Origin of the sequence: Streptomyces sp. P6-2-1 (genome assembly GCF_050613165.1) — a bacterium.
Classification (GTDB): domain Bacteria; phylum Actinomycetota; class Actinomycetes; order Streptomycetales; family Streptomycetaceae; genus Streptomyces.
In genome coordinates this window covers 3960729-4016746 of sequence record NZ_CP192513.1, presented here as the reverse complement: position 1 = coordinate 4016746, position 56018 = coordinate 3960729, and the positions used below count along the sequence as shown (strand labels likewise).

Below are 56018 nucleotides of genomic sequence, written 5' to 3'. Positions count from 1 at the left end.
GGTGTGTCGGCGGACGGCGGCGGGTTCATGCGGGTGTACGCGCGGACGTGTTCCTCGGCCGACTTCGCGTGCGTGCGCAGTTCGGCGACGATCGCGCGGGCTTCGTCGCGGCTCACCTCGGGCCCTGGGCGCAGGAGGCGGGTCGCGGTGGTGACCGCGAGATTCCAGTCGACCATCTGGGGACCACCGAGGCTCGTCATGTGTCAACGGTACGGGGTTTCCGGGGTGGGGAGGAGGGGGCGGGGCAGGGCGCGGGCGGTTTGCGGTGTCCGCGGCTCCCTTGTTGTGGTCAGCTCTCCGCGAGTGCCGTCGCCATCTTGTCGAGTGCCGCCTGGGCCGCTGTCGGGTCGGGCGCTTCGTGGCTCATGAAGGCGAAGCCGAGGAGGCGGCCCGAGCGCGTGACGACGGTTCCCGCGAGGGTGTTGACGCCGGTCAGGGTGCCGGTCTTGGCGCGGACGAGGCCGGTGCCCGCCTTGTTGAGGTCGGCGGTGTAGCGGCTCGCGAGGGTGCCCGTGAATCCGGCGACGGGGAGGCCGGTGAGGACGGGGCGCAGGCCCGGGTGGTCCTTGGCGGCGGCTTCGGCGAGGAGCGCGGTGAGGAGTTTCGGGGTGAGTCTGTCGGCGCGGTCGAGGCCGCTGCCGTCGTGGAAGGACGTGCCGCCGACGGGCAGGCCGAGCTTCGCGAGGCGGTCGTGGACGGCCCCCGCGCCGCCCTTGAAGTCGGGCTTCGCGCCGGTCGCGAGGGCGGTCTGGCGGGCGAGGTGCTCGGCGATGTCGTTGTCCGAGTAGGTGAGCATGCGCTCGACGATCGTGGCGAGCGGCGCGGAGGAGACGGCGGCGAGCTTCCCGTCATCGGCCCCCTTCTTGCCGTCGTCGTCCGGTCGCGGGGACCTCGACGGGTCCTGGGCGGGGAGCTTCTTGCCGTCGCCCGTCTCGACCTTGTCGCGCAGTTTCACGCCCGCTTCGGAGAGCAGGTCGTGGAAGCGGCGGGCCGTGTCGAGCGCGGGGTCGGCGCTGCGTGCGGCGGGTCCGTGGTCGGTGGAGTCGAGGCGGCCCTCATCGGCGATGAGCGGGGTGACGGGGGCGAGGTTCTCGTTGGGCCCTATGGGGTGCCGGGTGGTGCCCGCGTAGCGCGAGGTGTCGTAGACGAGGGTGTACGGGCCCCGGTCGGTGCCGAGTGCCTTCGCGGTGCGGGTGGCGAGGGTGCGCAGGCTCGCGTACGCGCCGGGGTGGGCGCGGGCGGTGAGGGTGGGGTCGCCGCCGCCGACGAGGACGAGGCGGTCGCCGTCCTTCTCGACGCGGGTCTCGATGCGGTGGCCGGGACCGAGCGCGTCGAGCGCGGCGACGGCGGTGGCGATCTTGGTGACGGACGCGGGGGTGGCCGCTGTGGCGGCGTGGTCGCCGTAGACCTGCTCGCCGTTCGTGAGGTCGACGACGGACGCGGAAGGGTCCTTGCCGAGCGCGCGGGCGCGCAGCAGCGGGTCGATGCGCCCGGCGAGTGCGTGGCCCCCGCCGCCCGCGGTGTCGCCGCCGCCGGTGCGCAGTCCGTCGAGCACGGGTCCCGCGCTCGGCGCGGGCGTGGGGAGTCCGGCGGAGGTGAGGGGGCGGTGTTTGCGTACGGCCTGCGGCCCGGCGGCGCCGGGGGCCGGGCTCGCCGCGCGGTGGGCTTCGGCGACGCGCTGCCCCGAGGAGTCGTACGGGCCCGCGAGGGCCGCGGTGCCGCCCGCGATCAGGAGGCCGGCGACGGCGGCGACGGCCGTGAGCTGGAGACTCGTGAGCGGACCGCGTGTCCGCACACGTGCGGGCAGCTTTGGCTCGGGCACGGCGGACCAGCCCCTTTCACGATCACTGAGCGGAGTGAGGGACACTTAACCACTGCGCCTTACCGCGAGCACGGCGCCCCGGTCCGTACGGGTCCCTCCCGGGGAACCGGAGCCGGACGGGGTCCCCCGGTCGGACGCAGTCACGAACAGCTCAGCAACGGGCGTGGCACGGCCACGTTCGGACACGTACCGACATGGAGGAGCCAGCGGTGGAGTTCGACGTCACGATCGAGATCCCGAAGGGTTCGCGCAACAAGTACGAGGTGGACCACGAGACCGGTCGGGTGCGCCTGGACCGCCGCCTGTACACGTCGATGGCGTACCCCACGGACTACGGCTTCGTGGAGAACACCCTCGGTGAGGACGGCGACCCGCTCGACGCGCTCGTCATCCTGGACGAGCCGCTCTTCCCGGGCGTCCTCGTCGAGGCGCGCACGATCGGCATGTTCAAGATGACCGACGAGGCGGGCGGCGACGACAAGCTGCTGTGCGTCCCGGCCGGGGACCCGCGCTTCGCGCACCTCCAGGACATCGAGGACGTCTCGCCGTTCCTGCGCGACGAGATCAAGCACTTCTTCGAGTCCTACAAGGACCTGGAGCCCGGCAAGGAGGTCCAGGGCGCCGACTGGGTCGGCCGCGCCGAGGCCGAGGCCGAGATCGAGGCGAGCCGCAAGCGCCTCAAGGAGCAGGGCGGCCACTGAGCCTCCGCCGCCCCAGCAGGTCGTCGCGAAGGGCCGTACGGGTTGCCGTGCGGCCCTTCGCCATGCCGTACGGGACTCGCCGGGCCCCCCGCCCGCGCGGCGTTTACGGTGCTGTCCAGTGGGTGAGCCGAAGCCGGGGGGCGAATCAGCGGCGGACGAGGAGCGAGGCGACAGGTGAGCGAGGCGGAGGACCGCGACGAGGCCGAGGACCGCGAAGCGGTCGAGCGCGGCCGCGCGGAGGCGGAGCGCCGCAGGGAGCTGCCCGGCCCCGACGAGAACGGCCCCCACCGGAACGGCCCCGACGACGACGGTCCCGACGACGACGGTCCCGACGACGACGGTCCGGAGGAGGGCGGGCCGGAGGAGGGCGCTCCCGGCGCGGCCGAGTCCGGTGAGGGCTCGGCGAAGCCCCAGTCCGACGAGGCCCGCAGCGCCTTCTCACCCCCCTCGGGCGTGCCCTCCGCACCGGGCAGGACCGAGCCGGAGGACGACCCGCAGGTCACCTCCGAGTTCGCCCTCCCCGAGGGCTTCGTGCCGCCCGAGCCCCCCGACACCGACACCTCCACGACCACCACCTCCGCCTTCTCGCTCCCCCACACCTACGACGCCCGCCACGCCCCGCCCGCCTTCACGCCCCCCGAGGGCGTACCGATCCTGCGCCTGACGAAGGAGGCCCCGTGGCAGGACCGGATGCGCACGATGCTGCGCATGCCGGTCGCCGAGCGGCCCACGCCCGAGACGGCGCAGAAGCACGACGCCGAGGAGGGCCCGGCCGTGCCGCGGGTCCTCGACCTGACGCTCCGTATCGGTGAGCTGCTGCTCGCGGGCGGTGAGGGCGCCGAGGACGTCGAGGCCGCGATGTTCGCCGTCTCGCGCTCGTACGGGCTCGACCGCGTCGAGCCGAACGTCACCTTCACGCTCCTCAACATCAGCTACCAGCCGAGCCTCGTCGAGGACCCCGTCACGGCCGCGCGCACCGTGCGGCGGCGCGGCACCGACTACACGCGTCTGTCGGCCGTCTTCCAGCTCGTCGACGACCTCACCTCGCCGGGCACGGACGTCTCGCTCGAAGAGGCGTACCGGCGCCTCGCGGTGATACGGCGCAACCGGCACCCCTACCCCGGCTGGGCGCTCACGGGGGCGAACGGGCTGCTGGCGGGCAGCGCGTCCGTGCTCGTGGGCGGTGGTCCCGCGGTGTTCTTCTGCGCGGCGATCGGCGCGATGCTCGGGGACCGGCTCGCGTGGCTCGCCGCCGGGCGCGGCCTGCCGGAGTTCTACCAGTTCCTCGTCGCGGCGACGCCGCCCGCCGCGATCGGCGTGACGCTCAACCTCGCCCACTCGGACCTGCGCGCCTCGGCCGTCATCACCGGTGGCCTGTTCGCGCTGCTGCCGGGGCGGGCGCTCGTCGCGGGGGTGCAGGACGGGCTGACCGGCTACTACATCACGGCGGCCGCGCGGCTCCTGGAGGTCCTGTACTTCTTCGTCGGGATCGTCATCGGGGTGCTCGTCGTGCTGTACGCGGGCGTGCAGCTGCACGCGAGCCTCGATCCGGACGTGGCGGTGAACGCCGTGAACAGGCCGGTCGCGCAGCTCCTCGCCTCGGTCGCGCTCTCGCTCGCCTTCGCCGTGCTGCTCCAGCAGGAGCGCTCGACGGTCATCCCCGTGGCGCTCAACGGGGGCGTCGCGTGGCTCATCTACGGCTCGATGCACTTCACGGGCAAGATCTCGCCCGTCGCCGCGACGGCGGTCGCCGCCGGGCTCGTCGGCCTCTTCGGGCAGCTGCTCTCGCGCTACCAGTTCGCCTCATCGCTGCCGTACGTGACGGCGGCGATCGGGCCGCTCCTGCCCGGTTCGGCCACGTACTACGGGCTGCTCGGCATCGCGCAGAACGAGCTGGACAACGGGCTCCTGTCGCTCTCGCGCGCGGTCGCGACGGCCCTCGCGATCGCGATCGGCGTCAACCTGGGCTCGGAGATCTCGCGGCTCTTCCTGCGCGTCCCTGGCACGATCACGCGCAAGGGAGCGAAACGGACCCGGGGCTTCTGACGCCCGCCCCGGGCCCGCCCGCCGCACCGGTCAGCGGCGCTGGTCCTCGTCCGGGTAGCCGTAGCCGCCGCGCGGGGGCTGCCGCTGCTCGTAGGTCTGCTCCTGGCCGTAGGCGGGGAAGGGCTGGGTGGCCTCGGGCTCCCCGTACGCCTGCTGCTGACCGCCGTACCCCTGCTGCTCACCGCCGTACGCCTGGTTCTGACCGTTGTACGGCGGCTGCTGACCGTTCCCGTACGGAGCCTGCTGGTCGTTCGCGTACGGGGCCTGCCGACCGTCTCCGTACGGAGCCTGCGGGGCGTTCCCGTACGGAGCCTGTGGGGCGTTCCCGTACGGGGCCTGCTGACCGTTCCCGTACGGGGCGGCCGGGGCCTGCCGGCCCTGCCCGTAGTCGTCGCCCTGCCGCTGTCCCTGCGCACCGGCGCCGTACGCGGGCGGGTACTGCTGCTGCCCGTACGCCTGCGGAGCCTCGGGGGCCTGCGGAGCCTGGGGGGCCTGGGGGGCCTGGGGGGCCTGGTACGGGGGCTGCTGCCCGTACGCGAGGCCCTGCTGGCCGCCGTACGTCCCGCCGCCGTAGGGCTGCGGGCCCGCGGGCGGCTGCTGCGGGGCGTACCCGCCGGGGGCCTGCGGGCCGCCGTAGGGCTGCCGGCCGCCGTACGGGGCGGGGGGCCGCTGGGCCTGGGTGCCCTCCGCGTACGGGGCGCTGTTCCACGCGGACTGCGGCGAGGCGCCCGGGTCCTGCGGGCCGTTCTCCCCGTCGCGGCGCGCGGGCTCGTCGGCGGCCGGGGACGAGGGCGCGGAGCCGCTGGACGTGGAGTCCTTGGCGCCCTTTCCGTCCTTGCCGCGCGCCCGCAGGTACTCGATCGCGATCGGTACGACGGAGACGAGAACGATCAGGATGAGGATCGCCTCGATGTTCGACTTGACGAAGTCGATCTTCCCGAGCCACGAACCGAGCAGCGTCACGCCCGCGCCCCACAGGACGCCGCCGATGACGTTGAAGGTGACGAAGGAGCGGTAGGCCATGCCGCTGACGCCCGCGATGATCGGCGTGAAGGTGCGGACGACGGGCACGAAGCGGGCGAGGACGAGCGACTTCGGCCCGTACTTCTCGAAGAACTCGTGCGCCTTCTGCACGTTCTCCTGTTTGAAGATCTTCGAGTCGGGCCGCTTGAAGAGCGAGGGCCCGACCTTCTTGCCGAAGAGGTATCCGGCCTGGTCACCGAGGATCGCGGCGACGCAGATGATCGCGATGGCCCCGGCGAGCGGGAAGTCGAGCTGATTGCTCGTGATGAGCAGTCCGCACGTGAAGAGCAGCGAGTCGCCGGGCAGGAAGAAGCCGATGAGCAGCCCCGACTCGGCGAAGACGATGAGTGCGAGTCCCCAGACGCCGAAGTTGTCGAGCATGGTGTTGGGATCGAGCCAGCTCGGTCCGAGAGCAAGCGAGTTCACGACGTTCGGGCTCCTGGGGGTCCTGGCCGGCGAGGGGACGACCGTTCGGCGGAGTGGGGGCGGAGAAGCGGCGGGCCGTCCCGCCGCGGAGGAAGAGTCATGCGGTAGCAAAGCTACCAACGTGGGCGGCTCCACCCGCGTTCCCGGCCCGCGCACGCCCCCGCCCGCCGGGAGGGGGTACTCGTGTCAGGGCGACGTGCGCGAGCGGCGGGGCGGTTCCGTGCCTGCCGCGGATGTGCCCGTCGTCACGGCGCACGACGTGCCCGCTTCCCTTACTTGGCCGCTTGCCCCGTTTTCTCCCGTTATCCGCCTACGCTGCCCGCGAGACCAGGCCCCGCACCCCCGAGGGAGCGCCATGCTGCACCACCCGCCCGAGGACCCGGAGGAGCGGGACAAGCCGCTCGCCGTGAACCCCTTCTTCGGCGAGGCCGACCCGCTCGGCGGGATGCGCGAGGCCCCGCCCAGGCACCGGCTGCCGCGCGAGCCGATGGCCCCGCACCCGGCGTACCAGCTCGTGCACGACGAGCTGATGCTCGACGGGAACGCGCGGCTCAATCTCGCGACGTTCGTCACGACGTGGATGGAGCCGCAGGCCGGGGTGCTCATGAGCGAGTGCCTCGACAAGAACATGATCGACAAGGACGAGTACCCGCGCACGGCCGAGCTGGAGCGGCGCTGCGTCGCGATGCTCGCCGACCTGTGGCACGCGCCGGACGCGCGGAACGCGGTGGGCTGCTCGACGACGGGATCGAGCGAGGCGTGCATGCTCGCGGGGATGGCCCTGAAGCGGCGGTGGACGCGGAAGAACAAGGACCGCTATCCGGGCAGTGCGCGGCCGAACCTCGTGATGGGGATCAACGTGCAGGTGTGCTGGGAGAAGTTCTGCGACTTCTGGGAGGTCGAGGCCCGGCAGGTGCCGATGGAGGGCGAGCGCTACCACCTCTCGCCCGAGGCGGCCGTGGAGCTGTGCGACGAGAACACGATCGGCGTCGTCGGCATCCTCGGCTCGACGTTCGACGGTTCCTACGAGCCGATCGCCGAGCTGTGCGCGGCACTCGACGCGCTCCAGGAGCGGACCGGGCTCGACATCCCCGTCCACGTCGACGGGGCATCGGGCGGGATGGTCGCGCCGTTCCTCGACCCGGACCTCGTGTGGGACTTCCGGCTGCCGCGCGTCGCCTCGATCAACACCTCGGGGCACAAGTACGGGCTCGTCTACCCGGGCGTCGGCTGGGCGCTGTGGCGGGACAAGGCGGCGCTGCCCGAGGAGCTGGTGTTCCGCGTCAACTACCTGGGCGGTGAACTGCCCACCTTCGCCCTGAACTTCTCCCGCCCCGGCGCCCAGGTCGCCGCCCAGTACTACACCTTCCTGCGCCTGGGCTTCGAGGGCTACCGGGCGGTGCAGCAGTCGAGCAGGGACGTGGCCGGTGGCCTGGCCGAACGCATCGAGGCGCTGGGCGACTTCAGGATGCTGACGCGGGGCGGGGAACTCCCCGTGCTCGCCTTCACGACGACGCCCGACGTCACCGCGTACGACGTCTTCGACGTCTCGCGCCGCCTGCGCGAACGCGGCTGGCTCGTCCCCGCGTACACCTTCCCGAAGAACCGCGAGGACCTGTCGGTACTGCGCGTCGTCTGCCGCAACGGCTTCTCGTCCGACCTGGCGGAACTGCTCCTGGGCGACCTGGACAGCCTGCTCCCCCAACTCCGTTCCCAGTCCGGCCCGGTGACGCGCAGCCGAGAGCGGGCGACGGCGTTCCACCACTGAAAGCGGCGGGGCGGCCAGGGGGCGGCGGGGACGGTACCGGGCGGGGACGGGGCGGGGAGACGGGACGCAGGCCGCGGGTACGAGGGCGCAGGGCGCCCCCCGCGCCCGCCTGCCGCACCCCGCGCCCCGTACCGCCTCCGCCCGGTACCGTGCCCCTCCGTCCGGCCCGGCGGTCGGCCGCTCAGCCCGCGGCCTCCTCCGCCTCGCGCGCCACCAGCGCGAAGGCCGTCTCGCCGTCGAGCTGTTCGCGCAGGATGTCGGCGTGGCCCGCGTGGCGGGCGTTCTCGCGGATGAGGTGGAGGAGGAGCCAGCGCAGCGAGACGGCCTCGGCGTCGGGGAACCACGGGGCGTCGGGGAGCGGGAAGGTCTCGTCGAGGCTCGGGCGGGACCTGATCCACTCCTCGGTCTCGCGCGCGACCTTCTCGGCGTACGCGCGGGTGCCCTCCAGTGTCTCGCCGTCGACGAGGACGTGGCTCTCGTGCCAGTTCTCGGGGGTGCGGGCGACCTCGGGCGCGATGCCCCGGGCGCGCGCGAGCCAGCCCTGCTCGTTCTCCGCGGTGTGCTTGAGGAGCCCGCCGAGGCTCAGTTCGCTCGCGCAGGGCCGCTGCCTGGCCTGCTCCTCGGTGAGCCCGAGCGTGGCGCGGCGGATGCCGCCGCGCTGCTCGTCGAGGAAGGCGAGCAGCGCGCCCGCCTCGTCGCCGGGCAGTTCGGGACCGATGTGCTTGACCATAGTGTTCTCCCTCTTCGGCGGTGGCTCTGCCGGTCTCTCGGGCCGGTGGGGCCTTGTCGAGCCGGTAAGAGGAAGGTAGAGGCGATAGCGGACAGGTTCGGTCCGCACGGCGACGGCCCGCTCGGAGCGCGCACGGCGACGGCCCGCTCGGAGCGCGCACGGCGACGGCCCGCTCGGAGCGCGCACGGCGACGGCCCGCTCGGAGCGCGCACGGCGACGGCCCGCTCGGAGCGCGTACGGTGGCGGCCCCGTTCAGAGCGCGTACGGCGACGGCCCGTTCAGAGCGCGTACGTCGCGGGCCCGTGCTGCACCGAGATCCACCGCTGCGTGGTGAACGCGTCGACCGAGGCGGCCCCGTTGAGCCGCCCGATGCCCGAGCGCTTGACACCGCCGAAGGCCGCCATCGGGTCGTCCTCCATCGTCGTGCCGTTGACGTGGATCATCCCGGCCTCGACGCGGCGCGCGAAGGCGACCCCGCGCTCGGCGTCCCCGGTGTGCACGGCGCTGCTGAGCCCGTACGGCGTGTCGTTGGTGAGGCGCAGGCCCTCCTCGTCGCCGTCGAAGGGGACGAGGAGCGCGACGGGCCCGAAGATCTCCTGGCGCAGGAGCGGCGAGTGCGGTGAGAGCCCGGTGAGGATCGTGGGCTCGACGAGGTTGCCGACGGTGCGGCCGTGCAGGAGCGGCTTCGCGCCCTCGGCGAGCGCGTCGTCGACGAGCGCGGTGAGGGCCTCGGCGTGGAACGAGTCGATGACGGGCCCGAGTTGGGTGGCCGGGTCGGCGGGGTCGCCAGTGCGCAGGGCAGCGACGCGCGCGGTGAAGCGGGCGCTGAACTCGGGTTCGAGCGCGCGGTCCACGAGGATGCGGTTCGCGGCCATGCACACCTGGCCCTGGTACACGTACCGGCTGAAGACGGCCGCGTCGACGGCGCGGTCGAGCGCCGCGCCCGTGAGGTCCCCGAGCGCCACGAAGGCGCCGTTGCCGGAGAGTTGGAGGACCGTGCGCTTGAGGGCGCGCGCGGCGACGGCCGCGACGTGGCGGCCGATGCGGTCGGAGCCGGAGAAGGAGATGACCTTCGGGACGGGGTGCTCGATGAGGTCGTCGCCGATCTCGGCGATGTCCGTGACGAGGACGTTGAGCACGCCTGCGGGCAGTCCGGCCAGCTCGAAGACGCGGGCGATGAGGCCGCCGCCGACGATCGGGGTGTTCTGATTGGGCTTGACGAGGACCGCGTTGCCGAGCGCGAGCGCGGGCGCGACGGACTTGAGCGTCACGAGCAGCGGGTAGTTGAACGGGCTGATGACGGTGACGACCCCGGCGGGCTCGCGGTAGACGCGGTTCTCCTTGCCGGGCGCGAGCGCGGGCAGGAGTTCGCCGTCGGGCATCACGGCGACCCCGGCGGCGTGGCGCAGGAACTCGGCGGCGAGGTCGATCTCGTAGTACGCCTTCGCGCGGGTCGCGCCGAGTTCGGCGATCATCGCGTCGGCGGTCTCCTCGCGTAGACCGACGAGCGCGGTGCGGGCGCGCTCCAGGACGTCACGGCGTGCGTGCGGCCCCGCCGCGGCCCAGCCGGGCTGCGCCCGCGCGGCGGCCTGGTACGCCTCGTCGACCTCGACGCCTGTCGCCGCGGTCACGGCGGCGAGCTTCTCGCCGTTGTACGGGTTGAAGTCGATGACGTCCCAGGAACCCCGCCCTGTTCGCCATTCGCCGTCGATGTACTGGTGGGACAGGTCGGTGAAGAACGACATGGTCCATTCCTTGCCGGTTGCGCGTGCCGCAAGGGTCCAATGACCCCTTCGCGACTCCCCGTTGGCGTGCATGGTACGCGCGCGGCGCCCGGCGGGGGCAGGGGCTGGGCCGTGCGGGGCCCCCTGTGGTACAGGAGCCGCCCCGCGCTTCGGCGTCGCTCACATCAGCTGGAGCAGCCCCCGCAGCAGGTCCCGGCTCTCCTCGGGGCCCGGGCAGTCCGCGGTCAGCCGCTCGAACGTGCTGCCGTACTGGGCGACTTCCTCGGGCTTGTCGAGGTAGAGCGCGCTCGTGAGCTGTTCGAGGTAGACGAGGTCGGAGAGGTCCGACTCGGGGAAGCCGAGCAGTGAGAAGGCGCCGCTCTCGCCCGAGTGCCCGCCGAAGCTGAAGGGCATCACCTGGAGAGTCACGTTCTCGTGCTGGGACATCTCGATGAGGTGCTCCAGCTGTTCGCGCATGACGCCCCTGTCGCCGTACGGGCGGCGCAGCGCGGCCTCATCGAGCACCGCGTGGAAGCGCGGGGCGCGCTCGGCGACGAGGACTTTCTGACGCTCCAGGCGCAGCGCGACGCGGCGTTCGATCTCGGAGGGGTCGCCGTCCGGCATGCCCTTGGCGACGACGGCCTGCGCGTACGCCTCGGTCTGGAGAAGTCCGTGCACGAACTGCACCTCGTAGACGCGGATCACCGAAGCGGCGCCCTCCAGGCCCACGTACGTGGGGAACCAGCTGGGCAGGACGTCCGAGTAACTGTGCCACCAGCCCGCGATGTTCGCCTCCTTCGCGAGGCCGAGCAGCTGACCGCGCTCCGCCGTGTCGTGCACGCCGTAGAGCGTGAGCAGATCCTCCACGTCCCGCGCCTTGAAGCTCACCCGTCCCAACTCCATGCGGCTGATCTTCGATTCCGAGGCCCTGATCGCGTAGCCGGCGCCTTCGCGAGTGATCCCGCGCGACTCCCGCAGCCGCCGCAGCTGCGAGCCGAGCAGGATGCGCCGTACGACCGAGCCTCCGCCTGCCCCTTCGGCCTGGGGTTGCCCCCAGTCCCCTGCGGTCACGACACCCAGCCTCCCTCCGTAGGACGTCAAGGGCGTTGCCTCCAAGCCCCGCAGTCTGCCACTAAAAGGCTCCGTGCCGTACTCGTTCGGTTACGGAGACGGAAAGCTTGGGTCATGTGCCGAGAAGGTGTGCCGCGAGTTGGCAGGAAGAAATGGGGGTGAAGTGGTAGGTGTGGCGGCAATTCCGGCGCGTGCACGTGCATCTGCCCTTGCATCCGCTGTGTGCGTTCCGCCACGATGGGGGCGCACCGCCGCGCAGCCATCGCGAATTCCGGGAGTGCCTCGCATGGGGACGAATGGATCGACCATGCTCGACCCGCAGAGGCAAGGGCTACCACCGCTCGACCCCGCGACGGTCAGCGACGCCGCCTCCTGCATCTTGAGCACCCGCCTCGAAGGCGTGCGCGAGGCACGGCAGTTCGCCCGCGTGACGCTCGACCGCTGGGAACTGACCGAACTCGCCGATGACATCGCCCTCGTCGTCTCCGAACTCGTCACCAACGCCCTGCGCCACGCCCTGCCCGCGCCGTCCCCCGACGAGGACGAGGGCCCGGTCCGCCTCCACCTCATGCGCTGGGCGGGCCGCCTGATGTGCGCGGTGCGCGACCCGAGCGACGCGAGCCCCGTCACGCGCGCGGAGGATTTCGGCGCGGAGTGCGGGCGCGGCCTCTTCCTCGTCGACTCCTTCAGCGAGAGCTGGGGCTGGCACCCGCTGGCGGGGGCGCTGCACGGGAAGATGGTGTGGGCGCTGTTCCGGTTGTGAGGACCGGGGGCGCGGGCTCCCGGACCCCCTGAGCACGCCCTTCGCGACGCCCGGGACCTCCCGGCGCGGGTCCGGACAGGACGACGAGCGGTGCCGCTGTCGGCGGACACCGCTCTTTTTCGTGTGGACGGGGAGAGAAGTCGCGCTCAGCCCGTGACGAGGTGGTCGAATTCCCCGTCCTTCACACCGAGGAGCATTGCCTCTATCTCGGCGCGCGTGTAGACGAGCGCGGGGCCCTCGGGGTGACGGGAGTTGCGCACAGCGACGTCGCCGCCCGGGAGTTTGGCGAACTCCACGCACGTGCCCTGGGAATTGCTGTGCCGGCTCTTCTGCCAGACGACCCGGTGAACCTTCTGGAGGTCGGTTGCCGCCATGCCGTTGTACGCCTGGTGCACTGGTTGCTCCCGGTGGTGCTGTGGCCAATGGTGCATCGGTCAACTGCGCGTGATCATAGCCGCGTTCACGTGCGGATGCATGAGCAGATGCACGTGCACGTGGGGTGTTCCCCTGACTACAGGCTTCCCAGGAGGCAGCGATTCCCCTCCTGAACACGCGAAAGCCGGCCCCGCAAGGGGGCCGGCTCATGGAGACGTGGCGCACATCACTCTGCGTAGAGCCCCTACGCAGGGTGCGGGGCGCGCCCGGGTGGAGGGTGCGGCGGATCAGCGCTCTTCGCGGAAGTCGACGTGCCGGCGGGCGGCGGGGTCGAACTTGCGCAGAACCATCCGGTCGGGGTCGTTGCGGCGGTTCTTGCGGGTCACGTAGGTGTAGCCGGTACCCGCGGTGGAGCGGAGTGTGACGAGGGGACGGAGTTCGTTGCGAGCCATGCCCCCAGTGTACGTACATGAAAACAATTTTCAATAAGATCCGGCGTGAGCCCCCTCACCCCGCCCGCGGCCGCCGCGCCTCCTCTTCCTCCACCGACGGCACCCGCACCGTCGTCTCCCGCTCCCGCGCTCCCCGTTCCCCGCGCGCCTCCTTCGGCCGCTTCGGCGGCGCGAGCGCGGCGGAGAAGCCCTCCAGCGCCTCGACGAGCATCCCCGCGCCCTTGCGCGCGACCCGGTCCGGCGCCTGCTCCCCGCTCCCCTGCGCGTCCCAGTTCCCGAGCGCGGCACGCACCGCGTCCCAGCGCGGCGCCGAGCGGTCGCGCAGATCGCGCGCGGCGCGGGTGCTCGCCGCGTCGAGCGCGTGCGCGAGCCGGTCCGCGGGCGGCAGGGGCGGGGCGCCGCGCCCGGGCAGGTGCGCCTCCATGAGCATCGCGACCCGCGCGATCTGCGCGAGCGCCTCGTCCGCGTCGTCGGCGGCCCCGCGCGAGAGCCCCCGCTGCCGTACGGGCTCGTCGCGCGCCTTCTCGACGGCCTCCTGCCACTCGGAGCGGGCGTCGCGCGCGGCGAGCAGGTCCTTGCGGACCTGGGCGCTGCGGTCCTCGGAGGGGTTGGCGTAGGCGCGGAAGACGGCGGCGGCGTAGGCGGTGTGCGCGAGGAGCGCGGTGGCGAGGCGGCCGCGCAGGCGCGGCGCCTCCCAGGCCGGGTACACCGCGTACGCGAGCATCGCGAGGAGCCCGCCGACGAGCGTGAGCCCGATGCGCTCCAGCGTGGTCTGTTCGAGGTCGGTGCCCGCCATGCCGAGGAGGAAGACGACGTACATCGAGACGCAGAACTGCCCGACGACGTACCCCGTGCGCATGAGGAGGTACATGAGCCCGCCGCACAGCACGGCGAACCAGGCGAGGAGTTCGGTGCCCGGGTGCGCGAGGCGGACGACGAGACTCGCGAGGGTCACGCCGAGGAGGGTCCCCGTGAAGCGGCCCGCGGCGCGCGCGTAGGTCTGCGAGAAGTCGGGGCGCATGACCATGACGGAGGTCAGCGGCGCCCAGTACGCGTGCCCGAGCGGCAGCAGGGAGCCGAGGAGGTACCCGGCGCCCGCGACGACGGAGATGCGCACACCGTGCCGGAAGACGGGCGAGTCGCGGCGCAGCTGGAGGCGGAGCAGGAGGGCGAGGCCCTGGAACTGCTGCGAGAGCGGCGCGCGGCGGCGGGTGTGGGTGACGGTGGGCATCCCGCCCGCGGCCTTCTCCCGCACGTCGTCCGGCACGCGGGAGGTGTTCCGCCCGCTGGGGTCGGCGGTGTCGCGTACGTCGTCGAGCAGGGCCCGCAGGCGGCGCGCGGCGCGCAGCGGGGGCCCGGAGAGCAGCTCCTCGGTGTCCGGCGTGCGCAGCACGGCCTTCGTCGCCGCCGGTACGCGGACGGGCTGCCCGCGGCGCACCGCGCGGGCGCACGCGTCCAGTACCGTCCCCGCCGCGTAGAGCAGTTCGCGGACCCGCTCGCGCGCGGGCCCCTCGGCGGGGACCCCGAAGCCGGGGTCGGCGAGCGAGGCGAGCACGGGCCTGATGCGCTCGGCGACACCGCGCGGGCCGCGCAGCTCGACGGGGCGGCGGCGGGCCTGCCCCGGCGTGAGCACCGCGGCCTTGCGGGCCTCCATGAGCGGCTCGGGGTCGAAGTCGGCGACCGGGTCCTGGCGCAGGCGGCGCGCGTAGTCGCCGACGGCGGCGAGCGCGTCGGCGAGCGCGTCGCGGTGCGCGCCCCAGCGCCTGATCGGTACGAGGACGACGAGCGCGGCCTGCACGCAGCCGCCGATCGCGATCGTCGCCGCGTGCCCGAGCGCGGAGAGGACGGACCCGGGCAGGGTCACGGTGACCATGACGATGGAGACGTTCGACGCGGCGATGATCCCCGCGGTGGGCCCGGCCGCCCACGCCATCCCCGCGGCGAAGGCCCACAGCATGAGGAGCGGCACGAAGAGCCACAGGTGGATGACGCACACGTACCCGAGGAAGGTGGAGACCGCGAGGCTGAACCCGGAGGCGAGCGCGAGCAGCGGCCGGGGCCGCCAGGACCGCTGGAAGGTGGCGACGGCGGCCGAGAAGGCGCCGAAGGCGGAGGAGGCGGCGACGTTGGGCCCGAAGAGGTTGAGGCTCAGCACGACGACGAGCCCGAGCCCGAAGGCGCCGCGCAGCGCGACGAGCGGCACGAGGCGCTTGCGCTCCACTTTGAGGCCGGACCGCGACGTCTCGGCCAGGGCATTGAGCCAGCTCACATCGTCACAATACGGACATTTCCTGGTATTGGGCGGGGAAACTAAGCCCCTTCCCCGGGTCCCCCGGGCCGAGGGCCGCGGGAGCGCGGGGAGCGGGAGTCCCGGGGCAGCTCCCCGGGCAGCACGCCGAGCCGCGCGCAGGAGGCGGCCTCGCGGCCCCGCAGCCACCCCGCCTCGTCACTCACGCCCCGCACCCGCGCCGCCTTCGTCTTCGGGAACATCCGCTCCGTGGCCTCCGTGACGGCCACGTCGCGCGCCGCGAGGACCGGCAGGACCTCGGGCTCCGCCGATTCCGTCACCGTGGACTCGGCCGTCTCCTCCAGCCGCGCCCCGATGTGCTCCGCGTAGGCGAGGAGGAAGGACTGCCGGAAGGTCTTCGTGCGCCGCCGCCCCGCGGCCCGCGCCTGCGCCTCGGCGCGCGTGAGCGCGCTCTGCGCCTGCACGAGCAGCGAGGTGTGCAGCAGTTCCACGGCGGCGAGGTCGCCCGCGTCCCCGACGACGGTCGAGAAGCCGTGCTCCTCGTTCCACACGGCCCGGCAGCCGCTCGCGCGGGCCACCGCGTCGAGGAGGATCGCCTGGGCCTCGCCGTACGGCGGCTCGACGCCGATCCGGCAGGCGGCGACGCCCTCGCCCGGCCCGGCGGGCACGCCCGCCAGGCGCGCGCTGTCGACGCGGTGCCGGGTCATCAGCTCCTGCGCCTTGGCGCTGAGCGCCTCGGCCTCGGCCGGGTACGCGGTCGCCTCGGCCTTGGCGAGGAGCGCGCGGATACGGGTCAGCTCGCGGTCGCCGGTGGGCAGCGGGACGCTCGGCGCCGTGCCGGGCGGGGGCCCGACGGGCTCGATCGCGGGGACCCGGAAGAGCAGCCGGTACAGCTCGACGGACGCGACCGCCGCGCCGAAACGGTCCCCGCGTATGCCGTCCCCGGCGCTCCCCGCGCCTCTCGCGTGCGCCGCGTTCCCCGCTTCGAGGCCGGCGAGCTGCGCCTTCCAGCGCGGGGCGAGGAGCGCGTACCGGCGGGTCTCCTCGCGTACGAGAGCGGCGTACCGCAGGCTGTGCGCGGGCCGCAGCGCGCGGCGGACGAGCCGGGCGAGGTCGGCGGGCTCCCAGCCGCGTCGCCAGGCGGCGCCGATCAGCGCGGTGCCGCGCTCGGTCAGCAGGGCGTGCGCGGTGGACGGCGGGAGCGCGGCGATGAGGGAGGCGGCGGTGTCGAGCGCGCGGTCGCTGTCGTCGCCGAGCGCGGCGCCGAGCGCGTCCCCGGCGGCCCGTACGGGATCGGGGCGGGTCCCGGCGCGGGGATCGCCGTGCGGATCGCCGTGGGGCGGCTCGCCCGAAGGGGTGTCGCGGGCGTTCCTGTGGGTCCTACCGGTCTCGCGGGGCACTCCCCCATTGTCCACACCCTGTGGAAACCCCCGCGCGGACGCCCGTTGTCGGACCCTCCTGCGAAACTCGCACACGTGACCGATTCCGCTCTCCGCTGGCTGCTCACCTCCGCCGACGCGGAGGGCCCGGGCGTGCGCGTCGCCCCGCTCACGCCGGAGGGCACGCTCGCCGCGCCCCCCGTCACCGAGCCGGACGCGGCGACGGCGGTGCGGACGCGCCCCGGCGTGGGCCGCTGGGTCTGGCGCGCGACCCCGCAGGTGTACCCGGCGCTGCTCGCCGCCGGGGCCCGCGTCGAGCGGTGCTACGACATCGAGGCGGCCGAGACGCTGCTGCTGGGCCACGAGGGCAGGTACGGGCAGCCGCGCTCGCTCGCCGCCGCGTGGGCCCGCCTGCGCGAGGAGCCCGTCCCCGAGGACCCGCCGGGTCCCTCGGCCGAGCCCGACGCGCAATCGTCCCTCTTCGACCCGCGCCCCGCGCCCCTCCCGCCGGAGGCGGTCGCCGAGGTCTACGCGGAGCAGCTGCGCCGCCACACGCGGACGGCGCACCCGGGGCGCTTCACCCTTCTCACCGGCACGGAGTCGGCGGCGACGCTGGTCGCCGCCGAGCTGAACGCGACGGGCCTGCCCTGGAGCGCGGACAGGCACAGGGAGATCCTGGCGGAGCTGCTCGGCGAGCGGTACGCGGGCGGGGGCGAGCCGCGCAGGCTCGCGGAGCTGGCGGAGGAGATCTCGCGCGCGTTCGGCAGGCGGGTCCGCCCCGACCTGCCCGCCGAAGTGCTGCGCGCCTTCGCCGGGGCGGGCGTGAAGCTCACCTCGACGCGGCGCTGGGAGCTGGAGAAGGTCGACCACCCGGCGGTGGCCCCGCTCCTCGCGTACAAGAAGCTCTACCGCGTGTGGACGGCACACGGCTGGGGCTGGCTCGCGGACTGGGTGCGCGCGGGCCGCTTCCGTCCCCGGTACGTGGTGGGCGGCGCGGTCTCGGGCCGGTGGACGACGGCGGGGGGCGGCGCGCTCCAGATCCCGAAGGTGGTGCGCGGCGCGGTCGTCGCGGACCCGGGCTGGCGGCTCGTGGTGGCGGACGCGGCCCAGATGGAGCCGCGCATCCTCGCCGCCGTCGCGGGCGACGCGGCGCTCCTGGACGTGGCGGCGAAGGCGGACGACCTCTACGCGGCGGTCTCCGACCGCGCCTTCGCCGGTGACCGCGACCGTGCCAAGATCGCCGTACTCGGCGCGATCTACGGCCAGACCTCGGGCGACGGCCTGAAGAACCTGGCGGCCCTGCGCCGCCGCTTCCCGAAGGCGGTCGCCTACGTCGACGAGGCGGCCCGCGCGGGCGAGGAGGGCCGTCTGGTCCGTACGTGGCTCGGGCGCACCTGCCCCCCGGTGGGCGGCGAGGACCTCGCCGAGGAGGCCGGCATTCCCCAGGAGGACACCCCCGCCCCCTCCGCTTCCGCGTCCCGCGCCCGGGGCCGCTTCACACGCAACTTCGTCGTCCAGGGCGCGGCGGCCGACTGGACCCTGCTGCTCCTGGCGTCCCTGCGCCGCGCGCTCCACGCCCGCGCGGCCGAACTCGTCTTCTTCCAGCACGACGAGGTCATCGTCCACGCCCCCGAAGCGGAGGCACAGGACATCCCCGCCCTGATCGCGGAAGCGGCGCGCGAGGCGACCCGTGTCTGCTTCGGCGGCATCCCCCTGCACGTCCCCTTCACCACGGCGATCGTGCGGTGCTACGCGGACGCGAAGTGAAGCGAGGGGTGCGACCCCGCCCCCGGGGCCCGGCGCCGGAGCCCGGCCTCACACCACCCCCGCCCCCCTCCACACCCCCACGACCGTCACCGCGGCGTTGAAGGAGGAGGCCGCCGAGACCAGCACGCCGCCGCCCGCCATGAGCGCCGCCCACCCCACCGGCGCCCAGTACGGGCCCGGCCAGCGCGCGGGCGGGGCGGGGGCCAGGAGTGCCGCGACCCGCAGGGGCACAGGTCCTGGGGAGGCGAACGCAGGGAGGAGACCCGCCGCCCCGCCGTGCCCCCGCGAGGAGAGCGCCGCGCGGCCCACCGCCCGCGCCGTCACCGTACGGTCCCCCACGACCCGCGCCGCCTCCTCGTCGGCCCAGCGCTCGGCACCGTACGCGAGCGCCCCGACCAGCGGCCGCAGCAGCGGATTCGCGCACGCGGCGAGGCGCGCCACGAGCAGCAGCCCGTGGTGGCGCCCCGCGAGGTGCGCCCGCTCGTGCGCGAGCAGCGCCCCGTACTCGCGGGCGGACAGGCACTCGCGCATCCCCCGCGAGACCACGACGAGCGCGGGCCTGCCCGGCAGGGCGTAGGCGTACGGCGAGGAGTCAGGGAGCACCGCCACGTCGCCCGGCCCCCGCTGAGGGGCCGCGGCGCGCCGCGCGGCGACCCGTACCGCCCGGTGCCGCAGGCCCGTCCGCACGCACGCGGTCAGGGCCGCGAGCAGCGCCCCCAGCGAGACGAGCCCCGTCACCTCGTCCCAGGGCACGACGGCCCGCACCTCCGGGTCCGCCCAGCCGTCCGGGAGGGGGTTGTGCGGGATGCGGGCCGTGCCGACGACGCCGAAGAGGCCGAGGCACACGGTGCTGCACAGGGCGAGGACGACGGCGAGCGCGGTGAGGAGGAGCGTCGCGGTACGGGGGTGGAGGTGGCGCACGGCGAGGCGGCCGACCGGCAGCGCGGTCAGCGGCACGACGAACGGCAGGAAGACGACGTACTCCACGTCCCTCAGCCCTCCTCGGGGCCCCCGCCCGCCAGCAGTTCCCGCACCAGCCGCTCGTCCTCGGCGGAGAGCGAGGTGACGAAGCTCGTGAGGACCGCGTCCCTGTCGTGCTCGCCGTCGAGCAGCCGCCGCATCCGCAGCGCGGCGAGCCCCGCTTCATCGGCGACCGCGCTCCACAGGAAGGAGCGGCCCCGGCGCTCGCGGGTCACGGCGTCCTTGGAACGCAGCCGCGTCAGGATCGTCATGACCGTCGTGTAGGCGAGTTCCCCGCCGACGTGTTCACGCACCCATCCCGCGGGTACGGGTCCGGGGGCGGAGTGGAGCACGGTGAGCACCCTGGCCTCCAGTTCGCCCTGCCCACGCCGACGGCCCCCGTTCCGCTCGGTCCCGCTCACGCACGCACCTCCTCGCACCCGCTCACACCGGGTCCCGATGGTACCGAGGCCGGAAGACCCGGACCCCGCCATCAATTTCTACAGTCCTGTAGTTTTTAGAACGAGTCGGTTTCAGAACGAGAACGAGTCACCTCCGGAAGCACCCCCGACATCAAGGAGCGAACAGCATGGGAGTCACGCTGGCCAAGGGCGGCAACGTCTCGCTGTCGAAGGAGGCCCCCGGGCTCACGTCGATCACGGTCGGCCTGGGCTGGGACGTCCGGACCACGACGGGCAGCGACTACGACCTCGACGCGAGCGCGCTGCTGTGCTCGGCGTCGGGCAAGGTCGTCTCGGACGCGCACTTCGTCTTCTACAACAACCTGACGAGCCCGGACGGTTCGGTCCGCCACACCGGCGACAACCTGACGGGCGAGGGCGAGGGCGACGACGAGTCGATCGAGATCGACCTCGCGCAGGTCCCCGCCGATGTCGACAAGATCGTCTTCCCGGTCTCGATCCACGAGGCGGAGTCGCGCGGCCAGAGCTTCGGCCAGGTCCGCAACGCCTTCATCCGCGTCGTGAACCGCGAGGGCGGCACCGAACTGGCGCGTTACGACCTCTCCGAGGACGCGTCGACCGAGACCGCGATGGTCTTCGGCGAGGTCTACCGGCACGGCACGGAGTGGAAGTTCCGCGCCGTCGGCCAGGGTTACGCCTCCGGCCTCGCGGGCATCGCCTCGGACTTCGGCGTCAACGTCTGAGCGGGGCGTACGGGGCAGGAACGGGCCAGGGGCCGGCTCGCCGTGACGGCGAGCCGGCCCCTGGCCCGTGTCCGGGGAGTCCCGCGGAGCGTCGAAGAGCCCCCGCGGAATCCTCGGGGGCCCCGCGGAGCCCCCGAGGATCTCAGAGGTCGAACTCGTGCGGCGGCAGGCCGAGCGCGAAGCAGGCCTCGCGCACGACGCCCTGCTCGTCCTTGTCGAAGTCGCCGTCGGCGCCGCCGATGACGATGCCGATCTGGATGACCGCGCGCGCCTCGGCGGGCTTCTTCTTGGCCTTGGCGATCTCCTGGAGGATGCCGACCTTGCCGAAGTCGAAGTCGCTCGTGAGCTTGTCGAGGTTGGCCTCGAAGCGGCGGCGCAGATCGTCGGCGGGGAAGTTCTGAAGGACCTCGTTGGTCATGATGAGCTGCGCGACCCGCTGCCGCTCGGAGGGGTCGACGCTGCCGTCGGCCGCCGCCACGAGCGCGCACATCGCCATGCTCGCGTCGCGGAAGGCGCCGCTCTTGAGGTCGTTCTTCTTCGCGACGAGCTGTCCCTGCATCGTCTGCGCGGAATCCTTGATGCGATCCCAGAGCGCCATGAGAACTCCGTCTCTCGTGTATCCCGGCCCGCCGGGCACGACGGACCGACCGCGGGCAGCCCCACTGGACCCCCGTACCTCTACAGTGCTGTAGAAGCTACCAGTCGCGCCCCGGCACCCTTCCCAACGGACGGCCCGGCGGAAAAGATCCCGCCAGTGCCCGGCGGGCGCGCGCGAGGGCCCGCCCTCCCCCGTGGCGGGGAAGGCGGGCCCTCGTCGATCCCGTCCGGGGAGGCGGTCAGCCGTTGGCGGCGCCGTTGCCCGAGAGGACCGGGATGTCGTCCAGGATGTGCGAGAGCGGCTCGTCGCCCTTGGCCTGGGTGGAGTTCTCGGTGCACTGCTGGTTCTGCGGCGAGGACAAGATGTTGACGTCCTGGACCGCGACGGGGATGAGGCCGACGATCGAACCGGCGTTGACCTTCGCCGGCAGGCCGATGCAGGGCTTGTTGAGCGAACCCTGCACGAGCGCCAGCTGCGGGCTCATGTTGCCGTACGTGGCCTGGTTGCCGTACGCCTGCTGGGCGCCGTTGCCGGAGAGCGAGGTCGTGCCACCGTCGTCGCCCAGCGCCATAGCGGGAGCGGCACCCGCACCCGCGACCGTGACGGCGACCGCGGCGGCGGCCCACAGCTTCTTCATGACTGTCCCCTTTCGGAAAGCGGACCCCGAGACAGGATCACCAGCCACCCCAACCGCCCCACACGACGCGGAGTTGCGCCGCAACCCCGCACGACACCCGATCGGCCCACACGAAGCCGCCCGCACGGGGCCACCGCGGGGCCGCCTCGGGGCCGCCTCGGGGCTGGCGAGCAGCTGGCGAGGGGCTGGCGTAGGGCTGTCCCCACGTGCTGGGTGGGGCCCGCCGGATAGCCGGTCCCGGCGCGGGCGGGGGATCGTCGGAGCGCGAAGGCCCGGAGGCCGCGGCCGCTCCGGCCGGGCACGGGCCCACGGAGGGAGCGACATGCGGGAACGGCAGGGGCCGCGGGAACGGCAGGGGCCGCGGGAACGGCAGGGGCCGCGGGAACGGCAGGGGCCGCGGGAACAGCGGGAAGCGGCGCGCGGGCGGCGGCGGGTACGGGCCAGGAGCGCCACCGCCGTCCTGCTCGCCCTCGCGAGCCTCGGCGCGAGCGCGGCGGCGGCGAGTGCCACGGCGGCGCAGGCGAGCCCGCCCCGCTCCGGCGTCTACGCGGTCGAGGGCTACGGCACCGTCCTCGCCCTGCGCGGCGCCACGCTGCGCTCGTACGAGACCACCGCGCTGAGCTGTCTGCCCGGCCCCACGGCACGGGCGACGGGACGGCCCGGCGTGTACGAGGTCGAGGACGACGACGCGCACCCGACCTCCACGGTGCGTCTCACGGGCCGTACGGGCACGCTGCACGACTGGGGCTCGGCGGGGGACAAGCGCCTGCGCCGCCTCACGCACCTGCCCGCCACGTGCGCGGACGGGGCGGGCAGCACGGACGCCTTGGTCAGTTTCGACATCTTCTGGCAGACCTTCGCCGAGAACTATCCCTTCTTCGCCCAGCACGGGATGGACTGGCAGGCGGTCAGGGACCGTTACCGACCGCGCGTGCACGCGGACATGACCCCCGACGCGCTCTTCGCGCTCCTCGGCGAGATGGTCCGCCCGCTGCGCGACGCGCACATCAGCCTCGAACGGGGCGACGGACAGCCCACCGCGTGGGTCCGCCCGGGGACGGTCGTGCCCGGGCCCGCTCTCGACGCGCGCGTACGGGAGCTGGTCGAGCGGCGTGATCTGCGCGGCACCCCGCTCACCCCGTACGCGAACGGCCGGATCGGCTACGCGGACCTGCCCGGTGACCTCGGTTACCTGCGGATCTCGGGCTTCGGCGGGTACGACGCCGCCGACCGCTCGTACCCGGGGCAACTGCGCGCGCTCGACGCGGCGCTCGACGGCGTGTTCACGAAGGAGCGAACGCGGCGGCTGCGCGGCCTCGTCCTCGACCTGCGGGTCAACGGGGGCGGTGCGGACGCGCTGGGCCTGCGGCTCGCCGGGCGGCTCACCAACACCCCGTACACCGCCTACCGCAAGCGCACCCGCGCCACACGGCCACAGCCCGTCCCCGTCACTCCGGCCGCCGGGGTGCCCCGCTTCACGGGCCCGGTCGCCGTGCTGACCGGCGGATCGACGTTCAGCGCGGGCGAGACGGCGACGCAGGCCCTCATCGAGCGGCCCGCGCGGACGGTGCGGATCGGCGAGGCGACGCAGGGCGTCTTCTCGGACGTCATGGAACGCACACTGCCGAACGGCCTCGCGTTCACGCTGCCGAACGAGGAGTTCCTGAACCGCGCGGGCAGAAGCTTCGACGTCACCGGCATCCCGCCCGAGCGCGCGACCCCCGTTTTCACCGAGGAGGAGTTCGCGCACGACCGCGACAGCGCCTTCGACGCGGCCCTGCGGGAGCTGGGGCGCGGCTGAGACCAGCTGGGGCGCGGCTGAGACCCGCTCCCCCTGCGGGCAGGTGTACGAGTCGCCGCGGACCGGGGGGTGGGCGTGTGCGCGTAAGGGGGAGCGCACGAGGGGGCGCAACGCGCGCGAATCCCTCATTCGCCCCCACACCGTGCGGTGAACGGGGGACCCTGGGGTGTGACGGCCTGAGCACGGGGCACGTCCGGCGACGATGAGGAAGCATGACGGAACCTGAACCCAGAGGCGGCGGCTGGAAGCGACAGGGCTTCATCCCCGTCAGCCGCCAGTCCTCCGAACAGCCCGCCACCCCCTATTCCCCGCCGCCCCCGCGCGGCACCGCCCCGACCGGGGACCCGGCTCCAGGCCCGGCCCCGGAGCCTCCCCCCGACCAGCGGGCCGCGGCCCCCGCCCCGGACCGGGCCGGCCCCGACCCCTCGTACGAACCCGTCTTCGCCCGGCTGTGGGAGCGCTGGACCACCGAGGGCCGTACGGTGCCGGGCGAGCCCGACCCGGAGTGGGCCGCGCTCGCCCGCCGCAGCCCCTGGCCGCGCTGAGCCCGTACACGGCGAGGGCCGCCGTCCCTGGCGGGGAAGGCGGCCCTCGGTACACCGCACCGGCGGCGTGCGGGTGCTCAGCTGTTGCCGGCGCCGTTGCCGGACAGGACCGGGATGTCGTCCAGGATGTGCGAGAGCGGCTCGTCACCCTTGGCCTGGGTGCTGTTCTCGGTGCACTGCTGGTTCTGCGGCGAGGACAGGACGTTGAGGTCCTGGACCGCGATCGGCACGAGGCCGACGATCGAACCGGCGTTGACCTTGGCGGGCAGGCCGACACAGGGCTTGTTGAGCGAACCCTGGATGAGCGCCAGCTGCGGGCTCATGTTGCCGTACGTGGCCTGGTTGCCGTACGCCTGCTGCGCGCCGTTGCCGGAGAGCGAGGTCGTGCCACCGTCGTCGCCGATCGCCATCGCGGGAGCCGCGACAGCGGCGGTCGCGCCGACGACCGAGGCGGCGACGGCCGCGACCGACATGACCTTCTTGATCATGAGTGATCCTTTCGAGTACGAGCCCCGTCCCGGAGCACGCTGGTCAACTGGCGTGCCGGGCCCGGGATGCGGGCGTTCACTCCAATGGCGCAGGGATTCATCACACCGCTGTCACCGGGCGAAACACCCGTACGGGCTTCGCACGGGGTCAGCCGCCGCGACTGTTGCGCGTGGGGCGGTTGGGGCGGCGGTGGAGGTGGAGGAAGGAGAGGCGGGTCAGGGTCTCGACGGAGCGCTCGCGGTCGCCTGCCGTGCCGACCGGCAGCGTCCGCGTGCGGCCGCGCGCCCGGACGGCGGCCTCCTGTTCCTGGAAGAGATCGGCGTCCTCGGGCGCGACCCGCCAGGTGAGCCGCCCGGCCGCCGTGTCCACGTGGACGGGGGACCAGCCGTCGGGGCCGGGGGCGCCGACGCTCCCGGCGTGCAGCCGCAGGACGTAGGCGATGAGCCCGGCGCGCTCGCGCTGGGCCGCGTCGAGTTCGGCGTGCACCTCGGCGAGCCGGTCGACGAGGCGCAGTTCGCGGGAGGTCCAGGCGCGGGAGCGGGAGCGGCGGGGGGTGCGGGCGGGGGTCGATGCCCCGGCGGCGGTGGCGAGGGGTGAGGCGGGCTTGGCAGCCTTGGCAGTCCTGGCGGGCTTGGCAGCCTTGGCAGTCCTGGCGGGCTTGGCAGCCTTGGCGGGCTTGGCAGTCCTGGCAGTCCTGGCGGGCTTGGCAGTCCTGGCGGGCTTGGCAGTCCTGGCGGGCTTGGCAGTCCTGGCTGCCTGGGCGGAGGGGGCCGCTTTGGCAGATTCGGCAGATTTGGCAGGCTTCTTCGCAGACCCGGCGGGCTTGGCGGGTTCGGCAGGCTTGGCGGGCTCGGCGGAATCGGCGGCTCCGGCGGGCTTGGCGGCTCCGGCGGACTTGGCGGCTCCGGCGGGTTTCGCGCTCTTCGCGGGCCTGGCGGGGCGGGCGACCTTGGGGGTCTTCGCGGCGGTACCGGCTCTGCCCCCGGCCCCCTTTCTCTCCACGGCGGTGCGCGTAGCCATCACGGATTCCTCCCTGGGCGGTGAACAGAAACGGGAACTGCCGTGAATTCGGCGGGCGGAGAACGCGGGCCACATCAAGGCAGTTGAGATGATAAACAGCGCTTCGCGGAAGAAATCGTTCCCACCACGCCGGTTCTTCTCAGAAATTCATGCGAAGCCGTACGAATCCGGGGCCCCGAGCACGCTGAACGGGTGAACGGGAGCGAGGGGGCGAAACCGATGGGCGGCAGGGCAGTTTGCCAGGAAGCAGCCGGTCGCCGCGTTCCGCACGGTGAGTCGCTGCGTACGCGCACGCTCCGTATCGCCCGCCGCCGCCCGCCCTTCCCGGGGCCGCCCCGAACGTCCCGGGGACAGCGTGCGGGGGCATCGAAAGGTTGGACATGATCAAGAAGTTCGCGGCCGCGGCCGCCCTGACCGCGGGTGTCGTCGGCCTCGGCGCCCCGCAGGCCCTCGCCCTCGCCGACGACGGCGGCACCACGTCGGTCTCCGGCAACGGCGCCCAGCAGGCCTTCGGCAACCAGGCCACCTTCGGCGACCAGAGCCCGCAGCTCAGCCTGGTCCAGGGCTCGCTCAACAAGCCCTGCATCGGCCTCCCCGTCAAGGGCAACGTCGGTTCGGTCGTCGGCCTCATCCCGGTCGCGGTCCAGGACATCAACGTCCTGTCCTCGCCGCAGAACCAGCAGTGCACCGAGAACAGCACCCAGGCCAAGGGCGACGAGCCGCTCTCGCACATCCTGGACGACATCCCGGTCCTCTCGGGCAACGGCGCCGCCAACGGCTGACCGCCTCCCCGCCGCCGCGCGCCCCGCCCGCGCCGTCCCACCCGGGGACGGAGGGGTGGGGCGCCGTCGGAGCGGGACGGAGCGGCGGGCGCCGTCGCGGGGAGCCGGGCGGCACGCAGCCGGGCTCCGAAGAGGGGCCGGGCCCCGAATTCCGCCCAGCCATTTCCCGCACGGAATACACGAACCTCTTTGCGAAATAACAGAGCGTCACCTTCCCCGCCGTCGGCGGGGTTTTTGTTCTTTTATCGGCGTCTCTCCGTTCGGGTGAAGTTGCGCGGCCTTCCAGCAGCGGGGGTTTCCTCCCGCTCCTCGCTTTCGTTCACAGAGCACGCCGGGCCCCATCCGGCGTGCTCTCCCTCTCCTCCCCCCTTCCGAAAGGAACGACATGCTCAAGAAGACCGCCGCCGTCTTCGCCGGGGCCGTCCTCGCGCTCGGTGCCGCCGCTCCCGCCTTCGCCGACTCGGGTGCGGAGGGTGCCGCCGTCGGTTCGCCCGGCGTCCTCTCCGGCAACGTCGTGCAGCTCCCGATCCACGTGCCGCTGAACGTCTGCGGCAACTCGATCAACGTCATCGGCCTGCTCAACCCGGCCTTCGGCAACGGCTGCGCCAACATCTGATCCCGCTTCACCCCCGGCCCGCTGAACGGGCCGGGGTCCACCGGCCCCGGGAGCGCGCCTCCCGGGGCCGGTTTCCGCTCCGAGCCGGGAAGAACCTCGCCATGCGCCACACCCTCGGCAAGGGGGTGCTCGTGACGGCCGCCGCGGCCTCCGGCATCCTCTCCCTGAACGGCGGCCCCGCCCTCGCGGCCGAGTCCGCGGCGGCGGGCTCGCCCGGCATCCTCTCCGGGAACAGCGCGCAGGCCCGGGTGGACGCCCCCGTGCACGTCTGCGGCGACAGCGTCGACGTGGCCGGTATCGGCAACCCGGTCTTCGGCGACGGTTGCGGCTCCGAGGACACGGACGCCTCGGCCGGGCCCGTGCCGCGGTACGGGGAGGACGCGCCGCGGCACCACGAGGAGGCGGGGCCCGAGCGCGCGAAGCCCGGGCGGCACGCGGCCCCCGGTCCCGTGTCCGAAGCGGCGGCGCGCGACCGCGGCGGACGGGAACGCGCCGGGCGGGAACGGACCGGGCGGGAACGCGCCGGGCACGCGGCGGGCGGGCAGGACGTGGCCGGGCGCGGACAGGACGTGGCCCCGCGCGGGCGGCACGCGGCCCCCGCGGGCGGCACGTCGTCGGTGGCGCGCGGCGAGGCGACGGGGTCCCCCGGGCTGCTCTCGGGGAACGCGGCGCAGGTGCCGCTCGACGTGCCGCTGAACCTGTGCGGGAACACGGTGGACGTCGTGGCGCTGCTCAACCCGGCCTTCGGCGACGGCTGCGGCGATGGGACCCCGGCCCCGGAGCACCCGGCACCGCGCCCGCCCCGCCCCGTACCGCCCGCGCGGCCCCACGTACCGCCGACGACGGACGAGGGGGACGGCGGGGGCGGGACCGAGCACGTCATGCCGCCGCGGGCGCGGCTCGCCGAGACCGGAGCGGATGCGGGGCTGCTCGGCGCCGCAGGGGCTTCGGCGTCGCTGCTCGTCGGGGGTGCGGTCCTCTACCGGCGCAGAGCGGCGCCCGCTCGCGGGTAAGGTCGCCCGACGTGGCCCGGACGGGTGAATCCCGCCCGGGTCTGTCGGCGAATCGAGCGAGGTGAGGGGCCCGGTGCTCACGAGCGAACGGACCGCGGGCGCGACGGCGGCGGGACACCGCACCCGTGGCCTGATCGGCCGCTCGCTGCTGCTCTTCGCCGGAGTGCGCGTGCTGTGCCTCGTGACGCTCGCGGTGTGGGCGGGCGTCGAGGGGCGCAGCGCGCACGAGGTGCTCGCCGAGCGGTGGGACTCGCTGTGGTACGTGCGGGTCGTCGAGCACGGCTACGACTTCACGCTGACGGCGCCCGACGGGCGCGTCCTCTCGGACCGGGCCTTCTTCCCGCTCCTGCCGTGGCTGGAAAAGGCCGGTCAGTGGCTCACGGGTCTCGCCCCGCAGGACGTGGGGCTCGGGGTGAGCGCGCTCGCCTCGCTCGCGGCGGCGTGGGCGATCCACCGGATCGCCGGACGGCTGTACGGGGAGCGCGCGGCGCTCTTCGCGGTGGCGCTGTGGGCGGTGCTGCCGGTCTCCGTCGTGCAGTCGATGGCGTACAGCGAGTCGCTCTTCACGGCGCTCGCGGCCTGGTCGCTGTGGTCGCTGCTGCGCGAACGCTGGCTTGCGGCGGGCCTGTTCGCGGCGGCTGCGGGCCTCACCAGGCCGGTCGGTCTCGCGGTGGCGCTCGCGGTGTGGGGGGCGGCCTGGGCGGGTCGGCGCTTCTCGTGGCGCGTGGTGGCGGGGTGTGTGCTCGCGCCGCTGGGGGCGGCGGGGTACGTGCTGTGGTCGGGGCTCAGTTCCGGCCACGGGGTCTTCGGGTATCTCGACGTGCAGGGCGACTGGGGCAACGGCTTCGACGGCGGCCTGGCCTTCGCCCGTTTCCTCGGCGACCTGCTGAGCGGCCCCGGCTTCGCGGGCGGCGTGGGCCTGATCGTCGGCGTGGCGGCCCTGATCTGGCTCTACGTGCGGGGCATCCGCCAGGGCCAGCCGCTCCCGCTCGTCCTCTACACGGGCGTGGTCCTCCTCCTCGCTCTGTGCACCTCGGGCTTCTTCGGCTCCAAGCCCCGTCTCCTCCTTCCCGCCTTCCCCCTCCTCCTCCCGATCGCCCTCGCCCTGTCCCGCCTCCGCCGCCGCTGGGCCGCATGGCTCGTGGTCGGCGCGGCGGCGGGGGTCGCCGCGGGGTACGGGGCGTTCTGGCTGCTGGGGTCGGGGCCGCCGTAGTCGCCCGGGGCCCGCGTCAGAAGGTGAAGTGGGTGCGGGCCCAGGTCGTGAAGGGGGTGGTGGGGATGTCGAGGGCGTGGGCGGCCTCGGGGTGGGCGGGCTGGGTGGCGGCGTTGTTCATGACGTGGCCGGCGCCCCAGGCGGGCATCCCGGCGGCGAGGGCTTCCTCGATGGTCATCGCGGGGGCGGTGACCGGGGTGTTCCACAGGGCGGAGAGCGTCTCGGCGATCCGCGTCATGGTGAGGCGGTCGCCCGCGAGGTCGAGTGCGACGGTGTGGAAGCGGTCGGGGTGCTGGACGGCACGGGTGGCCGCGGTGCCGATGTCCTCGGGGTCGATGAGCGCGAGGAGGGTGTCGGGGCGCAGGACGGTGGCGAAGCCGCCCTCGGGACCGCGGGGGAGGAGCGCCTTCAGGTTGTCCATGAAGAAGGCGGGCTTGACGATCGTCCAGCGGGGGAAGCCGGCCGCGCGGACCTTCTCGATGATGGCCGCCTTCGTCGCGTAGTAGCCCTCCATCGCGGCCCAGCGACCCTCGGCCCAGCCGGGGATCTCGGTGTGGGTCCCGACGCCGCTCGTCGATGACTGGATGAACTGCGGTACGTGCGCGGCACGGGCGGCCTCGATCAGGTGCGTCGCCTGGGCCAGTTCGCCGTCGAAGTCGACGCCCGCCCCGCTCATCGGCGGCATCTGCACGGAGAAGACGGCACGGACCCCGGCGACGGCGGGGCCGAGCGTGGCGGGGTCCGTGAGGTCGCCGGTGACGAGTGCGGCCCCGAGCGCGGCGACCGCGCGGGCGCGCTCGGTGCGCGGGTCCCGTACCAGCGCGCGGACGGGTATCCCCGCGGCGAGGAGAGCGCGGGCGGTCGCTCCGCCCTGGCGGCCGGTGGCGCCGGTGACGAGGACGGGGACGGAGGCGGCGGAGGCGGGGCTGGGGAGCTGGGTGGGCATGGGGCACCTTCGTTCGGGAGGGGGTGGCGGGTTCGTTCGGGAGGGGGGACGGGTTCGTTCGGGAGGGGTGGTGGGCGAGTGGCAGGCAGCGCGGACGGCAGCGCAGGGCGGCAGGGAGCGTTAAACGGCGGGCCCCGCCGTTTCCTGTTCCGGTACGATACGGCGGGGCCCACCACTTAGCAAAGGCGAGACGTCATGACCGGTCAGCGCGCTGACGCACGGCGCAACCACGCCCGCATCCTCGCTGTCGCCGAGGCGGAGGTCGCCGCGCGCGGCGCCGAGGCCTCGCTCGAACACATCGCCCGTACGGCAGGGGTCGGTTCGGCGACCGTGCGCCGCCACTTCCCGAACCGCCGGGCGCTCCTGGAGGCGGTCTTCCGGGAGCGGATCGAGGCGCTCCACGGACGGGCGCGGACGCTGGCGGAGGCCGAGGACAGCCGTGCGGCGCTGCTCACGTGGCTGCACGAGCTGATCGCGTACGCGGTGAGCGCGCGCGGCTTCGCCGACACGCTCACGTACGAGCCGCCGAGCGACACCCCCGGCGGCTGCGCGGCGACGCTGGAGGCCGCCTGCGCCCCGCTGCTGCGCCGCGCCCAGCGGGACGGGGCGGTGGCGACCGGGGTCACGGTGCACGATCTGGTGACGCTGGGCGTCGGGATCGCACTGGCGACGGAGCATCACGGGGACCCGGAGGCACAGGCGGAGCGGTTGTTCGGGGTCGTGGTGGAGGGGGTCAGCCCGGGGGGTGGATGAGGGGGAGGGGAGGCCAATCGGGACCGGGGAGGCGGTGGCTCTGCATGCGGGGGGCGTGGCATGCGGGGGGCATGGCATGCGGGGGGCCTCAGGCCCTGGCGCGCGGGTGGCCTCAGCGCCCTGGCACGCGGGAGTCCTGGCACGCGGGAGTCCTGGCACGCGGGTGCCCTGGCACGCGGGTGCCCTGGCACGCGGGTCGCCTCAGGCCCTGGCACGCGGGTCGCCTGGCACGCGGGAACCCTGGCACGCGGGTGCCCTGGCACGCGGCACCTCTGCACCCCTAGCCCTCCGGCACCCCGGCGCCCGGCCCGCCGACACCCCGGCCCGCCCGGCGCCCGGCCCGCCGACACCCCGGCGCCCGGCACCCGGCACCCCGGCCCGCCCCGCACCTCGGCACCCCGCCGCCCCAACGCCCCGCGCCTCGCCGCCCCACCCACGCAAACATGACTGCCCCGAGACAGCCCCCGCCCTCCCAGGGGGGCACCCCGTATACAAGTCTTCCGCACATCGCCCCCTCCCTCCACCCCCTCCCCCACATCTGTGGAGAACTCCGGGAAAGCCGCACACCGTCTCACTCTTTCCGGTGAGCCGACGCCCCAAAAAACGGCCACCGCACGCCGCATCACGGCGTGTCTGTGGATAACTCGGTGCGACTCGACCCCACTCGGCCCCTCTCAGCTCGACCCGCCTCCCCTCAAAACGCCTCCACTCGCCCCCACTCAACTCGCCCCGACCCCACCCAAATCGCCCCCACTCAGCTCGACCCGACCCCCCTCAACTCCCCCCTCAACTCCCCCCTCCGCCCACCCCGGCCCCTCAACTCCCCCCCCCTCAACTCCCCCCCACCACCCCCGCAACTCATCTCCCCCCCCGTGCGGAGTGGGTGAACCCTCACCCACCCCGCAGGCCCCCGTCTCAGCGGCGCTCGAACTGCGGCCGTTCGCCCACCGGGTGCGGGAGCGCGCCGGGCGCGACGGGTGCCGGGGTGGTGCGCAGGCGGGTGCGGACGCCGCGGACGAGGCGCGCTGCCGTGTAGTCCGCGCCCAGGACGAAGCGCATCGACGGCCCGTACGAGGCGGCCGTGAGCAGGCCCGCCATGAAGAGTCCGGGGAGCGAGGATTCGAAGCCCGCGTCGACCTCGGGGGACCCGTCCAGCGCCGCCGTGCGCAGCTGCCCGCGCGTCTCGGGGTCGAGTACGGTCAGCCGGGTCGCCGCCGGGGTGAAGCCCGTCGCCGCGATCACATGATCGGTGTGCAGGGTCTCCCCCGGCGCGGCGGGTCCCGCCGAGACCGCGAGGCGCAGTCCCCGGCCGGCGGGCGTCGCGTGGCGGACCTCGCGGCCGAGGAGGACGTCGACGCCGCGCGTCACGCGCTCACGCACCCACCAGGCGCCCGCGGGGCCGAGCGCGGCACGCGCCACGCGGGTGCGGTAGTCGGCGGGCAACTGGCGGTAGATGCCGGGCAGTTCCGCGTAGAACCAGTTCCGCCAGCCGCTGCCGAGGCCGCTGTGCGGGGCGCGCGCCGCCTGCCACCAGGGGCGCTTCCACGGCGGCGGCAGGGTGTTCCAGCACAGGCCGGGGGCGCGGACGAGGACGCGCGCGCGGGTGCCCTGTTCGGCGAGGAGCGCGGCCGTCTCCAGGGCCGCCTGCCCGCCGCCGACCACCGTCACGTCGCCGCCTGCGAAGCGGCTCAGGTCGTCGTGGTCGCTGCTGTGCGTCACGAGTCCTTCGGCACGCAGCGGGGCGAGCACGGGCGGCAGGTCCGTGAAGGGCATGACCCCGACGGCGAGCGCGACGGTACGGCTGAGCAGGACCTCGCCGTCCTCGGTCGTGAGCCTGAATCCGCCGCCCGGCAGCGGCCGCACGCGGCTGATCAGGCGTTCGTCGACGCCGCACGGGACGGCATGGCGCGCGAACCACAGGCCGTACGCGGCGAAGACCGGCACCGGCAGGGGGGTGCCGTGCCGTGCGTCGATGCCCTCGCCCGCGCAGTACGTGTCGAGGCCGAAGCGCCCGGCGGGGTCGGAGAGGTGCGAGGCCCAGGGCTCGGACTTGAGGAACATGCCGGGGGCCATGTGGTCGCGCCAGGAGGCCATCGGGCGGCCGAAGACACGCAGGTGGAGTCCGGCGGCGGCGGCGTGCGAGGCGATCGACAGGCCGTAGGGGCCCGCCCCCACCACTACGAGGTCGTACATGCGGTGCTGCTCGCTTTCTGCTGGTCGTCACCGGCCGCCGTGGGCGGTACGGGAGGGGTGGACGGGGGCGTCGCCACGGGCACGGGCGGTGCGGGTACGGGGACGGGCGGTACGGGTACGGGGGCGGGCCGCGCACGGGAGGTGAGGTGGCGCGCGGCGCGGGCCACGAGGTGGGCGCTCCACGCGACCGTCATCGCCGCGGCGGGCAGCGGGTCGTCGGCGGCCCACCAGGCGCCTTCGCGCGCGGCGCGGCTCCCGCCCGCACCCGCACCGCCGCCCGCACCCGCACCGCCGCCCGTACCCGTACCGCCGCCCGCCTCCGCACGCCCCCCGCGCTCCCCCCGCTCCCCCCGCTCCCCCCGCTCCCCGCGCTCCCCGCGCACCGCCGACAGCAGCGCGTACGTGCCGACCGTGAAGCGGCGGCCGGGGGCAGGGGCGCGGGCGGGGAGGGGACGGCCCGTCAGGTCGAGGTGCAGGGCGCGGACGACGTCGAGGCCGCCGTGGTCGGTGAAGAGGCGGAACTGGGCGCCCGCGCGGGGGTTGAAGTCGAGGAGGTACGGGGTCGTGCCGGTGGCGTCGTAGCGGAAGTCGAGGTCGAGTACACCGCGGTAGCCGAGCGTCGCGACGAGTCGGCGGGCGCAGTCGTCGATGCGCGGGTCGTGTTCCCAGCGTCCTACGGCGGTCAGCCCGGCCCCGGGCGGCCAGGCGCGCAGCTTGCGGCCCGTGCCGCCCGCGGCGAGGTGCCCGGTCCGGTCGGCGTAGGCGTGGCAGAACCAGTCGCGGCCCGGGGCGTACGGGAGGAGGCGCTGGATGAGGAGGGGGCTGCCGGCCTCGGCGGTACGGGCGTGGAGGGCCGCGGCGTCGGCGGGGGTGTGCAGGAGGGTCGTGGAGCGCAGGCCGCTCGCCGCGGGCAGGAGCCAGGGGCGGCTCCACTTGGCGATGACGGGGGCGCCGAGCGCGCGGACCGCGTCGGCGGCCTCGGCGGGGCTCGCGGGGTGCGCGGTCTCGGGGTGGGCGATCCCCGCGGCGGCGCAGACCTCGGCGAGGCGGGCCTTGTCGGCGACGCGGGCGGCGAGGCCGTGGGGCTGGGCGGGAAGGAGGAGGCGCGCGGCGAGCGCGGCCGGGAGGTGGTCGACGGCGACGGCGCTGTGGTCGTCGAGCGGGACGAGTACGGCCCGGCCGGGGAGGTCCCGTACGACCTCGGCGAGGACCGCGGCGATGCCGTCGGGGCCGGTCTCCTGCGGGGGCTGACGCCACGTCCGTACGACGTACCTGGAGCGTGCGAGGGGGCCGCGCGGGCCCTCGGTGACGGCGTGCACGGGGATGCCCGCGCGGCCCAGGGAGCGGGCGGCGCCGAGGGTGCCGTGGTGGAAGGGGTTGCGGTCGACGCGGAGGAGGACGGCGGGGACCGCCGCGTCGAGCGGCGCGGCGGTATCGCTCGCGTGGTGCCGCATTCCGGTGACCCGGGAATTCACTTTCCCGGACGAAGACGCCCGCGGTGGGGATTCGGCCGGATGGGGGGTGGATTTCGCGAACGGGTTACGCACCCGGTCGGCGTAAGAGAAATACATACGAGTGACATCCCACCACTTCCGTGCCGCGGCCGGGCCGGGCACCACAGCTCCAGGAGACGGGTATGACCAGGGAGAGATTCCGCCGCGACCGTAAGCGACTCGCGATCGGCGCCGCCGGAATTATCGGCGTTCTCGCTTTCGCTCCGGCCCCGGTGGGCGCGGTCACGATCGCGACGGTACCGGTAGCGGCGCTTTCGGCCGGGGAACACGGGGACACGAATGACGGGGAATCACCGGGCGTGCGGGGTGCGGAGGACGGGGCGCCTCCCGGAACGGGGCGCGACGTGAACGCGGTGGCGAGCCCGGGCGAGGTGGCCTCGGTCCCGCCGTCGCCCGCGCTCCCCGGCCCGGGGACGACGGTCCCTGCGGGCGCCCCGCCCCTCACCACGAGCCCCGCAGCGCGTCCCGCCACGAGCCCCGCAGCGAGCCCCTCGCCGGGCCCCGGCGCCGCCGCCCCCTCCCCCGGTTTCGGCGCGTACCTCCACTACGGCCCGCGCGGCATCGCGCGGATGACGGACTTCTCGCGCTGGCTCGGAGGGCGGGAGGTGACGGTGGGGCACACGTACCTGCCGGGGGACGTGTGGCAGAACATCGAGGGCGCGCCCGCGTGGCTCACGGACTGGGCGGACTGGTACAAGGCGAAGCCGGGCCGCACGCTCGTCCTCAACGTGCCGATGCTGGAGCACACGGAGAGCCGGGTGCCGGACGCGGTGGTGGCGCGCGAACTGCGGCGCGGGGCGGCGGGCCTGTACGACGGGCACTTCCAGCGGCTCGCGCGGCGGCTCGTGGGGCTCGGCGTGAAGGACGCGGTGCTCGTCGTCGGCTGGGAGATGAACGGCACGACGTACACGCACCGCTGCGGGCCCGACCCGCGCGCGTGGCGGACGTACTGGGCGCGCATCGCCCGGGTGATGAACGGGGTCGAGGGCGCGGGTTTCCGTTTCGATTTCACGCCGACGCGCGGACGGGACGCGACGCCGTGGACGGAGTGCTATCCGGGCGACCAGGCGGTGGACATCATCGGGATGGATTCCTACGACCAGCCGCACGGCACGGATTTCGACCGGCAGATCTCGGAACCGTACGGGCTCCAGGCTCAGGTGGATTTCGCCGCGAAGCACGGAAAGCCGATCTCGTACCCCGAGTGGGGGCTTTTCAAGAACGGTGACAACGCGGAGTACATGCGGCGGATGGTCCGCTGGATGGAGGCGCACCCGCCGCTTTACCAGACGCTTTCCGATTACTGCCCGCACGGGGTGTGGCAGTGCCGGATGAATCCGCGGGCAACGGCGGTCTACCGGCAGGCGTTCACGGAGGGCGGCGGCCTGCCCGCCGAGGAGGGCACCGGGGCGACGCAGGACATGGCGGGCTGCATGCCGGTGCGGCTCGGGTCGTGGCTGGAGGAGCGGCTCGGGGGGCGGGTGTGCGTGCGCTTCAACTGGTGACGGTCAGCGGCTGACGGCACGGCGGCGGGGGCGGTACGCACCCGGGGCGGTACGGAGGTGGGGGCGGTACGGAGGTGGGGGCGGTACGGAGGTGGGGGCGGCCCTGTGGGGAGGGGTCGCCCCCCGGGGGGTCAGGAGCGGCGGGCGTGGAGCCAGGTGGCCGCCTGGGTGCGGGCGGTGGCGTGGGCGGTGCGGAGCCACAGGAGGGGCGCGGTGCGGCGCGTGGAGAGCAGGAGGCGCTGGTTGACGACGGTGTCGGGGCGCCAGTGGCTCTTGTACGGTTCCGTGCCGCGCAGGAGGCTCAGGGTCTCGCGGCCGTCGTCGGCGGCGAGCGCGGAGGCGGTGCGCAGGAGCATCGTGGCGACGTCGGCCTTGCGTTCGCGCAGCGCCGGGTCGGCTCCGTAGAGGTAGCCGCCCGCGAGGCGCCGCGAGAGCAGGGTGAGGTCGACGGCGACGGTCTCGCCGTCGATGCGGTAGGCGGTGAGCTGGGCCTCCCCGGTGCGGACCATCGTCGTGACGGAGCGCACGAGGTGGTCGCGGAAGCGGGGGCGCAGGTGCTCGGGGGTGACTTTGCGGCCCTGCCACTGGCGGCGGTGGAGGGCCAGGAGGGTGCGGATCGCGGCGGGGACGTCTTCGGCGGGGACGGGGGTGGCCTCGATGCCGAGGGCGTCGATCTTGCGGAGTTTGGCGCGGAAGCGCTGGGCGCGCGAGGCGGGGAGCCGGGTGAGGAGTTCGGCGAGGGGCCGCGCGGGGAGTTCGAGGCAGGGCGAGTCGGGGCGGCGTACGACGAGGCCGCGCCAGTGCGCGAGGAGGAGTTCGGTGGCGGCCCCCGGGCGCAGTTCGCGCAGGTCGATGAGGGTGGTGCGGGCGGCGCGGCGCAGGGCGGCCGCGAGGGCGCGGGCGGCGGGGCCCGCGTGCGCGGCGTCGACGAGGACGTCGCCGAAGTCGGAGATTCCGCCGCCCAGGAGGACGAGCGCGGGCAGCGGCCCGGGGGCGCGCATGAGGGGGGCTGCGGCGACGAGCCGATCCCCGCTGCGGACGACGAGGACGCGGAGGGCGCCCGGTGTCCCGTACGACTGCCACCAGGAGCTGAGCCAGGCGTGGCTCTGGAAGGGGGTCGCGCTGGGGCAGGCGGCGGCGAGGCGGCGCCAGGCGGGGGCGAGGAGTGCGAAGGCGCCTGGCTCGGTGATCCATTCGGTGGTGCAGGGTGCCGGGTCGGCCTCGGTACGGGGCCCTTCGCCGGTACGGGGCGCCGCGGGCCCGGGGAGGGGGACGCGGCGGGCGAGGGTGTCGTGCTCGGTACTCATCGGTGCGGGCTTCCCCCGGTGCGCTTCGGAGTGGTTCATGGCGTGGGTGGAACGAGAGGGCGGGGCCTGAGGTGGCGGGGTGTCAGGTCGTGGTGCGCGTGGCGGTCTCGTGCGGCCGCTGCGGCTCCGCCGGGGCGGGGACGGAGCCCGCGGGCAGGGCGGCGGGCCCGGGCAGGGCGCGGCGGGGGCGGGCGAGGAGGGCGAGGGCGCCGACGAGGCCGCCCGCGCAGGCCCCGACGCCCGTCGTGAGGAGGGGGCCGGGGCTCGTGGGGGCGGTGGGGGCGAGGGCGCGGGAGAAGGAGACGAGCGAGACGCGGGTGTCGGTGGCGTTGTGCCCGGCGGCGGTGACGAGCGCGCCGGCGACGGCGTTGGCGGTGTCCGCGGCCTGTGCCGGGTCGCCCGAGCGCGCGCCGATGCTGATCATGGGGGCGTCCGGCGAGGTCTCGGCGGTGACGGACGAGCGGAGCGTGGCGAGCGGGACGCGGGCCTCGACCTGCGCGTCGCCGAGGACGCCGAGCTGGGTCGCGACGCGCCCGTAGGCCTGCGCGAAGCCGAGCGCGGAGGCGGGGTCGCCGCCCTTGCCGGGTACGGCGAGTACGTAGGCGGTCGCGGTGTACGTGACGGGGCTCGCGAGCCCGTACGCGGCGCCGCCGCCCGCGCCGATGAGCGCGCCCGCGCCGAGGAGGGCCCAGGCGGGCAGGGCGCGCAGGCGGGCGAGGCGGCGGCGGGCGGGGGTACCTTCGGTCCTGGTGGTGCCGGTGGGGCTGGTGGTGCCGGTGGGGCTGGTGGGGCTGGTGCTCACGGCGTCTTCGCTTTCGTACGGTGCTGGCGGGGCGCGCGGGGGCGCGGGGGGCGGGCGGCGGTGGTGGTCGCCGCCTGGGTGAGGGCGTGGCGGTAGACGGTGTCGATGAGCGCGGCGGAGCGCTCGACGGCGTAGTGGCGCACGGCCGCGGGTACGGGCAGCCGCGCGCCCGCCGGGAGTCCGCGCCCGTGCCCGGTGGCGCGGCCCCAGCGCACGGCTTCGGCGAGGGCCGCGGGTGAGCCGCCGACGCGCTGGGCGGGGGCGGACTCGGGGGGCAGGTCTTCGAGGGCCGGGCAGCGCACGTAGAGGACGGGGAGTCCCGCGGCGAGCGCTTCGACGCACGCGAGGCCGAAGGCTTCGTCGGCGGAGGGTGAGACGAAGACGTCGGCGGCGCAGAACAGGGCGCGCAGTCCGTGGGGGTCCTGTTCGCCGGTGAGGTGGACGCGGTCGCCGACGCGCAGGCGCGCGGTCAGGGCGCGGAGCGCCGCCTCCTCGGGGCCCGCTCCGGCGAGGACGAGGTGGTGGTCGGCGGGGAGGAGCGCGAGGGCTTCGACGAGGGCGGCGAAGCGTTTGCCCGGGACGAGGCGGCCGGCTCCGGCGAGGACGTGGGCGCCTTCGGGGATGCCGAGCGCGGTGCGGGCGGTGGTGCGCAGTTCGGGGTCGTGGGCGAAGGCGGTGGCGTCGATGCCGTTGGGGACGACGTGGACGCGCTCTTCGGGGACGCCCCAGCGGCCGAGGCGTTCGGCGACGGTGTCGGAGACGGCGACGGTCGCGGTGCCGAGGCGTTCGCCCGCGAGGTAGAGCGCGCGGACGCCGGGGGTGAGGGGGCGGCCCTCGATCCCGGTGTCGCCGAGGGAGTGCTCGGTGGCGACGAGGGCGCGCACCCCGGCGAGGCGCGCGGCGATGCGGCCGTAGAGGCAGGCGCGGTAGAGGTGCGTGTGCACGAGGTCGTAGCGGCCCGTGCGGATGTGGCGGGTGAGGCGGGGCAGCGCGGTGAGGTCGCGGTTGCCGCGCATGCCGAGGTGGTGGACGGGGACGCCGTCGGCGCGCAGCGCGGTGGCGAGCGGGCCGGGGTGGGTGAGGGTGAGGACTTCGCTGTCGGCGGTGAGGCGGGGGACGAGGAGGCGCAGCTGCTGCTCGGCGCCGCCGACGCCGAGGCCGGTGATGACGTGCAGGACGCGGGGCCGGTCGACCGGGTCCTGGTGGGGCGCGGTGCGCGGGGCGGGGGCGGCGGTGGTCATACGCGGGCCGCCTCGTCGGGCGCGGTGGGCGCGTACGGGAGGGTGGTGAGCGCGGTGGGGCGGCGGCGCGCGTGGAGGCGGCGCTTGAGTGCGAGGAACGGTGCGGTGTCGCGGCTGCCGACGTGGGCGCGCGGGAGGGCGTACGGGCCGGTGTGCGGGCCGGGGTCGATGGCGCAGGCGTACCGGTATCCGGCGGCGCGCACGGCGTGCATGGCGCGCGCGTCGAGGGTCCCGTACGGGTAGCAGAAGCCGTCCACGGGGGTGCCGGTGAGTGCGGTGAGGCGGGTGCGGGCGCCGGCGGTCTCGGCGTGCAGCGTGGTGTCGTCGGCGCGGGTGAGGTCGACGTGGGTGAGGCCGTGCGAGGCGAGTTCCATGCCTTCGGCGCGGACGCGGCGCAGTCCGGCGGCGGTGAGGAGGGGCTTGCGGGGGCCGAGCGGGTCCCAGGCGTTGTCGCCGCCGAGGCGGCCGGGGAGGGCGAAGACGGTGGCCGTGCAGCCGTAACGGTGCAGGAGGGGGACGGCGTGCGAGAGGAAGTCGGCGTAGCCGTCGTCGAAGGTGAGGCCGACGAGGTTGTCGCCGCGTCCTGCGGCGCGGGCGGTGAGGAGTTCGGCGACGGAGACGCCGCGCAGTCCGCGCCGCCGCAGCCAGCGGAGCTGCCGCTCCAGGCGGTGCGGCGTGACGGTGACGCGGTACGGGTCCTCGCGCACCGCGGAGACCGAGTGGTACATGAGCACCCACAGCGGGGTGGAGGCGGTGGTGCGCGCGGGAAAGGCGGGCGCGGGGGCGGCGGGCGGTTCAGCGGGCATCGCGGCGCTTTCTCGTACGGGGGGCGGGGGTGGATGACGTGTCGCGAACCGGTTCGCTCGTACGGGAGGTACGGCCGAACCGGTTCGCGAATCGGTTCGCGAATCGGTTCGCCACGGTCTGGCGGAGGACCTCGGCGGCCGGGAGGCGCAGGGCGAGCGCGGTGCCGAGGGAGACGGTGAGGAGGGCGAGGGTCCCTGCGGCGAGCCCGGCGGCGGGGGTGGTGAGGCGCTGTGCCGCGAGGTGCGCGGCGAGGCAGCCGAGTGCGGTGGCGAGGACGAGTCCCGCGAGGTCGCGCGTGACGGCGCCGGTGCGGAGCGGGAGGGTGCGGCGCAGGGGTCCCGCGAGCAGGAGGGCCGCGGTGGTGCTGATGCCGAGGGCGTTGGCGGCGGCGAGGCCGAGTACGCCGTGGGGCGGGGTGAGGAGGGCGGCGCCGGCGGCGGTGACGGTGAGTCCCACGAGCATGGCGGCCGCGGGGTACCAGGTCTTGCGCGCGGCGGAGAAGTAGGAGCGGATGAGGGCGCCGACGAGGGTGTGGCCGAGGAGGCCGAGCGCGTAGACGCGCATGACGGCCGCGGTCGCCGCCGTGTCGGACGCGGTGAAGGCGCCGCGCTGGAAGAGGAGTCCGGTGATCTGCTCGGCGCAGGCGATGACGGCGCCTGCGCCGAGGAGGACGACGCACCCGGCGAGCGAGAGGTCGCGCTCGACGCGGCGGCGGGCGTCCTCGGCGCGGCCTTCGGCGAGCGCCTTGGCGACGACGGGGAAGGTGACGGTCGCGAGCATGAGCGACATGACCATCGGGACCTGCGCGACCTTCTGCGCGTAGTTGAGGTGGGAGATCGCGCCGGGCGGGAGTTCGGAGCCGAACCAGCGCTCGATGAGCACCTGGGACTGGCGGAAGAGCGCGAAGCACAGGACGGGTCCGAGGAGCGCGGGATCGAAGAGGCGGGCACGGGCCTCCGGTGCGCCGCCGCTCCGGCCGCCGATGACGCGCCGCTCGCGCAACTCCCGTACGAGGAAGGGCGCCTGGACGAGGACCATGAGGCCGCCCCCGAGTGCGACGCCGAGCGCGGCCGCACGTACGCCCCAGCCGGCCCAGGCGCCGACGAGGGCCATCGCGGCGATGATGCCGGTGTTGTAGGCGACGTAGATGGAGGCGGGCGAGAGGTAGCGGCGGTGGACGCGCAGCGCGGCGCCGCAGTACCCGGCGAGGCCGAAGCTGAGGGCGCAGGTCGCGGTGAGCCGGGTGCAGTCCACGGCCAGCTGACGGCGCGGCAGTCCGGGGGCGAGGGATTCGACGATCCAGGGGGCGCCCGCGACGAGGAGCAGCGCGACGAGCGAGAGGATCGCGCAGAACTTCGGGAGCGTGGCGCGCACGAGGGCGCGCACGGGGTCGGTTTCGCCCGGCCGGTTCGTGGCGCGCAGGGCGAGCGCGAGCGAGAACGCGGGGACGAGGACGAGCGCGGTGCCGTCCTCGATGAGGAGCGTGGAGGCGAACTCGGGCAGGGTCCACGCCACGAGGAAGGCGTCGGTCTCCTGCCCGGCCCCGAAGAAGTGCGCGAGCGCCTGGTCGCGGACGAGCCCGAGCACGGACCCGGCGACGGTGAGCGCCGCGGTGATCCCGGCGGCGCGCGCGAGGAACCGGCCGGAGGGGTCGGGGTCTTCCGTGCGGGGGGCGGGGAAAGTCTTCGCGGGGTTCGAACTCTGAACGGCGTTCAGAGTTTTCGCGGCGTTCACAGGCGCGGGCGCGGGGCTCGTGGGCACGCGAGTTGGGGCCACGGGGCTCGGGGGCGCGGCGCTCGGGGGCGCGGGGGACGTGGGCCCGTCGTTCACGGGGTCCGCCTCTCGGTGGTCGGGGAGGCGGGGTACGGAGCGGCGGCGGGCGCCTCGCACGAGGGCGAGGGGGACGCCCCGTCCCCGTACCGCTGCGGCGCCCCTCCCCCGGACCGCCGCGCCGCCCCGCCCCCGTACCCCCGCGCCGTCCCAGTCCCGTGCGTGGAGGGCAGCGCCCCGAGTCCCCACCAGGCGGCGAGGCCGAGGGCGAGGGCGGTCAGGACGGTGGCCGGGCCGCCGATGTCGGCGTAGGCGAAGTCGACGAGCTGCCACAGGAGGAGGCCGCAGGCGACGAGTCCGCAGTCGAGGGGGCGGCCGCGCGGGGCGCGGGTGCGGTGGGTGCCGGTGAGGCGGAGCACTCCGGTGACGAGGAGCGCTGCCCAGCACCCGGCGAGCGCGGTGAGCCCGATGAGGCCCTGTTCGCTGAGGACGAGGAGGTACATGTTGTGCGGGGACAGGAGCGGCTGGACGCGGAAGTCCTGGCCCGCGCCCGCGGTGTCGCTGCCGGCCGAGAGGGCGAGCGAGGCGTGGCTGTCGCGGTGGGCGGGGAACTCCTTGAGGCCGACGCCGGTGACGGGGTGCTCGCGCCACATGCCGGTCGCCGCCGCCCACATGGTGTAGCGGTCGGTGACGGACTGGTCGGGTGCGTCGGTGATCTTGGTGATGCTGCTGAGGCGTTCGTGCAGCATCGCGGAGCCGATGCCGAGGCCACCGACGAGGACGACGGCGGCGGCGCTCGCCGCGGCGAGGACCTTGAGCGCGCGGCGGGGTCCCGCGGCGAGGAGCTGGAGGCCGAGCACCGCGGCGGTGGCGATCCAGGCGCCGCGGCTGAAGGAGAGCGCGAGCGGGACCACGAGGGCCGCGGCGCAGGCGGCGGCGAGGGGCCGTTGGAGGCGCGGCGCCTCGTGCGTACGGGCGAGGGCGAGGCCGCTCGCCGCGACGAGCCCGTAGGCGACGACGGTGGCCATGCCCATGATGTCGGCGGGACCGAAGGTGCCGACGGCGCGGATGTCCTCGCCCCTGTAGGAGGCGCCTGTGCCGGTGAGGTACTGGGCGAGCCCGATGCCGCCCTCGGCGAGGGCGAGGGCGACGAGCCCCCAGGCGAGGACGCGGAAGTCGCGCGGGTCGCGGAGGGAGAGGAGGAGGGCGGCGGGGACGAGGACGAAGATCTGGAGGTAGCGCCCGAGCCCGGCGATCCCGCTCGCGGCGTCGGCCGCGCCGAGCGCGGCGAGGGCGAGCGCGAGGACGGGCACGCCGAGGACGAGCACAGCGCGCGCGGTGAGGGGCCGCGCGCGGGTGCGCAGGAGGCCCAGGGCGACGCACACGACGAGGACGCCGGAGGCGGCGTCGGCGGGGGTCGCGCCCTCGGCGCCGGGGGACGCCGGGGAGGCGAGGAGGCCGAGGACGGCGAGCGCGGGGAGCAGGCGGGCGGGTACGTGGCGGCGCAGGGCGCGCGCGAGGACGGTGAGCGGGGCGGGGCGGTACGCGGGGGACGCGGGCGGCCCGGGGGCCGGGGGCGCGGGCGGTGCGGAGCGCGGGCCGGACGGCTCGGCGGTGAGCGGGCCGGAGGACTCGGCGGTGAGCGGGCCGGAGGGCTGGGCGGCGGCGCGGGCTGGGGTGTGGGCGGCGGCGTGGGTCAAGGGGGTCAGCTCCCCGAGGGGCGGACGAGCGAGAGGGCGGTGCGCACGAGGATGCGTACGTCGTGCCACAACGACCAGTGGTCGACGTAGTAGTTGTCGTGGCGGCAGCGGTCCTCGATGGAGGTGTCCCCGCGCAGGCCGCTGATCTGCGCGAGCCCTGTGAGACCGACGGGCGCGCGGTGCCGGTGCCGGTAGCCCGCGTACGTACGGCTGAACTCGGCGACGAAGAAGGGGCGTTCGGGGCGTGGGCCGACGAGGCTCATGTCGCCGCGCAGGATGTTCCACAGCTGGGGAAGCTCGTCGAGCGAGGAGCGGCGCAGGAAACGGCCGACGGGGCTCATGCGGTCGTCGTGGGCGACGTTCCAGCGCGTGGCGGCCTCGCGGTCGTCGTGGGGGCGCAGGCTGCGGAACTTGAGGAGCGTGAAGGTCTTGCCGTACCGGCCGACGCGTTCCTGGCGGAAGAGGACGCCGGGGCCGTCGCTGAGACGTACGGCGAGGGCGCAGGCGAGCAGGAGCGGCGAGAGGAGCACGAGGGCGGGCCCCGCGAGCGCGAGGTCGAGGGCGCGTTTGCCCGCGCCGGGGCGGCGGGGGCCGGGGGGCAGCGGAGTGAGCGGGTATCCGGCGAGGCTGGTGGTGCCGGGGGCCGCGCCGTGCCCGGGGCCGCGCGCGTCGAGGCGCCACAGGGCGCAGCCGTGGGCGCGCAGGAGCCGCAGGTACGCCGCGGAGGGCTCGCCGACGCAGAGCGCGAGCCGTACGTCGTACGCGCCGAGGGCGCGCCGCACCTCGTCGGCCGAACCGAGCACGGGCACGGTCCCCGGGGTCCCCGCCCGTGGCCCGACGATCCCGACGGGCCGCACGACGGGCCGCTCGCACCTGAGCAGTACCTCGGCGACGGTGTGCGTACGGGCGTCCCCGATGAGCAGCGCCGCCGCGGGCCGTGCCCGGCGCCGCGCCCGCCGCCGCCCGTGCACGAGCCCGCGCCCGCTCGCGGCGACGAGGCTCTGTACGGCCCAGGCGGTGCCGAGGGCGGGGAGGGGCAGCGCCTCGGCGGGCCGCACGGCGGCGAGCAGGGCGGCGAGGACGGCCCAGGCGAGGGCGGTACGGGCACACAGCCCCGGCACCTCGTCGAGCACCCCGGTCTCGGGGCCGGGCCGGTACAGACCGGCGGACCGCGTGACGAGCGCGAGCAACACCCCGACGAGGAGCCCCCATTCCCACCCCCGGCCCACCCCGGCGACCAGCCCGCCCGCGAGCACGCCGAGCAGATCGGCGGTGACGAGAGCGAGCGAGGGGTGCGGAGCCCGCCGAGGCCCGGGGCGCGGCTCAGCGAAGGCCGGGCGCGGCTCAGTGAGGGCGGGGCGCGGCTCCGCGAAGGCCGGGCGCGGCTCAGTGAGGGCGGGGCGCGGCTCAGTGCGGGCGGGGCGCGGCTCCGCGAAGGCCGGGCGCGGCTCAGTGAGGGCGGGGCGCGGCTCAGTGCGGGCGGGGCGCGGCTCCGCGAAGGCCGGGCGCGGCTCAGCGAGGGCGGGGCGCGGCTCAGTGCGGGCGGGGCGCGGCTCCGCGAAGGCGGCGCGCCCCTTCGCGAGGGAAGGGCGCGGCTCCGTCAAGGCAGGTCGCCCCTCCGCGAGCGCCGGGCGCGGCTCCGTAAGGGCCGGGCGCGCCTCCGTAAGGGCCGGGCCCCCCTCCGTGCGCGCCGGTCGCGTCTCCATAAGGGCCGGGCGCGTCTTCGTGAGGGTGATCGGCGAACTCGCGGTTGACGTGCGGGAACCCCTCCCGTCCGCCGCGCGTTGTGGCCCGTCGGGGGCCCACCCATCCCCTAGGGGAAAACCCGTAGACGCCCCCCTAGACACCCCCGAGCCCCCACCACTCCCCCCACCCTGCTCCACCACACGCTCCCCGACGCACTCCACCCCCCGCCACTCCGCACGCGCCGTCCCGCACTCCACCCCCCGCCGCTCCACACGCGCCGTCAAGCGCTCCGCCCCCGGCCACTCCGCACGCTGCGGCTCGGCCACCGGCCCACCCACCGGCCCACCCGCCGACTCGGCCACCGGACCACCCGCCGGCCCACCCCCGGACTCGCCCCTCGGCCCACCCCCGGACTCACCCCTCGGCTCGCCCCCGGCCGCTACCTCCTCCGACGGCGAAAGCTCCACGCGCACAAGGTCGTTCTCCACGCTCACGAGGTCATCGACTCCCTGGGAGGGCGGGTCCCGGCGATCGTGCCGCGCGGGCCCGGAGGGGTGGTCCTGGACGCCCGCGCGAGCAGGTCGCCGTAGAGCGCGGAGACGGCCCGCGCGGTGCGTCGTACGTCGTGGTGGGCGCGCACGTGCGCGAGTCCCGCTGCCGCGAGGTCCGCGCGAAGCTCCGGGGCGCGCAGCAGGTGCGTGAGCGCTGTGGCGAGCGCGCCGGGCGCCTCGGGTGGTACGAGGCTGTACGGGAGCGCCGCGGCGGGCAGGCTCTCGCGGGCGCCGCCCGTGTCCGTGAGGACGAGCGCGCGCCCGCAGGCCATCGCCTCCAGCGGCGCGAGCGCCATCCCCTCCCAGCGCGAGGGCAGGACCACGAGGTCCGCGGCCCGGTACCAGCGCGCGCAGTCCCGCGCGGCGCCCACGAACTCGACTCCCTCGCCCGCCTGTTGGTGCAACTCCGCCTCATCGGGCCCGTCCCCCACGAGCACGAGCCGAGCCCCCGGCGCGGCCGCGCGCACGGCGGGCCAGGCCCGCAGCAGCACGTCCTGCCCCTTCTGCCGGCACAGCCGCCCCACGCACACGACGAGCGGCGCGCCGTCCCCGTACGCGTACCTGCCGCCGTCGGGACGGAAGGCGGCGAGGTCGACGCCGTTCGGCAGTACGGTGAACTCGCCCCGCACGCCCGCCTGTTCGCCGGTACGTCGCTCGGCGTCGCTCACGCAGAGCAGCCGGTCGGCCCAGCGGGCCCCGTACCGCTCCCAGTGCCGCGCGAAGGCGCCGACGGGGCCGCCCACCGCCTCGAAGGACCAGGCGTGCGGCTGGAAGACGGTGGGCACCGCCCCGCGCGCCACGAGCCGTGCGGCGAGACCTGCCTTCGCGCTGTGCGCGTGCAGGAGTTGGGGCCGTACAGCCTCAAGCACCCTTCGCAGACCTGCGGTTTCGGCCCGCAGCGTCGGTCCGGGAACGCGTCCGGCATACCACTCGTGGACGAACGCGCCGTGCCGCAGGGCCTGTTCACCGAGCGCCCCACCGGGTGGGCAGGCGAGGTGCACGTCCAGGCCGTCCGCGCACTGCGCGCCCACGAGATCGGTGACGACGCGCGCGACGCCCCCGTCGACGGGCTGCGCGATATGCAGGACACGTGTACGGGACGGGAGTTCGCACTGCTCTGCTGACACTGACACGCGCGCTTACCCAACTGTGCGACGAGCGGACGGGGTTACGGGGCGAGAGGACGGATCAGCCGCGCGACCCGCCCGCTTCGGCACCGCCCCGCACACCACCGGCCGCCGCACCACCGCCGACCCTCGCGGCGCCACCGCCACCGCCACCGCCACCGGCCGCCGCACCACCGCCCGCGCCCGCCGCGCCACCACCACCGGCCCCCGCGCCACCGCCGACGGCCGCCGCGCGGCCGCCCTCGCTCCCGCCCCGCACCTCATCCGTCTCCGCCCAGAAGGCCCCCAGCCACACCGCGTCCCGCTGCGCCGACACGTCCACACGCAGCCCGGTCCCGCCGGGCTTCAGGGCCCCACGCAGATCGAGGACATCGGAGTCGTAACCGAAGGTGTGCGGCGGAACGGCATGTGCGCTGCTGCCGCTCTTCGTCGTGTTGTCGCTGATGGTGGAGTTGAAGACGTCGGCGGTCGGGTTGGCGGCGTCGCCGCCGAGCGGGACGGGCTTCGCCTCTCCTGTTCGTACCGTGACCGCGTCCCCGTCGATGCCCCGGTCGCCGTCGTAGGCGACGATCCCCGCACGGCCCGAAGCCCCGGCGGGGACATGGTGGTTCGGCAGTTCCAGGCGCAGCGTGCGGCGGTCGCGGTCGTCGGCGTGCAGCGACTCGAAACCGTCCCACAGGTCCAGCCGCCGCAGCGGCGCTCCCGGCTCCTCCCAGGCGGCGACAAGCGTCCAGCCGCCCCAACCACCGGTCTCCGAGTGCCCCTTGGCGATGGGGAGCTGGGCCACGGTCCACTCCCCCGGACCGCTCGCGCGTACGAGGTCCGTGACGTCGGCCGAGGCGTGCAGGGCCTCGGCGCCGCCCGCCACGCGGTGCCCGATGGTCGTATCGGCGCTCACCTTCCGGTAGGAACCGCCGGGCTCGGCGACGAGGACGGTCCCCGCGTCCGCGAGCGGCTTCTGCTCGCCGACCCGCAGATTGCCGCCCCAGTACAGGCGCGCGTAGCGGATGCGCGCGCCGTCGGGGAGATCGAGGCGGGCGCGGGTGGAGTTGTAGGTGTTCGGGTCGTCGTCGCTGTCCGCGTAGGAGAGCGCGTAGTCACCGTTGTTGGGGGCGGTACGTCCGGCGGCCGCGCTCTCGCCGCGCCGCGCCCCCGCGCACTCGGGCACCCCGGCGACGGCGGGCGCCTCACAGACGACGGCCGAGGCGGCGGCCCGCGCGAAGCCCCCGTGCACGGTGGCGCTCCAGCGCGGCGCGAAGGGAACGCGAGCGGCGACACCGGGAGCGGACGCCTCGGCAGCCTTGGCAGGGACAGACTTGGCAGGGGCAGCCTTGGCAGACTTGGCAGGCGCAGACTTGGCAGACTTGGCAGGCGCGGACTTGGCAGCCTTGGCAGGCGCGGACGTGCTCGGCGCGGGCTTGCCATGTGCCGCCTTGCCGGGCGCGGGCTTCCCGTCGCCCGTCCCGGTCGGCACGGGCTTCCCGTGTGCCGTCCCGGTCGGCGGTACGGGCTTCGCGTGCGCGGGCCCGGGCGAGGGTACGGGCTTCGCGGCCGTCGCCCCCTCGCCCCGCGCGGCGGCGCCCGCGAGGGGCCCCTGCGCGAGGGCGGCGAGGGCGAGCAGCGCGCACGCCGCACCACGGCGCACCACAGCGGACAGCGGGAGTCGGCTTCGCATGACGGCCCTCCGGGGCGGCGTACGGGGGGGACAGCCCGGACCCAGCGGTCCGGAACGGGACATTACGCCCAACACGCCGTTGAATTGCACACTGCGGGCAAGTCGTGACAACAAGGGCGGAACGTCGGGACTCTAACCCCGGCCCTCCGGAGAATGCGTCAGCATCGACGAGGCGGTTCGGGTGTACTTGTCGGATGGACTGCCGAACCCCCCGAACGGCCCACCCCGCGCCCCGCGACCAGTGACAACTCCGGGAACGTACAATCACACAGAGTGACTACGGGGGCGCGTCCGGCGTGTCCCGTGCCCCCCGCGAGGCGGCGTTTCACCTTTTCGGGGCACAACGCGCGATGCTCCCGCGGCGTTGTTGCAGACGCCGGGTCAGCTCCCGGCATCCCGGCCGACGACGCAGTCGGCGCCACCGGCCGGGCGCCCCGCACGATCTCTCGACCCGTTAAGGAGCGCTTCGCCATGTCGCGTACCGCCAGGGCCCTCGCCCTCTCCTCCGTCGCCGCCGCCGCGCTCGCCGGCTCGGCCGGCCTCGCCTCCGCCGACGCCGGCGCGCAGGGCGCCGCCGTCTCTTCGCCGGGCGTCCTCTCCGGCAACCTGGTGCAGATCCCGGTCCACGTGCCGGTGAACCTCTGCGGCAACACGATCAACGTCATCGGCCTGCTCAACCCGGCCTTCGGCAACACCTGCGTCAACGCCTGACGTCGCGAGACGGCCGCCCCCGGCCCGGGGGCGGCCCTTCGCATGGGGGCGCCCCCGAAATTCCAGCCCTCCCGCCGAGCCTCGGGCACCCAGCCCTCTCGCCGAGCCTCGGGCACCCAGCCCTCCGGCACCCAGCCACTCCGGCGCTCCAGCCCCTCCCGCACCCAGCCCCTCCGGTGCGCCCCTCTCCGGCCCGCCGTCCCTCCCGCCGCTTGAGCGCTTCAGGAACGGGGCCGGGTACGGAGCCCCTGCGGCGGGCCACGAAGAGCGCGCAACTCCCGAATCGAGGATCACCATGCCCGCCAAGCACGCGAAGCACCGCAAGCCCCGCACCTCGCCCTCCGTCGCGAAGGCGGCCGCCGTCGTCGTCGGGGGCCTCGCCGCGGCGACCGCGGCCGCCCCCGCCTTCGCCGCCCCCGCCGTGGACACCACCGCGCTCACGCCGAGCAGCCTCAACGGTGGCTACTACACCGCGGCGACCGAACTCCAGGGCGCCGTCGACACCGTCGCGAGCGACGCGCTCGACCCCTCGAAGCCCGACTCGCTCGGCACGACCGTCGACGCCGTCGCGCGCGAGGTGAAGCCGCTGCTGCCGCAGGAGAAGCTCGACCCCGCGTCGCTCGTACGGAGCGGCTCCCCGACCGCCGCCGTCACCGACCTCATCGGCGACGCCCCCACCACCGCCGTCACCGACCTCGTCGGCGGCCTCCCCGCCGCCACCGACCTCCCCACCGGCGACCTCGCCTCCGGCCTCCCCGGCGGTCTTCCCCTCGGCTGAACCGGCCACCGCGCCGACCGGAACGACCGTGCGAGCGCGCTCCCCTTTGGAGTGATGGCCGGTCCGGGCTCCCCCGGACAGGTGAAAGCGCGAGGGGTCGGTCGGCGCGGAGTCGCTAGGGTCCGGGGGTGACTTCGACCGACAGCGCGCAGCGCGTTTTCCGCCCCGCCGAACTCGGCACGCTCGTCGTCGTGGCGTGGAGCGGCAAGCACCCCGACGACGCCCACGACATGCCGTTCCTGCTCGCCTATCCGCTCGGCGACGGCACGGCGGGCCCCGCGGGAGCGACCGAGGCCGCCCTCGCCCTGCTCGCGGACACCAAACTCCCTGTCGGCGGCACACTCCTCGACGGTACGCAGACCTCCTCGCTCCCCCTCACGCTCCTCGTCGAGGCGGGCTCGGCCGCGCTCACCATGCCCCCGAACCTCAACGCCCAGTGCGAGGTGCCCCCGGAGTGGTTCGCCGCCGCCAAGCAGCGCGGCTACGCGTACTTCATCTTCGCCACCCGCCCCTGGCCGCAGGCCGTCCCCGGCAGGGAGATCACCGAGGAGGCCCTCGCCGCCTTCGTCGGCGACACGGAGATGCTCACCTCCTCCGCCCACGTCCTCCTCCCCGTCCGCAGCCTGCGCTGACCCCGGGGGCCGGGCCCACCGCCCGGCCCCACCCCCGCACCTCCCCGGTGCGGCCCCGCACGCCCGGAGGAGCCATGACCAGCACCCCGCCCCCGCAGCAGCACCCCACCACCCCATAGCGATCGTCGGCGGCGGCCTCAGCGGTCTCCTCACTCACGTCCCTCCCCCCGCACGCCGTGCGCCGGACGCGAGGGTCACCGGCGCGCGCCCGCTCGGCGCCGGGCGTCACGAGGTCACCCCCGCCGACGGCACCGCCTTCACGACCGGGCTCCTCGTCGGCGACGCGCACGACTTCCCGGACACCGAGCAGACCCGCGCGCTCCTCACCGACGCCTTCACCGACCGGGCCCCGCAGCTGCGCGGCCCGCTCGACGAGGCCGCGCACGGCTTCGTCCCGCGCCGCATCCACGCCCTCCCCGCGCGCCTCACCTGGGACCGCGTCCCCGGCGTCCCCCTCCTCGGCGACTCCGCGCACCTCATGTCCCCCTTCGCCGGCGAGGGCACCAACCTCGCGCTCGCCGACGCCGCCGACCCCGGCACCGCCCTCCTCGCGCCCCCCGGAGCCCCCGAGCCGGCGCTCGCCGCCTACGAGCCCGTCCGCTTCCCCCGCGCGCCCGAGACCGCCGCGATGTCCGCCGCCTCACTCGACATGCTCTTCGGCGAGGACCCGGCCCGCCGCCTCGTGGACCTCTTCACAGGCGCGTACGCCCCGCAGGCCTGACCGCGACGCGCACCGGCGGTACGGGGCGTACGGAGCGGACGCGGCGGTACGAGGCAGACGAGGCGGTACGCGTACGGGGGCACCCCCCACCGGCGGCCGACCCCGCGCCCGCGCCCGTACCCGCCCCGCGGCCCCTCAGCCCCACACCCCCGTCGCCACAGCGACCCCCGCGCACCCCGCCCCGAGCCCGGCCGCCATCGACAGGAGGGCGTTGCCGAGCGCGAGGCGGCCCGCCCCGGTCTCGGCGAGGCGCAGTGTCTCGTACGAGAGCGTCGAGTACGTGGAGAGCGCCCCGCACAGCCCCGTACCGAGGAGTGCGACGACGTGCGAGGACGCGGCGCCCGCGAGTGCGGCGCCCGTCACGAGGCCGAGGACGAGGCACGCGACGACGTTCACGCCCAGCGTCCCCCAGGGGAAGGGTCCCCCGCGCCGCGCCGTGATCCAGCGGTCGGCGGCGTAGCGCGCGGGCGCGCCGACGAGCGCTCCCGCCACCACGAGCAGCCAGTCCATCACGCCTCCTCCGTGCCGAGAGCCCCCGCGGGCCGCTCCCGCAGCACGTACCGCGCGAGCGAGGCGCTCCCCCACACCGTGAGCACGGCCGCCGCCATCGTCCCGAAGAGGCACCCGGCGGCCGCCACGTACCGCCCGGCGACGAGCAGCCCGCGCACGTCCAGCACGTACGTGGAGAACGTCGTGAAACCGCCGAGCACCCCCGTGCCGAGGAAGGGCCGCACCAAGCGGTGTGTGTGCGGGCGCAGTTCGGCGACGCTCGCCATGAGGACGCCGATCAGCGCGCAGCCGACGACGTTGACGAGGAAGGTCGTCCACGGGAAGGCGCCGCCCACTGTCGGCCACAACACGGCGGCCCCGTACCGCGCCACCGCCCCGAGCGCGCCCCCTGCCGCGACGACGGCGAACACGGGCCCCTGCCCGTCCCACAAGCCGCGCACGGGAACATCAGCACCGACATCCGGATCGACGGGATCGGGACCGGCGGGATCGGGACCGGCGGGATCGGGACCGGCGGGTCCGGGGGCCTGATCACGCGGCTTCATCGCTGTCACGCAGGGGTCTCCCACTCGCTCGGGCACGCGCGGCAGCGCACACCTCACCTCGCAAGCAGGGACCGTTGGCGGCTGATCCGCGGTTGGGAACGGTGGGCCCCACCACCGTGGTTCCTGCACGGCAGAAACCGCCGCCCATGCTACTCCGCGCCGCCGGGCCGCACCCTGTCGTACCCCGGCCACCGGCGCGCACGCGTACGCGACGCGCGGCGGGACGGTGAGGTGGACGGTGCGCACGAGGAGGCCCCGCGTTCGCGGTGGCCGCAGGCCGAGGGTGAGCGTGCGACGGCTGACGTCCTGGACGCGGCGCTCGAACTCGGCGCAGCGCACGGGGCCGTGGGCGGTTTCCCCGAGACTGCCGATCCCCCAGGGGCCCGCCACGCGGTCCAGGACCTCGGTGACGGAGGTTGAACTCCCAGGAGCCGCCGACCTCGGGTTCGGCGCTCGTGGAAACGGAGCACTCGACGGTCGTCGGCTCGTACGTCACGTCCAGGACCGGATGGAGGATGGAGGATGGAGGATGGACGAGTACACCGCCTTGTTCCCACTTGCTCACCGACAGCTTGGTGCCCGTGCCGGGGCCACCTTCCCAGGTGACGGTGGTGCGGCCGACGACGTCGTGGCTGGTGCTGGTGACGTCACCACGGCTGTCGGTGACGGAGACGGGCGGTCGAGGTCGTCGTACGGCGTGGTGGTCCTGCCCGTGCCGGGGTCGTTCGCCTCAGCCTGACGGCCACGCCGGTCGTAGCCGTACGTCCAGCGGTCGCCACTCCCGTCCTGCGCCACGGTGAGCCGGTCGGCCGCGTCGTAGCCATAGGTGGTGGAGAAGCAGTCGGCGGCCGTTCCGGTCGGGTTGGAGGCCGCGGACTTGTCGTACTCGCGCAGATCGACGGCGCGGCCGACCGGGATGCCGGTCCGCGGCCCTGTGGGGCTTCGCCGGGGTGGGCCGGACGTCGCGCGAGGCGGCGAAGCCGCCAGCCGAGTACGCCGTGAACGACGTCGGCGGTGTCGGAATCGCACATCGACGACTTGTCACAGGGCACCTCATGGTCGTGTCCTGCCTCTTCGGCGTGCGCGAGGCGTTGGTCTTCCCCGTCGTGCTTCCCGTCCGCGGACCCGACTCCGCGAGCACAGCGCAAAGCGCCGCCTTGTGCGACCGGCGCTGAGCTTCGGGCTTCGGGCTTCGGGCTTCGGGCTTCGGGCTTCGGGCTTCGGGCAGAACGTGGCCTTGGCCGCGCAGCCCGCGCATCGGTGTGGCGGCGGTCTACCGGCTGGCGCTGCGCAGGTGCGCGGTGCTCCGCCGGGGTACATCGGCCAACTGGGCGTGACCGAGGGCGGCGGGCATGGCGGGGGCGCGCTCAACGGCCTGTGCGGCGTGGACGTCGCTCCGGGTAGCGCGTTCGAAGGAGCGGGCGGCGGCGACATCATCGTCGGTCGGGCCGAGCAAGGTGGCCTGCTCGACAACGATGGTGACGCCCGTCGTACGCGGTCGGGCGGAGCGGTCGGTCGGGCAGCCGGGCAGTGACATTCCGCCTCCCCGCCTTCGTACGACGAAATCGAGGTCGGTTCCTGCTCGGGTTCGGTGCTGGTGAGCCGGTTGCGGATCCAGGGAAGGCAAAGGCAGGGGGCGAGCAGGACGAAGACGGAGGGCCGCCTGCCCTCATCGCCCATCGCAACGACAAAACCCCAGGTCACCTTCTACGTGACCTGGGGTTCGCTGGAGCCGCCTTCGGGATTCGAACCCGAGACCTACGCATTACGAGACCGTCAGGACTCGTGCCGCCTGGTGCGCAGTCGTGCTTCCGAATGCCATTTCCGCTGATCAGCGCGGGTGCGACGGGCTGGGGCTCGATGCCCCGTGCCACTCTGTCCGAAGGTGTCCGGCCACGGGATGGCCACGGAACTGGCCCCCATATGACGCACAGGGGTTCACCGAGCCCATTGTGGGCTTTCCACGATCGGCGATCAGCGTGCCGGGTACGCCACAGCGGCGGCTTGCGGTAAAAATCGAACATATGATCGGGTGGGTGCATGGAGTACGACCCCGTCCTACAGCTAGTGCTCTGACCGCATAGGTTCACCGGCTTGGGGTCACGCTGCGTCGGAGAGGGGGCGTCCGCCCCAGCGGATGCCCGCCGGCCGAGGCCAGCAGCAGCATCGCGCGCCGGTAGCGCACCGAGCTGGTGCTGCCCCGCCGCACGATCTGCTGCAGCCGCTGCCCCTCCTGATCGGTCAGTCTTCGCACGCGTACCGGCTCGGCCATCGCGACTCCCAGGGCAGTTGGGTCAGCCGGGCCCGGCCCGGGACTCGCGGCTGACCTAGCATCTCGTGCCGTGAACGAAGCCGAGAACGTCTTGGACTGGCTGCAGGGTTGGTACTCCGCCCAGTGCAACGAGGACTGGGAGCACGAGTGGGGCGTGAAGATCGACACGATCGACAACCCCGGCTGGTCCGTCCGCATCGACCTGGAGGACACCGACCTAGAAGGACACGACTTCCCCCGGCAGGACCTCAAGCGCAGTAAGGACGATTGGGTCATGGCCTGGACCTCCGAGATGACCTTCCACGCCGCGTGTGGACCAGGCAATCTCACTGAGGCACTCACCCTCTTCCGCAGGTGGGCGGCGGAGAGCACCCCCCCATGAAGGGTAAGACGACCCCAGCTGGATACCTCCGGCTTCCGACGCCGCCCCAAGCCGGTGAACCTATGCGGTCAAAGCACTAGCCGCTCGCCGGTGGAGCACCTACGGTGCTCTCGCGGAGGCGAGTGCCAGCGACGTCACCCGGTTGCGGCGCAGACTCATCCGCGAGTCAGCCGAGCTGCTGGGCGCGCCCGAGTCGGACGCACGACGGCGTGCACTGCTCTGCCGCTTCCCTCATCTATCGAAGAGTCGCTCGTGACCTCGGCGCCTGGGGCGAGCAGGGCCCTCGTTCTTGCGTCTATACGGTCGTGGATCAGGGAGTACGGCGAGGGCCCTTCCGTAAGGCATCTGAACCGTGTCACGGGTTGGCTCTCGCGCACCACCTCCAACGATTGGTGCGGGACGGCATTGTGGCCCGAGCATCGCCTAGTGCTGTGACCGCATACGTTGACCGGGTTGGGCGACCGTGAGGTGGTAGGGGCCAGCCTTGCGGCGGGAGCGTCCGCTCGTCCCGGAACTGCTCATGCCCAATCAGTGCGGCGAGCAGCCCTCTATCGTCCACCGACTCCGCGAAGAAGCGGAGCTGCTTGATGTCAACCCACCGATACCCGTGCGCCTTCGGATCCGGGGCGTAGCGTCGGAAGTTGATCAGGGCGTTTTCCTCGTGAGCGAGCCCGTTGTCCATAGCGCCAGCCTAGAAGCAGGCAAGGGGGCCCAGCCGATTCACCGGACACGCCCTAGATGGCGCTCGTGCCGCCT

The 56018-nt window shown here is 74.6% G+C and carries 49 protein-coding genes and 3 pseudogenes (1 of these 52 only partly in view); 20 read left to right on the top strand and 32 right to left on the bottom strand.

Translation table 11 applies throughout. The features are described from left to right. Both ACQYWQ_RS17290 and dacB read right to left on the bottom strand, forming a co-directional pair. Positions 1–200, bottom strand: a pseudogene (locus ACQYWQ_RS17290) (zinc-dependent metalloprotease); its annotated part reaches 937 nt to the left of the window's first position; the annotation flags it as partial. Between the two features lie 89 nt (positions 201–289). Continuing rightward, positions 290–1822, bottom strand: coding sequence for a D-alanyl-D-alanine carboxypeptidase/D-alanyl-D-alanine endopeptidase (gene dacB / locus ACQYWQ_RS17285; protein ID WP_431035665.1), 1533 nt, complete (start codon positions 1820–1822; stop codon positions 290–292). Positions 1823–2031: 209 nt separating this feature from the next. Here dacB and ACQYWQ_RS17280 point away from each other — a divergent pair, with 209 nt between their 5' ends. Beyond that, positions 2032–2523 (top strand): inorganic diphosphatase, encoded by a 492-nt coding sequence (locus tag ACQYWQ_RS17280; protein WP_009067826.1) that lies wholly within the window; start codon positions 2032–2034, stop codon positions 2521–2523. A 258-nt stretch (positions 2524–2781) separates the two neighbouring features. After that, the gene (locus tag ACQYWQ_RS17275) at positions 2782–4569 is read left to right on the top strand and encodes a threonine/serine ThrE exporter family protein (RefSeq protein WP_431039229.1); all 1788 of its coding nucleotides are present in this window, start codon (positions 2782–2784) and stop codon (positions 4567–4569) included. Between the two features lie 30 nt (positions 4570–4599). On the opposite strand, the gene ACQYWQ_RS17270 is transcribed toward ACQYWQ_RS17275, so the two are convergent. Then, the gene (locus ACQYWQ_RS17270; RefSeq protein ID WP_431035663.1) at positions 4600–6018 is read right to left on the bottom strand and encodes a DedA family protein; all 1419 of its coding nucleotides are present in this window, start codon (positions 6016–6018) and stop codon (positions 4600–4602) included. 355 nt (positions 6019–6373) lie between these two features. Here ACQYWQ_RS17270 and ACQYWQ_RS17265 point away from each other — a divergent pair, with 355 nt between their 5' ends. Further along, positions 6374–7786 carry a glutamate decarboxylase gene (locus ACQYWQ_RS17265; protein ID WP_431035661.1) on the top strand — a complete coding sequence of 471 codons (1413 nt, stop codon included), beginning with the start codon at positions 6374–6376 and terminating at the stop codon, positions 7784–7786. A 181-nt stretch (positions 7787–7967) separates the two neighbouring features. On the opposite strand, the gene ACQYWQ_RS17260 is transcribed toward ACQYWQ_RS17265, so the two are convergent. From ACQYWQ_RS17260 to ACQYWQ_RS17250, 3 genes are all read right to left on the bottom strand, one after another. Then, positions 7968–8516, bottom strand: a complete 549-nt coding sequence (locus ACQYWQ_RS17260) for a DinB family protein (protein ID WP_431035660.1) — start codon at positions 8514–8516, stop codon at positions 7968–7970. A gap of 278 nt (positions 8517–8794) precedes the next feature. Continuing rightward, the gene (locus ACQYWQ_RS17255) at positions 8795–10261 is read right to left on the bottom strand and encodes an aldehyde dehydrogenase family protein (RefSeq protein ID WP_431035659.1); all 1467 of its coding nucleotides are present in this window, start codon (positions 10259–10261) and stop codon (positions 8795–8797) included. A gap of 159 nt (positions 10262–10420) precedes the next feature. After that, positions 10421–11311 carry a helix-turn-helix domain-containing protein gene (locus tag ACQYWQ_RS17250; RefSeq protein WP_431035658.1) on the bottom strand — a complete coding sequence of 297 codons (891 nt, stop codon included), beginning with the start codon at positions 11309–11311 and terminating at the stop codon, positions 10421–10423. Positions 11312–11618: 307 nt separating this feature from the next. Here ACQYWQ_RS17250 and ACQYWQ_RS17245 point away from each other — a divergent pair, with 307 nt between their 5' ends. After that, positions 11619–12074 (top strand): ATP-binding protein, encoded by a 456-nt coding sequence (locus tag ACQYWQ_RS17245; RefSeq protein ID WP_431035657.1) that lies wholly within the window; start codon positions 11619–11621, stop codon positions 12072–12074. A 146-nt stretch (positions 12075–12220) separates the two neighbouring features. On the opposite strand, the gene ACQYWQ_RS17240 is transcribed toward ACQYWQ_RS17245, so the two are convergent. From ACQYWQ_RS17240 to ACQYWQ_RS17225, 4 genes are all read right to left on the bottom strand, one after another. Then, the gene (locus ACQYWQ_RS17240; protein WP_431039228.1) at positions 12221–12469 is read right to left on the bottom strand and encodes a DUF397 domain-containing protein; all 249 of its coding nucleotides are present in this window, start codon (positions 12467–12469) and stop codon (positions 12221–12223) included. A gap of 267 nt (positions 12470–12736) precedes the next feature. Beyond that, positions 12737–12901, bottom strand: a complete 165-nt coding sequence (rpmG, locus tag ACQYWQ_RS17235) for a 50S ribosomal protein L33 (protein WP_431035656.1) — start codon at positions 12899–12901, stop codon at positions 12737–12739. A 55-nt stretch (positions 12902–12956) separates the two neighbouring features. After that, complete coding sequence (locus tag ACQYWQ_RS17230) at positions 12957–15170, bottom strand: FUSC family protein (protein ID WP_431035655.1); 2214 nt, start codon at positions 15168–15170, stop codon at positions 12957–12959. Between the two features lie 41 nt (positions 15171–15211). Continuing rightward, positions 15212–16549: a DUF2786 domain-containing protein gene (locus ACQYWQ_RS17225; protein ID WP_431035653.1), complete on the bottom strand. Its 1338-nt coding sequence runs from the start codon at positions 16547–16549 to the stop codon at positions 15212–15214. A 75-nt stretch (positions 16550–16624) separates the two neighbouring features. Between ACQYWQ_RS17225 and ACQYWQ_RS17220 the strand changes: the two genes are divergently transcribed. Beyond that, the gene (locus tag ACQYWQ_RS17220; protein WP_431035652.1) at positions 16625–18295 is read left to right on the top strand and encodes a bifunctional 3'-5' exonuclease/DNA polymerase; all 1671 of its coding nucleotides are present in this window, start codon (positions 16625–16627) and stop codon (positions 18293–18295) included. Between the two features lie 48 nt (positions 18296–18343). On the opposite strand, the gene ACQYWQ_RS17215 is transcribed toward ACQYWQ_RS17220, so the two are convergent. Continuing rightward, positions 18344–19282 (bottom strand): M56 family metallopeptidase, encoded by a 939-nt coding sequence (locus ACQYWQ_RS17215; protein WP_431035651.1) that lies wholly within the window; start codon positions 19280–19282, stop codon positions 18344–18346. A gap of 5 nt (positions 19283–19287) precedes the next feature. Next, positions 19288–19677, bottom strand: a complete 390-nt coding sequence (locus ACQYWQ_RS17210) for a BlaI/MecI/CopY family transcriptional regulator (RefSeq protein WP_431035650.1) — start codon at positions 19675–19677, stop codon at positions 19288–19290. A gap of 167 nt (positions 19678–19844) precedes the next feature. On the opposite strand from ACQYWQ_RS17210, the gene ACQYWQ_RS17205 reads away from it, so the two are divergent. Beyond that, entirely contained in the window at positions 19845–20420 is a 576-nt protein-coding gene (locus ACQYWQ_RS17205) for a TerD family protein (protein WP_431035648.1), read from the top strand. Between the two features lie 142 nt (positions 20421–20562). Here ACQYWQ_RS17205 and ACQYWQ_RS17200 read toward each other — a convergent pair whose 3' ends face one another. Next, on the bottom strand, positions 20563–21018 hold the full coding sequence (locus tag ACQYWQ_RS17200) for a tellurite resistance TerB family protein (protein ID WP_431035646.1): 456 nt from the start codon (positions 21016–21018) through the stop codon (positions 20563–20565). Positions 21019–21256: 238 nt separating this feature from the next. After that, a complete protein-coding gene (locus tag ACQYWQ_RS17195; protein ID WP_431035644.1) occupies positions 21257–21655 on the bottom strand; it encodes a rodlin in 399 nt (132 codons plus the stop codon). 322 nt (positions 21656–21977) lie between these two features. Between ACQYWQ_RS17195 and ACQYWQ_RS17190 the strand changes: the two genes are divergently transcribed. Then, positions 21978–23456, top strand: coding sequence for a S41 family peptidase (locus ACQYWQ_RS17190; protein WP_431035643.1), 1479 nt, complete (start codon positions 21978–21980; stop codon positions 23454–23456). Positions 23457–23668: 212 nt separating this feature from the next. After that, complete coding sequence (locus ACQYWQ_RS17185) at positions 23669–24001, top strand: hypothetical protein (protein WP_431035641.1); 333 nt, start codon at positions 23669–23671, stop codon at positions 23999–24001. Positions 24002–24078: 77 nt separating this feature from the next. On the opposite strand, the gene ACQYWQ_RS17180 is transcribed toward ACQYWQ_RS17185, so the two are convergent. Beyond that, complete coding sequence (locus ACQYWQ_RS17180; protein WP_431035640.1) at positions 24079–24489, bottom strand: rodlin; 411 nt, start codon at positions 24487–24489, stop codon at positions 24079–24081. Positions 24490–24637: 148 nt separating this feature from the next. Beyond that, the gene (locus ACQYWQ_RS17175) at positions 24638–25510 is read right to left on the bottom strand and encodes a hypothetical protein (RefSeq protein WP_431035638.1); all 873 of its coding nucleotides are present in this window, start codon (positions 25508–25510) and stop codon (positions 24638–24640) included. 380 nt (positions 25511–25890) lie between these two features. Here ACQYWQ_RS17175 and ACQYWQ_RS17170 point away from each other — a divergent pair, with 380 nt between their 5' ends. From ACQYWQ_RS17170 to ACQYWQ_RS17155, 4 genes are all read left to right on the top strand, one after another. Continuing rightward, positions 25891–26292, top strand: coding sequence for a rodlin (locus tag ACQYWQ_RS17170; protein ID WP_431035637.1), 402 nt, complete (start codon positions 25891–25893; stop codon positions 26290–26292). Between the two features lie 385 nt (positions 26293–26677). After that, positions 26678–26908 (top strand): chaplin, encoded by a 231-nt coding sequence (locus ACQYWQ_RS17165; RefSeq protein WP_431035635.1) that lies wholly within the window; start codon positions 26678–26680, stop codon positions 26906–26908. Between the two features lie 101 nt (positions 26909–27009). Further along, positions 27010–27921, top strand: coding sequence for a chaplin (locus tag ACQYWQ_RS17160; protein ID WP_431035633.1), 912 nt, complete (start codon positions 27010–27012; stop codon positions 27919–27921). A gap of 73 nt (positions 27922–27994) precedes the next feature. Then, a complete protein-coding gene (locus ACQYWQ_RS17155; protein ID WP_431035632.1) occupies positions 27995–29134 on the top strand; it encodes a glycosyltransferase family 39 protein in 1140 nt (379 codons plus the stop codon). Between the two features lie 16 nt (positions 29135–29150). Here ACQYWQ_RS17155 and ACQYWQ_RS17150 read toward each other — a convergent pair whose 3' ends face one another. After that, entirely contained in the window at positions 29151–30080 is a 930-nt protein-coding gene (locus ACQYWQ_RS17150) for an SDR family oxidoreductase (protein ID WP_431035631.1), read from the bottom strand. 195 nt (positions 30081–30275) lie between these two features. Between ACQYWQ_RS17150 and ACQYWQ_RS17145 the strand changes: the two genes are divergently transcribed. Beyond that, positions 30276–30833, top strand: coding sequence for a TetR/AcrR family transcriptional regulator (locus tag ACQYWQ_RS17145; RefSeq protein WP_431035629.1), 558 nt, complete (start codon positions 30276–30278; stop codon positions 30831–30833). Between the two features lie 915 nt (positions 30834–31748). On the opposite strand, the gene ACQYWQ_RS17140 is transcribed toward ACQYWQ_RS17145, so the two are convergent. After that, positions 31749–33026, bottom strand: coding sequence for an FAD-dependent oxidoreductase (locus tag ACQYWQ_RS17140; protein WP_431035628.1), 1278 nt, complete (start codon positions 33024–33026; stop codon positions 31749–31751). Then, complete coding sequence (locus tag ACQYWQ_RS17135) at positions 33011–34480, bottom strand: ATP-grasp domain-containing protein (protein WP_431035626.1); 1470 nt, start codon at positions 34478–34480, stop codon at positions 33011–33013. Before ACQYWQ_RS17135 ends, ACQYWQ_RS17140 begins: the two co-directional genes overlap by 16 nt. Before the next feature lie 182 nt (positions 34481–34662). Between ACQYWQ_RS17135 and ACQYWQ_RS17130 the strand changes: the two genes are divergently transcribed. Continuing rightward, complete coding sequence (locus tag ACQYWQ_RS17130; RefSeq protein WP_431035625.1) at positions 34663–36045, top strand: hypothetical protein; 1383 nt, start codon at positions 34663–34665, stop codon at positions 36043–36045. Between the two features lie 131 nt (positions 36046–36176). Here the strand turns inward: ACQYWQ_RS17130 and ACQYWQ_RS17125 are convergent, their stop codons facing one another. From ACQYWQ_RS17125 to ACQYWQ_RS17085, 9 genes are all read right to left on the bottom strand, one after another. Further along, a complete protein-coding gene (locus ACQYWQ_RS17125; RefSeq protein WP_431035623.1) occupies positions 36177–37352 on the bottom strand; it encodes a GNAT family N-acetyltransferase in 1176 nt (391 codons plus the stop codon). 82 nt (positions 37353–37434) lie between these two features. Further along, positions 37435–38154 carry a lipopolysaccharide biosynthesis protein gene (locus tag ACQYWQ_RS17120; RefSeq protein ID WP_431035621.1) on the bottom strand — a complete coding sequence of 240 codons (720 nt, stop codon included), beginning with the start codon at positions 38152–38154 and terminating at the stop codon, positions 37435–37437. Continuing rightward, entirely contained in the window at positions 38151–39395 is a 1245-nt protein-coding gene (locus ACQYWQ_RS17115) for a glycosyltransferase (RefSeq protein WP_431035620.1), read from the bottom strand. The genes ACQYWQ_RS17120 and ACQYWQ_RS17115 overlap by 4 nt, the downstream gene beginning before the upstream one ends. Further along, complete coding sequence (locus ACQYWQ_RS17110; protein WP_431035618.1) at positions 39392–40201, bottom strand: polysaccharide deacetylase family protein; 810 nt, start codon at positions 40199–40201, stop codon at positions 39392–39394. Before ACQYWQ_RS17110 ends, ACQYWQ_RS17115 begins: the two co-directional genes overlap by 4 nt. Beyond that, the gene (gene murJ, locus ACQYWQ_RS17105; protein WP_431035617.1) at positions 40191–41936 is read right to left on the bottom strand and encodes a murein biosynthesis integral membrane protein MurJ; all 1746 of its coding nucleotides are present in this window, start codon (positions 41934–41936) and stop codon (positions 40191–40193) included. Before murJ ends, ACQYWQ_RS17110 begins: the two co-directional genes overlap by 11 nt. A 92-nt stretch (positions 41937–42028) precedes the next feature. Then, the gene (locus ACQYWQ_RS17100) at positions 42029–43480 is read right to left on the bottom strand and encodes an O-antigen ligase family protein (RefSeq protein WP_431039227.1); all 1452 of its coding nucleotides are present in this window, start codon (positions 43478–43480) and stop codon (positions 42029–42031) included. A 197-nt stretch (positions 43481–43677) separates the two neighbouring features. Next, entirely contained in the window at positions 43678–45276 is a 1599-nt protein-coding gene (locus tag ACQYWQ_RS17095; RefSeq protein WP_431035616.1) for an exopolysaccharide biosynthesis polyprenyl glycosylphosphotransferase, read from the bottom strand. Between the two features lie 572 nt (positions 45277–45848). After that, on the bottom strand, positions 45849–47036 hold the full coding sequence (locus ACQYWQ_RS17090) for a glycosyltransferase (protein WP_431039226.1): 1188 nt from the start codon (positions 47034–47036) through the stop codon (positions 45849–45851). Between the two features lie 61 nt (positions 47037–47097). Continuing rightward, positions 47098–48711, bottom strand: coding sequence for a DUF3344 domain-containing protein (locus ACQYWQ_RS17085; protein ID WP_431035615.1), 1614 nt, complete (start codon positions 48709–48711; stop codon positions 47098–47100). Positions 48712–49182: 471 nt separating this feature from the next. Here ACQYWQ_RS17085 and ACQYWQ_RS17080 point away from each other — a divergent pair, with 471 nt between their 5' ends. From ACQYWQ_RS17080 to ACQYWQ_RS17065, 4 genes are all read left to right on the top strand, one after another. Continuing rightward, the gene (locus ACQYWQ_RS17080; protein WP_431035614.1) at positions 49183–49422 is read left to right on the top strand and encodes a chaplin; all 240 of its coding nucleotides are present in this window, start codon (positions 49183–49185) and stop codon (positions 49420–49422) included. Between the two features lie 295 nt (positions 49423–49717). Beyond that, positions 49718–50200, top strand: a complete 483-nt coding sequence (locus tag ACQYWQ_RS17075; protein ID WP_431035612.1) for a hypothetical protein — start codon at positions 49718–49720, stop codon at positions 50198–50200. 128 nt (positions 50201–50328) lie between these two features. Further along, positions 50329–50832: a DUF5949 family protein gene (locus tag ACQYWQ_RS17070; RefSeq protein WP_431035610.1), complete on the top strand. Its 504-nt coding sequence runs from the start codon at positions 50329–50331 to the stop codon at positions 50830–50832. Between the two features lie 478 nt (positions 50833–51310). Next, positions 51311–51553: a hypothetical protein gene (locus ACQYWQ_RS17065; protein ID WP_431035609.1), complete on the top strand. Its 243-nt coding sequence runs from the start codon at positions 51311–51313 to the stop codon at positions 51551–51553. Between the two features lie 135 nt (positions 51554–51688). Here the strand turns inward: ACQYWQ_RS17065 and ACQYWQ_RS17060 are convergent, their stop codons facing one another. From ACQYWQ_RS17060 to ACQYWQ_RS17050, 3 genes and pseudogenes are all read right to left on the bottom strand, one after another. Then, complete coding sequence (locus ACQYWQ_RS17060; protein ID WP_431035607.1) at positions 51689–52063, bottom strand: fluoride efflux transporter FluC; 375 nt, start codon at positions 52061–52063, stop codon at positions 51689–51691. Then, entirely contained in the window at positions 52063–52608 is a 546-nt protein-coding gene (locus tag ACQYWQ_RS17055; protein ID WP_431039225.1) for a CrcB family protein, read from the bottom strand. Before ACQYWQ_RS17055 ends, ACQYWQ_RS17060 begins: the two co-directional genes overlap by 1 nt. 255 nt (positions 52609–52863) lie before the next feature. Then, positions 52864–52947 (bottom strand): annotated as a pseudogene (locus tag ACQYWQ_RS17050) (hypothetical protein); the annotation flags it as partial. A 67-nt stretch (positions 52948–53014) separates the two neighbouring features. Here ACQYWQ_RS17050 and ACQYWQ_RS17045 point away from each other — a divergent pair. Next, positions 53015–53347 carry a hypothetical protein gene (locus tag ACQYWQ_RS17045; RefSeq protein WP_431035606.1) on the top strand — a complete coding sequence of 111 codons (333 nt, stop codon included), beginning with the start codon at positions 53015–53017 and terminating at the stop codon, positions 53345–53347. A gap of 1398 nt (positions 53348–54745) precedes the next feature. Here ACQYWQ_RS17045 and ACQYWQ_RS17040 read toward each other — a convergent pair. Further along, positions 54746–54880 (bottom strand): annotated as a pseudogene (locus ACQYWQ_RS17040) (IS630 family transposase); the annotation flags it as partial. 91 nt (positions 54881–54971) lie between these two features. On the opposite strand from ACQYWQ_RS17040, the gene ACQYWQ_RS17035 reads away from it, so the two are divergent. After that, complete coding sequence (locus ACQYWQ_RS17035; protein ID WP_431035605.1) at positions 54972–55262, top strand: immunity 53 family protein; 291 nt, start codon at positions 54972–54974, stop codon at positions 55260–55262. Positions 55263–56018 lie beyond the last annotated feature (756 nt).

Bases quoted from the DNA above. Each gene is read 5' to 3' on its own strand.
- ACQYWQ_RS17265 (WP_431035661.1), top strand. From the start codon at position 6,374: ATGCTGCACCACCCGCCCGAGGACCCGGAGGAGCGGGACAAGCCGCTC.
- ACQYWQ_RS17260 (WP_431035660.1), bottom strand. From the start codon at position 8,516: ATGGTCAAGCACATCGGTCCCGAACTGCCCGGCGACGAGGCGGGCGCG.
- ACQYWQ_RS17255 (WP_431035659.1), bottom strand. From the start codon at position 10,261: ATGTCGTTCTTCACCGACCTGTCCCACCAGTACATCGACGGCGAATGG.
- ACQYWQ_RS17245 (WP_431035657.1), top strand. From the start codon at position 11,619: ATGCTCGACCCGCAGAGGCAAGGGCTACCACCGCTCGACCCCGCGACG.
- rpmG (WP_431035656.1), bottom strand. From the start codon at position 12,901: ATGGCTCGCAACGAACTCCGTCCCCTCGTCACACTCCGCTCCACCGCG.
- ACQYWQ_RS17205 (WP_431035648.1), top strand. From the start codon at position 19,845: ATGGGAGTCACGCTGGCCAAGGGCGGCAACGTCTCGCTGTCGAAGGAG.
- ACQYWQ_RS17200 (WP_431035646.1), bottom strand. From the start codon at position 21,018: ATGGCGCTCTGGGATCGCATCAAGGATTCCGCGCAGACGATGCAGGGA.
- ACQYWQ_RS17195 (WP_431035644.1), bottom strand. From the start codon at position 21,655: ATGAAGAAGCTGTGGGCCGCCGCCGCGGTCGCCGTCACGGTCGCGGGT.
- ACQYWQ_RS17190 (WP_431035643.1), top strand. From the start codon at position 21,978: ATGCGGGAACGGCAGGGGCCGCGGGAACGGCAGGGGCCGCGGGAACGG.
- ACQYWQ_RS17185 (WP_431035641.1), top strand. From the start codon at position 23,669: ATGACGGAACCTGAACCCAGAGGCGGCGGCTGGAAGCGACAGGGCTTC.
- ACQYWQ_RS17180 (WP_431035640.1), bottom strand. From the start codon at position 24,489: ATGATCAAGAAGGTCATGTCGGTCGCGGCCGTCGCCGCCTCGGTCGTC.
- ACQYWQ_RS17175 (WP_431035638.1), bottom strand. From the start codon at position 25,510: ATGGCTACGCGCACCGCCGTGGAGAGAAAGGGGGCCGGGGGCAGAGCC.
- ACQYWQ_RS17170 (WP_431035637.1), top strand. From the start codon at position 25,891: ATGATCAAGAAGTTCGCGGCCGCGGCCGCCCTGACCGCGGGTGTCGTC.
- ACQYWQ_RS17165 (WP_431035635.1), top strand. From the start codon at position 26,678: ATGCTCAAGAAGACCGCCGCCGTCTTCGCCGGGGCCGTCCTCGCGCTC.
- ACQYWQ_RS17160 (WP_431035633.1), top strand. From the start codon at position 27,010: ATGCGCCACACCCTCGGCAAGGGGGTGCTCGTGACGGCCGCCGCGGCC.
- ACQYWQ_RS17150 (WP_431035631.1), bottom strand. From the start codon at position 30,080: ATGCCCACCCAGCTCCCCAGCCCCGCCTCCGCCGCCTCCGTCCCCGTC.
- ACQYWQ_RS17145 (WP_431035629.1), top strand. From the start codon at position 30,276: ATGACCGGTCAGCGCGCTGACGCACGGCGCAACCACGCCCGCATCCTC.
- ACQYWQ_RS17140 (WP_431035628.1), bottom strand. From the start codon at position 33,026: ATGTACGACCTCGTAGTGGTGGGGGCGGGCCCCTACGGCCTGTCGATC.
- ACQYWQ_RS17135 (WP_431035626.1), bottom strand. From the start codon at position 34,480: ATGCGGCACCACGCGAGCGATACCGCCGCGCCGCTCGACGCGGCGGTC.
- ACQYWQ_RS17130 (WP_431035625.1), top strand. From the start codon at position 34,663: ATGACCAGGGAGAGATTCCGCCGCGACCGTAAGCGACTCGCGATCGGC.
- ACQYWQ_RS17125 (WP_431035623.1), bottom strand. From the start codon at position 37,352: ATGAGTACCGAGCACGACACCCTCGCCCGCCGCGTCCCCCTCCCCGGG.
- ACQYWQ_RS17115 (WP_431035620.1), bottom strand. From the start codon at position 39,395: ATGACCACCGCCGCCCCCGCCCCGCGCACCGCGCCCCACCAGGACCCG.
- ACQYWQ_RS17110 (WP_431035618.1), bottom strand. From the start codon at position 40,201: ATGCCCGCTGAACCGCCCGCCGCCCCCGCGCCCGCCTTTCCCGCGCGC.
- ACQYWQ_RS17085 (WP_431035615.1), bottom strand. From the start codon at position 48,711: ATGCGAAGCCGACTCCCGCTGTCCGCTGTGGTGCGCCGTGGTGCGGCG.
- ACQYWQ_RS17080 (WP_431035614.1), top strand. From the start codon at position 49,183: ATGTCGCGTACCGCCAGGGCCCTCGCCCTCTCCTCCGTCGCCGCCGCC.
- ACQYWQ_RS17075 (WP_431035612.1), top strand. From the start codon at position 49,718: ATGCCCGCCAAGCACGCGAAGCACCGCAAGCCCCGCACCTCGCCCTCC.
- ACQYWQ_RS17065 (WP_431035609.1), top strand. From the start codon at position 51,311: ATGTCCCCCTTCGCCGGCGAGGGCACCAACCTCGCGCTCGCCGACGCC.
- ACQYWQ_RS17060 (WP_431035607.1), bottom strand. From the start codon at position 52,063: ATGGACTGGCTGCTCGTGGTGGCGGGAGCGCTCGTCGGCGCGCCCGCG.
- ACQYWQ_RS17055 (WP_431039225.1), bottom strand. From the start codon at position 52,608: ATGAAGCCGCGTGATCAGGCCCCCGGACCCGCCGGTCCCGATCCCGCC.